This window comes from Neobacillus sp. GCM10023253, from assembly GCF_042653105.1.
In the GTDB taxonomy this organism is placed as follows: Bacteria; Bacillota; Bacilli; order Bacillales; family Cytobacillaceae; genus Neobacillus; species Neobacillus citreus.
This window is the reverse complement of the sequence record NZ_JBHSHV010000003.1, coordinates 1153108-1210609: the sequence shown is the minus strand read 5'-3', so window position 1 is coordinate 1210609 and position 57502 is coordinate 1153108. Positions and strand designations below refer to the sequence as shown.

The window sequence follows — 57502 nt, the reverse complement described above, 5'->3', positions numbered from 1 at the left end:
ACATTTTTATGAACATAAAGATAATCGGGGGCAATACAGGTCTGACCGGCATTCGTGAATTTACCCCAGGCAACCCGTTTAGCCGCTACCTTAATATTGGCATCATCATGAACGATGCAGGGACTTTTGCCGCCAAGCTCTAATGTAACCGGAGTTAGATTTTTTGCCGCAGCCTCCATAATGATTTTCCCAACAGGTACACTTCCAGTAAAAAAGATATAATCGAATTTTTCCTCAAGGAGTGCTGTGCTTGTTTCCACACCGCCTTCTACAACTGAAACAAACTCTTCAGGATATAGACCATTGATCAGCTTCGCCAATACTTCAGACGTTTTTGGTGTTAATTCAGAAGGTTTCAAAACGGCACAATTTCCCGCTGCAATCGCACCGATTAACGGGGCAATCGCCAACTGAAATGGATAGTTCCACGGGGCAATAATTAATGCCACACCGTAGGGTTCTGAATAGATGTAACTCGTCGAACCAAAATGGGTCATAGGAGTTTTAACACTTTTTGTTTTTACCCAAGAACTCAGGTTTTTAATTGTAAAAGTCAACTCAGCAAGGACAAATCCGATTTCTGCCGCATACGCATCTAGCTCAGATTTATTTAAATCCGTTTTTAACGCTGCCATAATCTCTTGCTCATTTACCTTTATGGCATCCTTCAATTTTTTCAATGCAGCCAATCGGAAGGAAACATTCTTTGTCTGTTCTTTTCGGAAGAAGGCCTTTTGTTTATTAACTAGGAAACTGTAATTTTCTTTAGTACCGCCTTCATTTAATAGGGGAGAGGAAATACTCATAATCATATCTACTCCTTTATCAGATGATAAAGCTTTAATATATCATTTTTATAAAGAATCTTTGGAACAGGATAGAGAGGATTTGCTTCTTTCAAAGACCGTTCCACCATGAGCGGAATATCCTTTTCCATGATTCCGTTCACCTTGGTCGGGATAGCCATTTTTTCATTAAGCTTTTTAATGGCATCAATAAATTTCCGTGCTTTTTGTTCGATAGTATCTGAAGGCTTTGTTATTTTAACCAAATCTGCCAATTCTGACAACGGCTTATGGGCGGATTCCCCATAATACTCGAGTACATATGGAAGAATAATGGCATTTGCCAGACCATGGGGAACCTGATAAAACCCGCCTAAGGTATGGGCGATCGCATGCACGTAGCCGACATATGCCCGGGTAAAAGCGATTCCGGCCAAATAAGCAGCCTTTTGCATGTTTGTTCTAGCCTGAATGTTGGTACCATTTGAATAGCATTCATAAAGATTTTGAAAAATTAACTGTACTGCCTCAATACTGCACTGTGTTGTTTCTTTCGTATTGCTTTTCCCTATATACGCCTCGACTGCATGTGTCAGTGCATCAATACCGGTAGCAGCCGTGATATGGGGAGGAAGCTTTACAGTAAGAAGCGGGTCTAATACAGCATAATGGGGGATAAGGGCCGTGTCCATTATCGCGTACTTTTCATGTGTCTCGCTGTTTGAGACAACAGCGGCAAGCGTTGCTTCACTGCCTGTTCCTGCTGTCGTTGGAATGGCAAACAGAGGCGGTATTCTTTTTAATACCTTTAAAACACCTTTCATCTGTGGAATACTTTTTTTCGGCCTTGCCGCGCGGGCGCCTACACCTTTTGCGCAATCCATTGGCGAGCCGCCGCCAAATGCAACAATTCCCTGGCATTTATTCTCCTTGTACATTTGAAAGGCTTCTTCAATATTTTCTATTGTTGGGTTTGGAACAGTTTTATCATAAATGAAAAATTGGACGCCCTCATTTTTCAAGCCATCTAAGAAAGTGTCCATCAGGCCAATGGAAACAATCCCTTGATCCGTCACGATTAAAACGCTTTCAACTCGCATACTTTTAATAAGGGTTGGAAGTTTACTTAGGCTGTTTTCTCCTTCTAATAATTCCGGTTTTCGCCAAGGAAGTATAAAGGAGGCTACCTTCATCCCACCTTGATACGTTCTGCAATATAATTCGTACATCAATAATCCCCCGCTTTCAATAAAAAATAAAAACACACAAAATACCCAAAAAACCAAAAAATGTATACAAACTATATATCGTAAAAACGGAGGGAACGTCAAGAGAATATTTAAAAAATTCTGAAATATACTCCCTTTGTAGTATATAAACTAAAATTGATATCAAACCAAAAAACTATCTATGAAACGAAAAATCAGCCGAAATCGGCTGATTTTAACTTTGTCCAATGAAATTAATTAATAAACTTAATTCGCCAGCATTAAGCTCGTTGACATTGTCAATGAATTGCTGAACTAGTTTCACCATATCCGGACTTAATTCCTCACCAACCGATTGAATAATCATTCCAACAACTGCCCCTGTAAATACTGTTAATTGCACCTTTGCTTCCTTGGAGGCATTGATTAAGTTCACCGTTAATTCCTTCACGTTTTTTCCTAGTGTATTCAAGAATAATAGCAAAATACTAAGAAAGTAAGCGCAAAACTCCAGCTTAACTTCTACATTTTTCATGAGCGAAATGATATGATGAATTGCTTCTCGTAACGGCAGATTTTGTGGATTTTCCACTAATTTAATGACTTCAGGCAGGATTGCTTCCCACTCTTCTGTGTTTGTTAGCTCTCTCCGTTCTTTTTGGAAAAAGCTTTCTGCAATTTCAGTAGGGGAGAAGACAACGATTGAACGACCTGCTTCATTCTCATTCGTGGAATACGTTCTTTTTACAAGCCCCTGGTTTTCCAATTCCTTTAATACATCATAGGCTGTCCATTTGCTTACGCCAATGGCTTCCGCCACCTTCGAATAATGGACAGGGTTGTTTGTTTTCTTAAATTGACGGTAGATATGATCAAGGAATTCCTGACGTCTTTTTGTTAGAGACAAACTTTTTTTCACCTCAGATCTATTGATGGAAACTTATGTAATTAAATATCATGATTACATGTATTATACCATTCCCGACTAAATATAATGGACAAGATTGCATTCATATATGGGTTGACTTTTTCAAAAAAAGTAGTATAGTTACTATCTTGTGAGCAGGTCATTTACGTTTTTTCTTGTTTTATTCATAGTTTGTTCATATTTACCATTTAAGATATAGACTAGACTAAATAGTACTAATCACATATAGGAAAGTAAATTAAAAAATGCAATAATGATTTGCTAGAAGGAAGGTGCTTAATAATGAAACTAAAAGGTCAAGGTATTTCCCATAAATATATTGGCTTTTTCTTTTTGGCCGTCATTCTTCTTTGGATAAAAACATATGTTACGCAATTAACACAATTTGATTTAGGGATCCAGAACTCAATCCAGAAGTTTTTATTATTTTTAAATCCATTAGGATCGGCGTTAATATTTTTAGGGATTTCAGCATTATTTAAAGGCAGAAAAAAGTATATTTCATTGATTGTGATTGATTTTCTATTATCGTTCTTATTGTTTGCCAATGTAGTGTACTATCGTTTCTTTAATGATTTCATCACGTTGCCTACATTGACCCAAACTCAGAACTTTGGTGATGTCAGCAGCAGTGTGTCTTCTTTATTGAAGCCATATGATTTCTTATTCTTTATAGATACAATTCTATTAATTGCATTACTTGTATTTAGGATTGTAAAAATCGAGAAAAAAGATATGAGCCGTCAAAAGGTGGCTGCTTTATTCTCCATGGCACTAGCCATTTCTTGTGCCAATCTTTCATTAGCAGAAGCGGACAGACCGCAATTATTAACAAGAGGTTTTGACCGAAATTACATTGTAAAATATTTAGGCATGTACAATTATACGATTTATGATACGGTGAAAAGTACGACAGCCTCTGCTCAACGGGTAATGGCGAGCAGCGACGATGTTACTGAGGTGAAAAACTACACTAACTCCAATTATGCTGCACCCAACCCGGCATATTTTGGTGCCGCTAAAGGCATGAACGTTATTTATTTGCATCTTGAATCAACACAAAACTTTTTGATTAATTATAAGCTTCATGGGCAAGAGGTTACACCATTTCTAAACTCGTTAACACGTGACCAGAATACCTTATATTTTGATAACTTCTTCCACCAAACCGGACAAGGGAAAACAGCAGATGCTGAATTTATGCTTGAGAATTCATTATACGGACTGCCGCAGGGTGCTGCCTTTACGACCAAAGGCATGAACACATTCCAATCAGCACCGGGGATTTTAGGTCAGCAGGGTTATACATCTGCAGTATTCCATGCAAACTCAGGAAGCTTTTGGAACCGCAATGAAATTTATAAATCTTTTGGTTATAATAACTTTTTTGACGGAAAATATTATCATGTAAACCCAGAAGATCAAGCGGAATATGGAATGATGGATAAACCATTTTATCAACAATCTAAACCAATGTTAGAAACTTTACCAGAGCCGTTTTATACGAAATTTATTCCGGTAGCCAACCATTATCCATATAAAATGGACCAAAGCTTGGCAACGATTGCCCCTGCAGAAACGGGTGATGCATCGGTTGATGATTATTTCCAAACAGCTAGATATGAGGACGAAGCTTTAAAAGAGTTCTTTGATTATTTAAAGCAGACAGGATTACTTGATCGTTCCATTATTATTATGTACGGTGACCATTATGGAATATCCGAAAACCATAATAAAGCAATGGCTCAGGTATTGGGGAAGGAAATTACTCCGTTTGAAAGTGCCGGCTTGCAGCGTGTTCCATTATTTATTCGTGTCCCTGGTATCCAAGGGGGAACTCATCATGAATACGGCGGCCAAATCGATGTCCTACCAACACTGCTTCATTTGTTAGGAATTGATTCAAAACAGTTTGTCCAGTTTGGTACTGATTTATTGTCAGAACAGCACGACCAACTTGTGCCATTCCGAAATGGCGACTTTGTAAGTCCAACCATTACAGCTGTTAGAGATAAATATTACGATTCTACGACTGGCTTGGAGCTTTCACAGGATAAATTGGATGAGGCTAAGAAGTACCACGAGATCGTGGACCAAAAGCTGGCAGAATCCGATAAAGTTGTAAATGGCGACTTATTGCGTTTCTATACACCTGATGGCTTTAAACCAATCGACAGATCAAAATATAACTATAACAAGGGTCAAGAAGATTCTTCTAAATAAAAGACGCTCTCCGGGTTTCGGCCCGGAGAGCTTTTTTGTACTCGTTACTTGTAAATATTTGCAACTTTTTACACTTATTAGACAAAAGTAATGTTAAAATAATTCTTGTGACAAACAGATTAAGGGGGATTTAGATTGGATTCTAAGTTTTCAAAGCCGAAAGGATTCGGAGAAATACTCGATCATACATTCAGTTTAAGTAAAAACAGATTTAAGGATTTCTTTATGATTTTCCTCTTGCTTTTAGGTCCTGTTTACTTATTACAAGCCATCATATTATTAATATCAGGAACAAGCTTCTTTAGGGAAGTGAAAGGCGGTGGTGATTGGTTTGAGCAATTCATGACCAGCTTTGAAAATCAAGGAACCTTTGACGCCGGAAGCATTGGGGCTGACATTGGAATGGCGGTGATTGGGCTAATCACAGTGATTCTTGGTCCGATCACAGAGGCAGCTATTCTTTTTGCCGTCAATCATATTCGCAAAAATGAGGAGTTTACTGTCGGGTCGGTTATCAAGCAAGCCCTATCACGGTTCTGGCCAATGCTGGGCAGCAGTATTTTATTTGGATTGCTAGCCTTTGGCATCATGCTGGTTCCTATTTTAATCATCGCCTTTTCAGGAGTAATTGGCTCCATGGCCAATCCCGTTTTAGGCATATTATTAGCTATCGGGTTATTTCTAATCTTTGCACCAATAATAGCCTACTTTTTAACGCGCTGGAGTTTTTATTTCGGGTCGGTAGTTCTTGACAGACAGTCACCAGGATTCGGCAGAAGCTGGAGATTGACCAAGAAACGTACATGGCCGCTTATGGGACTTTATATTATTTTTTATTTAATTATTACTATTATCAGCTTCTCAGTGGAAGGGACAATTGGGTTAGCTTTAGGAAATAGCGTATTGTTTACGATTATTTCAAATCTTGTGACCTTAGTGACAACAATGATTTTCTCAGTTGGATATGCCGTGATGTACCTAGATTTAAAAGTGCGCCACGATGCCGATGATTTAAAGGAAATGATTGAAGACTATGATCGTACCTCTTTTTTAAATTAGGTGATTGAGATGCTTACTACTGAAAAAGCACGGGAAAACCTAGAGAAAATTTTGAACGAAAAGGAATATCGGGTTTATGACAAAGCTTCTAAAGGCCTTTTGGCTGAATGGTGGGAAAAGGCTAAGCAGTGGATTGCGGACAAGTTAGCCGGTTTGTTTCCATCAATTGAATCTTCCGATAACGCCGCAAGCTCTATTTTAATCGCTGTCATTATTGTGGTCATCGTTCTATTGGCTTTAGCTGTATTTTTTCTGATTCGTCATTATAAAAGAGAACGGGTTCTCCGAAGCAAAAAACCGCTTCAATCTTTAAAGGATATAAATTGGACTTATCATGAGCATTTAAAAGAGGCAGAAAAGCTAGAAACTGCAGCCGATTATTCAGCTGCAACACGACACCTGTTTTTGGCCCTGCTTCTTTTCTTTCACGATAAAGGATGGCTTGAGGCAAGAAAATGGAAGACCAATTGGGAGTATTATGAGGAGCTTAGAAAAGAGAATAAACAGCTGGCCGGCCAATTTTACCATCTCGCGCATTTTTTTGACGAAGTGACTTATGGCGAAAGGGAGGCATTTCAAGAGGAATACCGGCAGTTTCAATCTGTTGTTTTGAGTCTGTTGTCGGAAATGAACAAGGAGGGAGGGGGAACCGTTGCACAAGGCTAGAAAGGATTGGCTTTGGTTCGTTATAGTAATAGTTGTTTTTTTGCTTTTAAGCTATTTCACCTTTACTCCCAAGCCGAAAGTATATCCGAATTACGTAACTGAATCTCCTTCCCCAACTGGGACAAAGGGCTTTTATACATATTTAAAACAGGAAATGAGTGCAAAAAGCTGGAACCATTCGCCTTCTTTATTGCCAAAGAATAAAGAACAGCAGCTATTAATTATGGTGGAGCCGGGAGATTTTACTGAAAAAGAGGAAATCAGCTCATACATCGATTTTATCAAGGAAGGAAATTCGCTTCTATTGCTTACTCAAAATCCAGATGGTCTGTTTGATTTAAGGACAAAAGAATTGGAGAAAGATATACCATCTCCAGAAGCCTTAAAAATCTATGGAAAGGGCGGAAAGGCAGCACAAAAGGCGGAAGTCCAATCATACGTTCGGCTACAGCCTCGTAACGGAGAAGATACTTTATTGCACGATAAATACGGACCTGTTGCATTGAAACGTACTGTTGGTAAAGGCCAATTAATTGTCGCGATTACACCAGAATGGATAACGAATGGCAAGATTTTAAAAAACGACCATTTACCACTGTTGATTTCGCTGGTTAATGAAACCAACTCCAAGACAATTCTGTTTGATGAGTATGTTCATGGCGAGCAAACAACTTCAACATTTTTATCTGCTTTTCCAAAGTGGTTTTTACTGTTGATGTTTCAGGGAATATTGATAGCTTTCATTTGGCTTTGGAATAAGGGCAAACGGTTTGGCCCAATTATGGTTCCACGGGAAGAGATGGTCCGTTTTAGTGATGAAGGTATTCGCGCGATAGCAGCCTGGTATCTTCGGGGAAGACGATATCAGGATTCATTGTTAATTCAAGCCGATTATCTGAAGCAGCTCCTTCAAGAACGATGGCAGGTTCCTTATCACAAAGAATGGCAGGATATTTGGGGATATTTAGAACGCAAATGGACGGGAAAAAAAACTAATGAGATTCGCTTATTTCTTCAGGAATTGGCAATAATTCTCGATAAAAACCAAATCACTAAACAGGAATATTTGCTTTGGTCTAAAAAGTTAGACCAGTTACAGAAAGAGGTGGAACAAGGGTGAGGACAGAACTAACATCCCTATTGGAACAGTATGAAAGGCGAATTTTAGGACAAAATCTCAATTTACGATTGTTATTATCCGCGATTTTAACAGGCGGCCATGTCCTGCTCGAAGGGGTGCCAGGCACCGGGAAGACTCAAATGGTCCGTACGCTTGCAGGACTGCTTGGCGGCGATTTTACCCGCATACAGTTTACACCGGATCTGCTCCCAAGTGATATCACCGGCAGCATGATTTACAATATGAAGGAAGGCTCCTTTCAAACGTTGAAAGGCCCTATTTTCACCAATATTTTATTGGCCGATGAAATTAACCGGACACCAGCCAAAACACAAGCTGCCCTGCTTGAGGCGATGGAGGAAAAACAGGTGACCATCCAAGGAGAAACCTATATGCTGCCGGAAGTATTTTTTGTGGTGGCGACACAAAACCCGATTGAATTTGAGGGGACCTATCCACTGCCCGAAGCCCAGCAGGACCGATATTTATTTAAACTTCAGGTTGATTTTCCATCCTTCGAAGAAGAGAAAAATGTATTAAAACAAGTGATTGAGAACAACTTTAACAGGACTAAAGTTTCTCAAATAATGGATTTAGACACGTTCGTGGCAATCAGAAAAGAAATTGAAGATATTACAATTAGTGATAATGTACTTGATTACATTATGAAAATCGTCAGGAAAACAAGGGATACGGACATGATTCACTTTGGTGCTAGTACCAGGGCGGGGATTTCGATTGGTAAAGCAGCACAGTCTTGGGCCTATTTGTCAGACCGAAATTATGTGACTCCAGATGATATCAAAATGGTTGCAAAGCCTGCTTTACGTCATCGGATTCAGTTATCTCCTCATGTAGAATTGGAGGGAGCAACCGTTGACCAAATCATCGAAGAGCTTGTGGGCTCGGTTCCTGTTCCAAGATAGAGGTATACTGCCGACGAAGCGGCTGATGTTGATTTACCTTGTGCTAACTATTCTTTTAACACTGGGGATATTAAGGGATTTATCATGGTGGTACGTCTTTATGATTAACATTGTTGTTTTTTTCATCAGTCTGGTTGATTTATTGTTCTCAGCGAAAAAAACACAGCTTTCCTTCAAGCGGACCATAACGGAGGAAATGGAACGGGGACTTACCTATCCGATTACGATTGAGGTTCGCAATCATTCTCCATATTCACTAAACTACCGATTCATTGATGGTCTGCCGCAAACCTTTACAAAGCCGTTTCCGATATCCGGAAGGGGTCAGGCGGATTCAGCCAACGTCATTAACTATGAAACGGTACCTGCTGAGAGGGGAAAATACGAAATCAATAAGCTGTACTTCCGTTATCGAAGTGTAATCGGCCTGTGGGAAAAGCAAGTAACAGTAGATTTAACTGGTTCAGTGAAAGTGATTCCCGATCTAACGGAAACAAAGCAGTATCTAGAAAATGCCCAGCATTATTTATTGTATGAAGGCATGCAAATTCGCAAACAGCAAAGCGGGGTTGGGGAATTTTCGAAAATCCGGAGCTTTGTAGTTGGTGATGATCCGCGGAAAATTAACTGGCGGCAAACGGCTAAGCTTCAGGAAGTAATGACAAACGAATATGAACCAGAGCATGGTAAGTATATTACGATTTTGCTTGATTGCGGCCGTATGATGGGGGCAGAACTGAAAAAAGGCAACCGATTAGAAAAAGCCTTGGAAGCTGCCGTAACCGTAGCCGCTGCTGCTCTTCAAAAAGGGGATTATGTGTCCGTTCTAGCTTTTTCAAATGAAATTAAGGCTTTTGTTCCACCTGCCAAGGGAATGGCTCATCTGCAAACCATTCTCCACTCCATTTACCATTTAAAAGTAGATGCAGTAGAATCCAACTATGCAGCGGTTCTTCAATATTTGGAAATGGTACAAAAGAAACGAAGCCTGCTTTTATTATTTAGTGATATACAGACCTTTCTACATGAAGAAAATGCCCTTGCCTACCTTAAACGGCTTCGAAAGCGGCATTTATTTTTCATGATCGGGGTTGAAGACCGTACTCTGATGAACAGAACAAAAGCGGAGCCGATTGATGTTCAAGCGGCTATGTTAAAAAGTATTGCCCAGCAGCAAATGCTTTTCAAGAAACGGGAGAAAAACAAATGGGAAAAGCAGGGCCTGCCAATGATAGAGGCCCGTGAGGAAAAATTAGCGGTTACCGCTGTGTCCCATTATATGGAGATAATGAATCAGAATCTTTTATAGCATGACTGTGTTTCAGTTTTCCAAACACAATATAAAGAACTAAACCCAAAACAGTCAAGATAGCTACCATATATTTAGCTTCAAGCGAGATGGCTGCCGGTGTGATAAAACCTTCAATGATTCCGGCGATGATGAATAATGGTATAGTTCCAAGGAGCAGCTGAACAGAGCGTTTTCCGTGTTCCTTCAATTGGTACCCTCTTGAGTACGGGCCAGGTACAAAGAGCTTATAGCCCATTAACAGCCCAGCCCCGCCGGCAATAAAAATGGCTGTAAGCTCAATCATTCCATGGGGAACAATATAGGCCCAAAAATCATAGGCTTTGCCGTGATGCCAGAAAAGCGCTGCAAGAGCTCCAATGATAATGCCGTTGTAGATAAGCAAATAAACAGTTAATATTCCAAAGGTTATACCACCAGCGAAGGCTAGTATGGCCACTTTTATATTATTCGTCATGATACTAGCCGACATGAGTGAGGAATCGACCGTACCATCCCTACTTCCGAGTTGTTCCGGGTCAACCCCTCGGGCAATTTCTGGAGGAAGAATGGAATAAATATGGAGTGGGTCATTCAAGACGGAAAGAAAGCTGCCAATCGCGCCGATTGCAAACAAGATCATCGCGGTCACAACGAATTTCCATTGTTCTAATAATAAGCCGATAAACTTGGCGGCGAAAAAATGACGAATTTGTTTAACGCTTGATACCTGGTCTTTATATAAAAGATTATGCGATTTTGAAACAAGTCCATTCAAATATTGCGTTACTTCGTCATTAGGAAAATACGTTTGGCTATAAGAAAGATTCTGCGCCGCTTTCTGATATAGGCGTGAGAAGAGTATAATGTTGTCTCCAGTTATCGTCTTCCTGCCCTTGCTTAGTGTTGCGATTAACTGTTCAAGCTGTTTCCATTCTTCGCGATGCTGCTTGATAAATTGTTTAACATTCATTTTTTCACCATCTTTTGCCGTTAATGCTTGCTTCTATTCCTTATTATAGTAATTTTGTAGAAAAATAGGAAACCTTATCATCTAGAAAGGGGAGAACCCTGTTGAATCATGAACAAATGGATATTAAAACACCGGAATACGTCTCACTTCAGTTTAGCCTGGCCGGATTAGGCAGCAGGGCTGCGGCATTTATTATAGATCAATTAATCTTAATGGTGTTTAATATTTTGTGCATTATTTTGGTTATCTTCATCATGAAGGGTATGTCGTCTTTTCCATTTTTTTTAGAAGAGAATACTGTCCCTTTTGCCATTGCTATTATTGTGATATTCGTGATTAATTGGGGCTACTTTTTTGCCTTTGAATTTTTCTATGGCGGCAGAACACTGGGCAAGAAATGGATGGGCATCAGGGTTATTCAAGAAAATGGACACAGCATTACCTTGCTTTCAAGCTTTATCCGCAATCTGATGCGAATTGTTGATTCTCTGCCAGCAGGGTATTTTCTTGGAATGCTGATGGTGTTTTTTCATTCCAAGCATAAGCGACTAGGTGACCTAGTTGCTGGGACGGTTGTGGTTCATGAACGGGGTACTAAAGCTAAGAAAAAGCCATCTGGAATTGTGAAAGAAATCCTAAATAGGGATCTTTCCAAGGAGGATTTAATCATAGATGAATGGGCGCTAAGATCGTTAGGAATGAAGGAGTGGAAGTTGATTCGTACATATGCGCATCGCTTTGTTCAGCTTCCCATTGAAGAGCGGAAACAATTAACCGGGCAAATTGCTGAGATTATGCTTCCAAAAATCGGTGTGGAAGCAACTGGTCACAGTGATATAGAGCTTGAAAACTTGCTCCTGTTACTTTACTTACATTTACGTGAGGAATGGGAGTTTGAACTTTAAATAAGTAACATGAAACGGGCAGTGATCAGTGATTGCGCTGCCCGTTTATTTATGCCGATGACTATTCTATTGAAGCGGGTACGGAAACTGGCTTGAGTAATTGCTAAATTGCTGATGGGCTTGATTGACCTTCTGCTGTTCCTCAGCCTCAAGTTTATACCATCCATTTTGGAACATTAGTTGGAAAAACTCCCGGCTGCTCTGGTGAGTTTCATTTAACATCTGCAACAGGTCAGTGTGCAGCTGCTGATGGCTTGCTTCACGTACGGCAATGTTTAAACTGTCTGTGATATATTTGCAGGTGCTTAGTGCATCATTTAAAAAATCACGATCGTTCATTTCCGGACCTTTAACTTTTGGCAATTGTCCTGTTTGTGGATTGGCAATCTGGTTAGGATTCTGAGACTGCTGCATTTGTTGACCTTGCTGCATTTGTTGAGTCTGTGGCATTTGCTGGTTTTGCACTTTTAAATACCTCCATTCTAATGCATTTGCTGTTGTTGCTGCTGCGCATTTTGCATGCTGGATAATACAGCATTATTATTAACTTGTAGATGAGACAGCAATTTTTGATAGTGCTTTTGATGCATTTGCCCTGCTTGGTCGAGAGCTTGCTTAACATCCTGATTAGTTGCGTGCTCAGCTAAAAAATGTAGCTTTTTAAATGCGAGAAGCTCCCAAGACATGGCATCTTTTAAATACATAAGATCTTTGGTTGTGATCGCCTGAGGCGGTTCGGGAATCGGTACTTGATTGGTTTGCACCATAAAATCTCCTTTCAAAATTCATATCAATTCATATTTATAATGAACTATTTTCCTTTTTTTTATGTAAATATCTCTTTGCATGGCGCTTTTTGTCAAATCCATGCGACTTTTGTTGTGTTTGAAAAATAGGAGTCGAAAAATATAGGTTTGGGATGTATAATAAGAACTTGTGATACTAATAGAATGTGAAAGGAGACTGTCTTAATGGAATGGACATTAACCATTTTGTTTGTTGTATCCATTTTGCTGCTGATATTCTCAATCCTGAAAGAACGGCAAACTGCTAAGAAAAACCATAAAGAAATTGACCTTGTTCATATATCTGTGATGAAAGAAATAAATGGGATGCAAGAATCGCTTCGCAACATGGAAATTGATTTGGAAATTGTCACAAAAGAGACGGGAGTTCAGCTATCCACGGAGGAAAAGGTATTAAAGCGTGAAGTACTAGACTTATACAGACGCCAATACTCCATTGATAGCATTGCTCAACAAAAACAGGTTTCCGAAAATGAAGTCAAGCAGATTATCGCTGTTTACCAATCATCACAAGCTGAAGGGAGACTGGTTGCCAATGAAGGTTAACCTAATCAGCAGTTTTTCAGCGGGTCTTCTATTGGCGACAGGTATCTGCACCATTGCTTATTTTTCAAGTGACAGCCATGTTTCAAAGGCGGCAGGACAGCCAGCATCAAATCAGGCTTCTGTATCAAAGGATGAAATGAAAAAGCAGCTTACCGACGCAGGATATATTGTGCAAACAAAAGATGAGTATAACAAAAATCTAGATGCCGCGAAAAACGGTACGGCTCAACAAGAGGCTGCCCCTCCAGCGGATGCACAGCAGCAAAATGTATCACAAGCAGTCATTAATGTTGCAGACGGCATGACAAGCATTGATGTCGGGAGAATGCTAGTATCAGCTAATCTTGTTCCTGATGCTTTCCAATTCTCAAAAGATATCGAGGCGAGAGGACTGCAAAACAAATTACGACCAGGTACATATACTGTTGATAGCGGGATGTCATATGACCAAATCATAGCGGCTATTTTTCACTAGAAGAAAAAAGACACTTTCCAATCGGAAGGTGTCTTTTTTTAACACTATTTTTCGATTTGAATCATCTCATTATTATGGCTAGCAAGAGATTTTGATTTATTAAATGCCAAGACACCGCCAAACCATACAAAGACTAGATGAATATAGGCGAAAGAAATCTCAAGCAAGTGAATATGAACTGGAACGATAAAGCTGACAATTTGAATGGCCAATACAACTAAGAGAAAGATAGCTGGCGCTTTCGGTAAAACTTTTGCTTTTAATGAAGATATACCCAACAATAATAGACCTAAAAGAATTCCTGGAACGAGTGGGATGAAAATAGCCAGCTGAAGCGGATATTTATCAACAGCCATATTGTTAAGAAGATCGCTGACATGCTGAAGGTCTGCTGAAGTATGAACGAAATCAAAGATAATCGGATAGGCAATAATTTGAACTGGACCATGAAAAATTTCAAGCATCAAACCGGTGAAGAGAAGAGGAAAGGCAAGCCAGCCCCACCATTTCAATCCAGAAGACTGTTTTAAAAATAATGCAGGCAGCCCCATTAAAATAAACGTAGATGCATAGGCTAAAAGAACGTGAATATTGACAGCACTTTTTAGGAAATCGGGAATATCTTTTACCGATTCAGGAACATCACCCAAATGAATTAATTGTCCCGTAAATCCCATAATTCCCCCTAACAATAACATGATCCCGCTAAACTTAAGATATCCCTTTGGAATACTCATTTTTCATTCCTCCTGTTTGATTTAATTATCTTCACATGAATCATACCATCCCACTAATTCCCGGCCGATAGAGGGTTTTTTTCCCGAAAACAAGGAAATCGGAAGGGAATAAAAATAATTATTTACAGAAAAATCAGATTTTTGCTACAATTTTCCTATCATAGATGAACAGGAGCGTTATAATCATGAAAGCTTCTCAAAATCAATCCAACGCAAAATGGAATGTCTATACAAAGTGGGGATTGTTAACATTTATTTTGCTTACTATAATCCTCTTTACAATAAGTATCCCAGTCTATTATCACTATATAAAAGACCAATGTATTAGCAAATCCTGTGAAGCTTTTTATAATCCTCCCCCTGGGACCAAGTGGCTTGCGGTTCAAGGAATAAGTCCATCCGAATACTCATTTGCATATGTTAGCATTTATGTGTTGTTTGGTATCGTATTTATTACGGCGGGATTGATTCTATTTTGGAAAAAATCAACTGAGCTTATGGGGATGCTTGGGAGTTTTATGCTTGTTTCATTGGGAGGAACCTTTACACCAATAATGGAGGGGATAAAACTCAGTTCACCGTTATTGGTTTATGTGGTTAATATAATTGGAGCAGGCGGCATGGCAGCTTTTATCCTTTTCTTTTTTCTGTTTCCAAATGGAAGATTTGCTCCGAAATGGTCCAAATACCTTTGTTTTCTGCTCATCATCTTGCGTGTTCCAGGAATGATTTTTCCAGATACATATGTTGATTTAGAGTATGTATCAAAGCTATGGGGATTTGGTTCTTGGTTTATTCTGTGGATTGGCAGTCTTCTTTTTGTACAGATATACCGCTACAGATATGTAATGGCGCCGTTGGAAAAACAGCAAGCTAAATGGGTAGTTTACGGTGTGGTCATGGCACTTGCCGGCTTAGTTAGCGTGACCGCCATTTTTGTAAGTACGGAAAAATCAATATCTTCAGACCCATATCAATTGTATTATATAGAAATTGCCGTTCACACCTTCATGATTCTGATTCCAGCTGCTATTTTGATAGCGATGATGAAGCATCGTCTCTGGGACATTGATATCATCGTCAATCGTACACTAGTATATGGGATCATGACAGCGAGTACGGTTATATTTTATGTCCTGGCTGTTTGGTATTCCGGGTTACTGCTGCAAACGAATAGCCATTTAATCAGTTCCCTAATTGCGACAGGGATCGTGGCGGTTTTATTTTCTCCGATAAAGCAAAGGGTCCAACGATTTATTAACAGAAGGATGTATGGGGAAAATGACGACCCATACTCTGTCCTGCTTAGGTTGGCACAGGAACTGGAAAACCCTATGGAGCCTGATTCCGTATTATCTTTGGTAGTGAAGACAATCAGAGATTCGCTTAAGCTTCCATATGCCTCACTTTCCGTGTATCAAGATGGAAAGGTGATTATGACGGCAGAGGAAGGCAATGATAAAGGGATTCCACTAACGTACAAATTACTATATCGAGGAGAAGAAATGGGCGATTTGAAACTATCACCACGTTCACCTAGTGAAGCGCTCACTGTTTCCGACCGAAAATTTTTGGATATGCTTGTCCGCCAAGCAAGCGTCGTTGTTCATAGCGCAAAGGCTTCCATTAGTTTAAAGCTTCTGGCTGCTGATTTACAGGAATCTAGGGAAAATCTTGTTTTGGCTAGAGAGGAAGAAAGAAGGAAGCTTAGAAGCAATCTTCATGATGGGCTGGCACCACGGCTCGCTGCACTTGCCTTAACTGCCGCAGCAGCTGAAGACCTGGTCGAAAGTAATCCGAATGCCACTCGAGAAATACTAGGGGAATTGCGTAGCACTATACGCCAGACTGTTTCAGAAATTCGCAGCCTGGTCTATGACTTACGTCCGCCAACATTGGATGAGATGGGCTTGATTGGGGCCATTCATGAGCAAATAAAGGCGTTGTCCTTTAGCAATTCGGAAAAAATCAGCTTTACATTGAACGTACCCGAAACTATGACTGTTTTACCCGCTGCAGTAGAGGTTGCTGCCTTTCGTGTCACGACAGAAGCGATTGTTAATGTAGTAAGGCATTCTAAAGCAAAAAACTGCATTATTAGTATTTCTGCAAATGGAAAAGGATTGCAGATAAATGTGGAAGATGACGGGATTGGACTCCTTACATCACGAAAAAGAGATTCCATTAATGGAGGCATTGGAATCGGGTCAATGAAAGAAAGAGTAAATGAACTGGGCGGTAGTTTCCTGCTTGAGACAAATAAATACGGCGGAACAACGATAGCTGTATCTTTACCGGTAAATTCCGATAATATGGGGGAGAGAGATGAAAAAGCTTAAAATCCTAATTGCTGATGATCATCCATTATTTCGGCATGGTGTGAAAACACTCTTTATGACAACACCAGAAATAGAGGTTGTGGGTGAAGCGACATCTGGAGAAGAAGTAATCCAGCTTGCTCAAAAATTGGAGCCAGATGTTATCCTAATGGACCTAAGAATGCCAGGCTGCAATGGAATCGAAGCAACCAGAGAGATCATGAAAGATAATCCAAATACTCAAATCTTAATATTAACAATGTTTCAGGACGATCATTCTGTTTTTGCAGCCATGAAGGCTGGGGCAAAAGGTTATGTCCTAAAAGATGCGGAGAAAGACGATTTATTAAATGCGATTAAAACAGTGGGGAATGGAGGGGCTATTTTTAGCCCGGGAATCGCTTCGAGAATGATTGACTATTTTTCGATGGCACGCCCCGCAGCACCGAAGGAGGCTTTTCCTGATCTGACGGAACGAGAAAGGGAGGTGCTTTACCTAATGGCTGATGGCTTGAACAATTCTGGGATAGCCGCGAAGTTAAATATAAGCGGAAAAACAGTATCTAATTATGTCACAAACATCTTAAATAAACTTCAAGTGGCTGACCGAGAGGAAGCAATCGAATTGGTAAAGGAATCACGGCTAGGGAGAGAGGACGAGGATTAAGATACAAAAAGACACTTTTCACTTGTTGGGAAAGTGTCTTTTTGTGGCTAACGTAATTTATTCACATACTCCTGTACCATTTCAGGTGTAACATTTTTTCTGATTGATATAATCCGTAAATTTATCTTATTCATTCTATTTGTTACTTCATTAATTTTATAAGTAGAAAAGGGTTTACCATGTTTGCATAATTCAACTGCTTCTTCAATATACATTTCCCGCTGCTGATCTAGAGCCAAAAACTCCTGATACGATTTATTCTGATTTTCTGCATGCTTGATTAAATCCTTATGTACACTCATGTTTTCACTCCTAAAAAAGACGATATATCAATAATATCATCCTTTTAGATGCTAAACTAGTATTTTAACTGAGTGTACTTTTTACCTAAGGTAAGGCTATACTGTAACGTGGTAGTGACAAATACTCTGCAGTTTCTTCATTGTTACTTTCTTCTTCGCTTCCAAATAATCCAGATGGCCGATAATTTCCGACATAACTAAAGAAAATTGTTCATTATAGGTATTTTTATATAATACCTGCGCAATTTCATTGGCTGTAGAATGACCGGATTGGATATATCTCAAGATGAGCTCAGATTTTTCTTCAATCCGCTCTAATCGCTTATGAATAAGTGCTTTCGGATCTTGAATGACCGCTCCATGCCCAGGGAAAACAGAATCAATATGGAAAGCTGCACATTTATTTAAGGAATCAATCTGCTGACTAATGGTCGGCAATCTACTTCCGTTTTCATCAGGCTCAACAATGGCATTACTTGAAATGTGTTCAATTAATAAATCGCCGGCAAATAACTGCTTTCTTTGTTGATCCAAAAATGCCAACTGATCAGGGGAATGTCCAGGGACCTCCAAAATAGTAAAACCAAGGAATTCATTGTCTGTTATTGCTGTAATTTCTGCACGCATTGCTTTACCCTTATTACGCAGTAAGGCTTTCTTTAAATAAGCAATTTGTTTCTCACCGGTTTCCCCGCATCCCATTTCATAATAAAGCTTTTCGAAAAATTCAACCCGCAGCTCCATAAAATCTTTGTCTCTTTTTAAGCGGGGAATGGAAAGGGGAGAAGCATATACGGGAATGGGATGGGCATCGACAATTCTGTCTACCAAACCAACATGATCAATATGATGGTGTGTTAAAATTATTTCGGTTAAATCCTGTAAAACCAAGCCATTTTGATTCAATGCCAGGTTTAGTGCCTCCCAATGCGAGTCGGTATTATACCCAGCATCGATTAATGATAACGACTTTTCTTGTTTAACAAGAAAAAAATTGACCGTTTTTAACCCTCCAAGCTTCTCCGGAATCGAAATCGGTATGACCAAGCTGCAGTCCTTTTTTATATCTAACAAAATGTACACCTCACTAATCTCAATCAAATTTTAAATAATATATATTTTTTGAACGTTTGTTTAAAACGATAATATTCATATTATACAAAAAATTCTAAAAGATGTATAGTAAATGTATCGGACATACCATTTTAAAAACAGAACAAGCTGATAAAGTCATTAAATTTTGGGTTCAAAAAAATTAAAACGTTAAAAAGAAAACGCACTTTCTTTTCCTGTAATTGAAAGTGAGTTTTTTTATAATTAATATGTTGACAATATACCTATTAGGGTATAGAATCAATATTGTTCGAAAGCAAATATTGATTTGAAAAGGGTTAATGCCCTCTTTTATTTTTCAAAATAATAATACCCATATAGGTAATTAAATAGACAACAGGGAGGCATTCTTTAATGAATATTACAAAGGTTTTAGACGCAAAAGGACTTGCATGTCCAATGCCAATCGTAAAAACAAAAAAGGCAATGAATGAGTTGGAATCAGGTCAAGTGTTGGAAATCCATACAACAGATAAAGGTGCAAAAAATGACCTAACAGCATGGGCCAAGTCTGGTGGACACGAAGTATTAAATTTTGAAGAAGAAAATGGCGTATTAAAGTTTTGGATTAAAAAAGGATAAATTTTTTTATCCATTAAGATACCCTTGCAGGTATAAATAACAGGAGGTTTACAATGACAGAAAAGAAAAAAACAACGATTGTCTTGTTCAGCGGCGATTACGATAAAGCAATGGCAGCTTATATTATTGCAAATGGGGCTGCGGCATATGATCATGAAGTCACCATTTTCCACACATTTTGGGGGCTGAACGCTCTCCGCAAGGATGAAACTATTTCTGTGAAAAAAGGCTTTATGGAGAAAATGTTTGGAAAGATGATGCCAAGAGGCGCTGATAAAATGGGTCTTTCTAAAATGAACTTCGCTGGATTCGGTCAGAAAATGATCAAGGATGTAATAAAGAAACATAATGCCCTGGAACTGCCGCAATTAATTGAAATGGCCCAAGAACAGGATGTAAAACTTGTTGCCTGTACAATGACAATGGATTTATTGGGGCTAAAGGAAGAGGAGCTAATGGATCACATCGAATATGCAGGAGTGGCTGCGTATTTGGCAGATGCCGAAGATGGTAATGTAAATCTGTTTATATAGGGGGATGCGCAATGAGAGAAATTACTGCAAAAGAAGTAGAAAACTTACTAAACCAAGGAAAAAAATTAAACATTATTGATGTTCGCGAAGTAGATGAAGTGAAGGCCGGCAAAATTCCTGGTGCCATCAATATGCCATTAGGTCTGGTTGAGTTTCGGATGCATGAGTTAGACAAATCAAAAGAGTATATCATGGTTTGCCGTTCCGGTGGAAGAAGCGGCCGTGCCAGTCAATTTCTCGAAAGCTACGGTTTTAACGTTATTAACATGGCCGGCGGAATGCTGGCTTGGGAAGGTAAAGTGGAATAATTTTTTCAATAAATACCCTTGCAGGTAAAACGGGAGGACAATCATGACAAACATGAAGGCAAATGTCGTATTAGATGCTAAGGGCTTGGCATGTCCAATGCCCATCGTGAAAACGAAAAAAGCAATGAATAACCTTGAAGCAGGGCAAGTTATCGAAGTGTTAGCAACCGATAAAGGCTCAAAAGCAGATATGAAAGCTTGGGCTGAAAGCACTGGCCACCAATATTTGGGGACTATTGAAGAAGGTGGCGTGTTAAAGCACTACCTGAGAAAATCTTCAAATGATGAAACAATTGAGAAAAAACATCCAAATGTCATAAATAACGAAGATCTTGAAAAGAAACTTGCTTCTGCCAATGACAATATTATTTTAGTTGATGTAAGAGAATCGGCAGAATACGTGTTTAACCATATTCCACAGGCTTTATCAATTCCTTTAGATGAATTAGATGAGCGTTTATCTGAGTTAAATAGAGAAAATGAAATTTACGTAATTTGCCGGACTGGAAGCCGCAGTGATTTTGCTGCTCAAAAATTAGCGGAACAAGGGTTTAAAAAGGTAATGAACGTCATACCCGGTATGAGTAAATGGACAGGAAATACAACCGGATTAAATAATTAATTTTTTTAGGGAAAAATATACCTTAGGGGGTAATAGAGGATGACAGTAACTGTGATGACAGCAAAGGAAGTAACGAAAAAAGTTTTTAACAAAGAAAAACTGTTTATTTTCGATGTCCGTAATGAGTCTGACTTTCAAGATTGGAAAATTGAGGGTGACAACTTCCAGTACTTAAATATTCCATATTTCGAATTACTTGATGGTGTAGAAGAAATTCTAGACAGTATCCCGACTGATCAAGAAGTATTAGTCGTTTGTGCGAAAGAAGGGTCTTCCGTTATGGTCGCGGAAATGCTATCTGATGCTGGCCTCGATGTTTCTTACCTACAAGGTGGCATGAAAACTTGGAGTGAGCATCTAGAGCCTGTTAAAGTTGGAGACTTAACTGATGGAGGGGATCTATATCAATTTGTTCGAATTGGTAAAGGCTGTTTGTCTTACATGGTAGTTTCGGGCGGCGAAGCAGCGCTGATTGATGCAACTAGGATGACCGATATTTATCTTGATTTCGCCAAAGAAATCGGAGCAAACATTACTCATGTGTTTGATACACACCTTCATGCTGACCATATTTCTGGCGGCCGCAAAATTGCCGAGACAACAGGCGCCACGTACTGGCTGCCTCCAAAGGATGCAACGGAAGTTACGTTCGAATATCAACCGTTAGAAGATGGTAATCATGTGACAATCGGAAGTACAACAATTGATATCAACGCCCTATATTCTCCTGGTCATACCATCGGTTCCACTTCCTTTGTTGTGGATGGCAAATACCTGCTTTCAGGTGACATTTTATTCATCGATTCAATCGGACGTCCTGACCTTGCTGGAAAGGCAGAAGATTGGGTTGGCGATTTAAGAGAAACTCTATATAATCGATATAAAGAATTATCAGAAGAACTGGTTGTTCTTCCGGCCCATTTTATGATTATTGACGAATTAAACGAAGATGGCAGTGTATCAGAAAAATTAGGAGTACTGTTTGCCAAAAACCATGGCCTTAATATAGAGGATGAAAATGAATTCAGAAAGATGGTAACGGAAAACCTGCCGCCGCAGCCAAACGCGTATCAGGAAATCCGTGAAACCAATATGGGAAAAATCAATCCGGATATTGACCAGCAGAGGGAAATGGAAATCGGTCCTAACCGTTGTGCGGTTCGATAAAAAGAGGTGTTTTAACTTTGAATGAGGACAAAAAGCAAATAAACGATTGCAACACAACTGGATCTTGAGGAATTAGCAGGACTAATGTTTCCGGAAATGGTAAACAGGTTAAACAACCGATACCTTTATGACCAGGCACGTTAGTTTGGCTCCTGGCAGGAGCCATTTACCTAATATATAAAGCGTTTATGTGATTCTTTTTCTAAAGAGTGTGACATTTTAAGGTCATGCTCTTTCTTTTGATTCTTGGTAATTGTTAAATGTAAAATATGGAATACTGTACGTGGTGGGTTAAAAACGGAAATAGAAAAACAGAAGGAGGCAGAAACGAATGTTTGATTATACGGTAGTTACAGATAAAAATATGGATGAGGCCATTCAAGCTTTGGAGGAAAACCTAAAGACAGAAAAGTTTGGTGTTTTGTGGAAGTTTGATATCAAGGAAAAGCTTCAGGAAAAAGGGCTGGAGTTCGATAAAGAATTTAAGGTGCTGGAGGTGTGCAACCCACACGAGGCGCAAAGAGTGTTAACTGATAATGAAATGGCTGGATATTTTTTGCCGTGTAAAATTGTTGTTTATGAAAGCCAAGGAAAAACAAAAATTGGCATGCCTAAACCAACAGCACTTATTAGTCTTTTACAAGATGATAAGATGAAACAATTTGCAGGTGACATAGAAGATCGCTTAATAAATTGCATAAAGAACAGTATTTAAATTGGATGACAAAAAGAGCCTCGATCAACGAGGCTTCCTATTTCCAATACAAATAAAATCATTGACACAATACCCTTGTGGGTATAACATAAAAGGATGTCAGTGCTGTTCTTGAATTGGAGGGTCTAAATGAAATTTTTGATTTTACCTATACTAGTATTTATCTATATTGTGTATAAAAGATATTTCCAGGTATTTGGTGTTCCATCGGGTCATTTAAAGGATCTTCAGTTAGATGAAGTTTCTTTACTAGATGTCAGAGACTATAATGAATCTGATAAAAATCAAATCAAAGGAGCAACAAATATCCCCATAGCTTACCTTGAACGACATTTTAATGAAATTCCCAAAAGGCAGATTCACTTAGTAGCTTCCAATTTTCTTGAAAAAAATATGGGGATACGTTTTTTAAAGAAAAAGGGTTTTAAGGTTGTAAACTATACCATTGTTACACCAAACAAATTTATTTTAAAGAAAAACACAATAGAAAAATGCTGTTAAATTAATTTTAATAAGAAAGAGTACATCTTCATATTTTTTTTATAAATCCGAATACCCATATAGGTATAAAACATTAGGAGGTTTCCATGCAATATTTAAATTACATCATCATTGCTTTATTTATACTCTTTATCATTAAACAGTTCCTGCCAATAAAAGGTGTTACGCATATTACAACTGCGGAGTTAAATTCAATCTTAAATGATAAAAACAAACAGTTTGTTGATGTCCGAACACCAGGAGAGTTTAAAGGAAACCATATCAAAGGCTTCAAAAATATTCCCCTCCACCAACTAGCACAGAAAGCTGAGAAAGAACTGTCGAAAGAAAAAGAAGTGGTTGTGATCTGTCAAAGTGGCATGAGAAGCCAAAAAGCAAGTAAACAATTAAAAAATTTGGGTTATAAAGTAACTAATGTTAGAGGCGGTATGAGTGCTTGGCATTAACAATAAAGGCTTCCGATTAGAGGTCACTTTCCTAAAAAGGAGGACATCATGGATATCAGTTTACTCATTACGCTTTTCCTAATTGGCTTCGTCGGGTCTTTTATATCAGGGATGTTGGGAATAGGCGGTGCCATTATCAATTTCCCGATGTTGTTGTATATTCCTGCTCTATTGGGTGTTGGTCATTTTTCAGCACATGAGGTTTCCGGAATTACAGCCATCCAAGTCTTCTTCGCCACAATAGGCGGTGTAATGGTTTACCGCAAGGGTGGATTTTTGAATAAAACTCTGATAGCTTATATGGGCATTAGTATTTTACTAGGAAGTTTTATTGGGGGATTCAGCTCCACTCACATGCCGGAAAGCGGAATCAACGTCGTATATGGTATTTTAGCGTTAATCGCTGTGATTATGATGTTTGTACCTAAGAAGGGCGTAGAGGATATTCCGCTCGATCAAGTGAATTTAAACAAATGGCTTGCTGCTTTGTTTGCTTTCATTGTAGGAATTGGCGCTGGCATTGTCGGTGCAGGAGGGGCATTTTTATTGGTGCCGATTATGCTTACCGTGCTAAAAATACCAACGAGAATGACGATCGCCTCATCTTTGGCCATTACACTTATTTCATCAATCGGTGCAGTCACCGGAAAAATATCTACGGGACAAGTGCCAATTATACCTTCAATCATCATGGTAGTAGCCAGTCTCCTTGCCTCTCCAATAGGGGCAAATGCCGGAAAAAGAGTGAATACTAAGGTTTTGCAGGTAATCATGGGGGTTTTAATCCTGGCCACTGCAGTGAAGACGTGGATGGAAATTTTATGATAAAAAGGGCTTATTAAGCCCTTTTTATATACCCCTTATAGTATAATAAGTAAAAGCTATAAAAAGGAGGGCGCTATGCAAGTAATACAAATTGGTACACTAGCTATTTCGGTAAAATGGCTGCTTCTCGGGGTTGGTTTACTGATTGGCCTCTTCGTCATCAAATTTTGGGTAAGCAAAACACATGAAGCGGAGTTACATAAGAGGGTATTTGATTTGTTGGTAAATACACTTATTTTAGGATTTTTTATTTGGAAGGGAAGTCTAATCATTCTCGAACCATCCATTGTGATGAAAAGTCCATTATCCTTGTTATATTTTACTGGAGGAAGCAAGGGTCTGATTCTTGCCATGATTGGGTCCCTTATCTATTTCGTTTTCAAAGGACGAAAAATAAATATTCCCAATCCGCTTATCAAAAAAATCCTAGCAGTAACTGCTTTATCAGGGCTGATTGGATGGACAATGTATGATTTTGCTTTCTCACGAACCAAGCTTGATAAAACTGTACAAGAAGGGCAGACAGTGCACCAAAATTCTGATGAAATTGGAATAAAAGAAGGAAATAAAGCTCCCAATTTCCAATTGGAGAATATAGAGGGGCAACAAGTTCAACTGTCTGACTTTAAAGGGAAAAAGGTAATCTTAAATCTATGGGCAACCTGGTGTCCGCCATGTAAAGCGGAAATGCCTCATATGAAAGATTTCTATCAGGAACAAAAAGGGAAAGATGTTGAAATTGTTGCTGTAAATCTAACCACATCAGAGAAGAATCCAGATAGGGTAGAACAGTTCGTGAAGGATTACGGTTTAACCTTTCCTGTCTTACTTGATGAAAGCGGAGAAATAGCTGACGTATATCATGCCATTACGATTCCAACAAGTTATTTCATCGATACAAATGGGATCATTCATAAAAGAATAGTTGGTCCAATGGATAAAGAGATGATGACAGATTTGATTAATGGCATGAAATAAATACTAGGCTATTGAAAATAAAAGCACATTCTAAGCGGGAGCCTTCTTCTTAGAACGTGCTTTTTTAAATTAATTGTTAATCATACAATTAGTACTTGATTCTTTTTTCATTTGAGTTACGCAATCTTTATGCATTTCTTTTAATTGTTTTTCACTTAGCTGCGGGTGTTTTTCCTGCATCATCGGGAGCATTTCTTTGAAATCTCCCACCTTGCATGCAATCTGGTCACTGGCCGCTAAAACGCCAGTTCCTAATCCCAGTAACAAAATGATGGTAAGAGCACTTGTGGCTATTTTTTTCATTTCATTTTCCTCCTTAGCAGTATATTAATTTCTACAATTCTATTTTATAACGGTTTTTATTATACGGAGCGGGGTAATTTTGACAAGTTAGTAAACTTTAGAAAAGTAAACACATTATCGTCAAATTTTTAAGCATTTTATTACTTTCTAACACCGCGATAGGTTAAAATAAAAAGGTGATTATGAAACAGGAGGAAATGAACATGAACATCACAGACCAAGCTCGTGATCTGTTAAAACAAGTGTTCAAGGAAGAGAATGCCAACAACATTCGTATCTTTTTTGAAGGCTATGGCTGAGGTGAGCCAAGAATTGGACTGGCTCTGGATGAGCCGGATGCAGACGATATAATCGTCACAATAAACGAAATCACAGTCGCAATCGACCCAATCATTGAACCTAATACAGACGGCTTAACCATAGACCGAAGCGGAGATGGAAAAGGCATTTCTTTGATTGGCAATACGGGTGCATGCTGTTAGTAGAAAAGACCTATCTAGGTCTTTTTTGTTTTTATCGACATGAACTTATCAACTTAATGGAACAGAATGTTTAGGAGCTGGAGATAAGTTGATACACTGGAGTGAAGGGAGGAGAAATAAACGCGTATGGAGATCAATACGAAAGAAACATTTGCTAAGAAAATCCTTACAGCGGCAAATGGGTATTTGGATGTTGGGTTTACACATTCATTGAATCCATATAGTGGCTGCGCCTTTTCGTGCAGGTACTGTTATGTAAGGGAAATGCCTATGCAACGATTTAAAGGAATTCCATGGGGAGAATGGTTAGACATTAAAACAAATGCAGCGGAGAATTACCGGAATGAAATGATAAAAATTCGCAAGAATAACAAACCGGTGAATATTTTTATGTCTTCTGCAACAGATCCGTACCAGCCAATGGAACGAAAAGCAGGTATTACACGGGCCATACTGGAAGAAATGCTGGAAAACCCGCCTGATTTTCTTCAAATCCAAACACGGAGCCCACTCATCACAAGAGATATCGATTTATTGTTAAAATTAAAGGACAAATGTAATACCCTTGTTTCCATGACGATTGAAACAGATAGGGAAGATGTAAAGCAAATCTTTGCACCATATGCACCTGGAATTAAATTGCGGTTAAAAGCGTTAAAAGAAGTTCACGATGCCGGAATATCCACCCAAGCCTCGATTTCTCCCGTTTTGCCATTTACCCCGGATTTCCCAAAAGTTTTGGATAGCAGGGTGGATCATATTTGGATTGATACGCTTAGTATTGGTGATGGTTTGATGGGAAAGCGCTCGGCGAGGTTAGGAATGCCGGCTGTATTTGAAGAGCACGGATTATCAGATTGGTATCAAAAAAATTTACATGTAAGGGTCGAAAACTTTTTTAAAAAATATTTTCCTAGTGAAATGATAAGAGTTTCTAAAAGTGAAGCTTTCCTAAAATAAATAAGACCACCCATTTTACTGGGTGGTCTTATTGTATTATTGAACTACAGCTTTTTTGGAACCCATTGGCCAGAAATAGCCGATAATCGCACCAACCACTGCTGGTAATATCCATCCTAGACCAATACTATAAAGCGGTAAATATTCAATGTACGAAGCTTTAATAGCTTCGAATAAAGAAATGGTCGCTCCGGGTAAGCTTCCAACTAACGTGCTGTATCCATCGAAGAAACTCACACAAAAAGTAAGAAACATAGACGCTGCATATACACTTTGCTTATGTTTAAATAATGATGAGCTAAGCGTCAACAAAATCAGAACAATCGCCAAAGGATATAATAGCATTAATACTGGAACAGCGTATTGAATAATATTATTTAAGCCAAAATTGGCGATTATAAATGACACAAGACTTAGGATAAGTACGAACATTTTATAGCTTACTTTTGGAAAAACACTATTGAAAAATTCGCTACATGAGGTAATGAGCCCAATGCTTGTTTTTAAACATGCTAGAACAATAATAATAGCAAGGAGAATCGCACCGAATTCGCCAAAGTAATGATTGGCTACCTTAGCAAAGATTAATCCACCATTATCGAATGTACCGATGGCAGATATGCTTGATGCCCCCATATACGTAATGAGGCCATAAATCAGCATCATTAGTGCCATAGCGAAAATGCCTGATTTCCAAGTTGCTTTTGCAATTGTCTTCGTGTCGGTGATTCCTTGTCCTTTAATAGCATTGATGACAACAATACCAAATGCTAATGAAGCAAGGGCATCCATCGTGTTATAACCCTCTTTAAAACCAGTAATAAAGGCCAATTGGCTGTAATCACCCGTTGGTGCTCCAAATCGTCCCATAGGTTTGACGATTGCGATAATAATTAATAAAAATAAAAATACTAAAAATGCAGGTGTTAGATATTTTCCAATATAGTCAATAATTTTCGCAGGATTTAATGAGAAATAATAGACAATGGCAAAAAATACGAAACTAAAAAGCCCAAGATATAAGCTGGCGTGCTCTGGATTAATAAATGGTTCGAAACCGACTACGAAAGGTACTGTTGCTGTACGTGGAATCGCAAAAAAAGGTCCAATGGTTAAGTATAGAGCCATGGCGAAGACGACTCCAAATTTCGGGTGGACCCGACCTGCTAATTCACGAAGTCCATTACTTCCGGATAGCCCGAATGCCAAGATCCCCATAAATGGCAAACCAATTGCTGTTACAAGAAAACCAATTAAAGCTGGCCAAAAGTTAGTACCGGCAACCTGTCCCATCTGAATAGGGAAGATCAGGTTTCCTGCCCCAAAGAACATACCAAACAGCATTGTACCAATGACTGCGTATGTTGAAAATGATATTTTTTGATGCATGCATGTTGCTCCTTCTAGATGAATTTCATTTATTTTAACATCGTTTAGAATAATTGGCTATCATGGATTGATTGCTGGAGCAAGTTGGCATTAAAACGTTTTGGACATCTAAATGGCAAACATATCTGAAATTGGGAGGAGGACATGGAGATCGAGCCAAGTTTAATAATATTACTGAAATTCAGACAATCAGAGGAGGTTGAAGAAGAAGGGAAGGAGGAATTGGCTTATGGAAACAATGCGCTTGAAATTAAGTAAATATAGGCAAAAACAGGAGAGAGGGAACTTGATTTCATTTAAGTTCCCTTTTTAATTTTTTTCATCGGACTTATTTTAATGTTTTCAGCCATGCAGCCATTGCTGGCGCATCCTCTTTGGACACCAAGCCAGATGGCATACCTCCTCGGCCATGTTGGATGATGTCCTCGATTTCCTTATCCGATAAACGGGAACCCACTCCTTTTAAAGAAGGCCCAACTCCGCCTTGGTATTGATCCCCGTGACAGCCTGCACAGGTGTTCTTATAGATGGATTCACCGTCCACTTTGGATATCGTTCCTTTTCCTTCTTGGCCTTCATTCTTTGCAGGCGTCTCTTGTGCCTCTTCTTTCTGGTCTTGCACATTGCTGAGTACAAAAAATCCACCAATTCCTATCACTAGGATGGCTAGGGCAATCAAAACAGTGTTTTTCATAAAATCGCCTCCAAATTATCCTTTTTCGGTACAAGAAATAAAAATGATGTGCAAACTCAATCTAACCTGACAAACGAAAGGATTTTTGGTGCAACCACTTACCAAAATACCCTTTGATATAAGTATGAGCAGATAATTGGAAACTACGCATGAAAGAGGAAAACTGCATAGATTGCCTATGATTCAGAAAGAGCACCTATTAAAATGATATTGAAGGTGGATTTGTAAGGAACTGCATTAGAGTTTTATGTCCTTGAACACAACCAGTGGGGCACCAAGGAAACCATTCGAAGTCGACCTCTACATAATTACGTAAAATATAAATTTGACGAAATTATCCTAGGAAGGTAAAATATAGTAGAGGTGTTATTATGGTAAATCCAGCAAAACAGCAAAATTTCAAAAAGCTTCAGGCAATGCTTAATGAACTCCCTTGGTATGTTGAAGAATACATAAATCATAAATTACGAAAACTTTCTACTGCATCGTTGTTCAACTATTGTCACGACTATAAAATCTTCTTTAACTGGATGATTACTGAGCAATTATGGTCCGGCAGCATAAAAGAAATTCCATTGGAACGTCTTGAGAAAATGACAGTCATTGAAGTCGAAGGATTTTTAAATTTTCTTCATTACGAATTAAATAACAAAGAATTAACCGTTAACCGTAAATTATCTGCGTTGAAATCACTTTTTAATTACCTGCAAAACATCGCGGAAACACCGGATTTGGAACCCTATATTAATCGTAATGTCATGGCAAAAATAGAGTTTAACGAAGTTAAGGAAAGTTTGGAAACAAAGGCAAATAAAATGGAAGGTAAAATTCTGCTTGGGGATGAATATGAGCGATTTCGTCTCTTTGTCGCTCATGAATACGGAGAAATCAATAAAGAAAACAAAAAAATCTTCAATTTTCATCAATTAAATAAAGAACGTGATACCGCGATTGTATCGTTGATTTTAGGTTCTGGATTACGTCTTTCTGAGCTAATTGGTTTAGATCTTGAAGATATTGATTTCAGTAAGTATAGTGCACGAGTAATTCGCAAAGGAAATAAAGAACAATTTGTATATTTTAGCCAAACGGCCATGGATGATTTACAGGAATACCTGGCAATCAGGATTCCTAAATACCATGTTGATAAAAATATGAAAGCATTATTTGTGGCTGCTCCGATAGGTCCAAAAGGCAAAACAAGAAGGCTAACAGCACGTTCAGTAGAAAAATTAATTGAAAAATATGCAACTGCGTTCGGTAAACCATCATTATCAGTTCATAAATTACGGCATTCATTTGCAACCAGATATCATGCGGAAATCAATGATGTGCCAAAATTACGCCGGCAATTAGGTCATTCATCGATTCAAACTACGATGATTTATACGCATATTAAGAATGATGACTTAAAGATTGCTGTTGATAAGATGGATATGCCGAAGGAACAAATAGATTAAAATGATAAGAAGGCTGTATTAAATAGCAGCCTCCCCCTTGTTTTATTTTAATTTACCAGTTTACATAATACATTTATAGTAAATTATTTTTATGATATCTCAATTCCAGAGTATACTTAAGATAGTGAGACGAAACAAAATTTTTAGTTATTATTTTTTCAGTAATTAATTTATTGATAAAAGATTCTCTGAATACGTACATTTACTCATATTTCTCTACTGATTCGCAGCAGAAGTTAATAATTTGCAGCTAAATCACTTTAGCCCCCTAATAAATAATAAATTTGCGATAAAATTAACTTTATGTTTGAACTTATATTTTTGCTTACTGGTTTGCCTCTTCCCTAAAAATATCTAGCTAGTTTCATCTAAAAAACCAACAATTGTATAATTGTTGAGATCTTGCTTACCCATCAGCGATTTGAAAAATGCCCCCCTCCTCCCTCTTTGTGATAAACAATTGCAGGTTCTATAAATAGGTAGAAATCCTCAATTATTACAGAAAGCTGCTATTCTTCGGTAAAAGCAAATTCTTCAATAAAATAATGTATACTTAAAACATTCAAAAAAAATATATTTATTGGGGATGATCCTGTGTTTAATCGCATTCTTGTAGCAATAGACGGTTCTAAAATGAGTGAAAAAGCATTACAAACTGCTTTAAAATTTGCTAAGGAAAGATATTCTAAAATTGGTGTTATCCACGTGGAGAAAAATGTGCAAATTGTCGATGGGATGCCAATAAAAACAATTGATAATATTTATGCTGACCAAGAGACCAAGGGTCATGTTCTATTAAAACAAGCGGTTACTCTTGCAGAAGAAGAAGGTATTGAAATCGAAGTCCATTTTGTAATGGGGGAACCAGCTATTCAAATTGTCAAAAAGGCTGATGAATTTAACTATCAGCTGATTGTCATAGGAAGCAGAGGGTTGGGAAATATTAAAGGGTTAATGCTGGGAAGCGTCAGCCAGAAAGTTTCCCAGCTAGCGCATTGCCCTGTTTTAATTATTAAATAGTATAAAAAATGCTGCACAAAAACCGTCTTGTGCCAACAGTTCTTGATGATTCCCTCTGGTCTATTCCTGCTTCCCCTCTGCCTACCCCCCTTTTAATAAGGGATAATAACGGGAGTCAGCTATCAAGTTATGTGGAAATTTAATAGAGCAATTAAATAAAAAAGAGCTGCCCCTAAAAGTTCACTTTTGGGACAGCCTCTTTTGGTTTTATTAAGCTTTACGAACGTTTGATGCTTGTGGTCCGCGGTTACCTTGCTCAACGTCAAAAGTAACTGATTGACCTTCATCTAATGTTTTGAAGCCTTCGCCTTGAATCGCTGAGAAATGTACGAATACGTCTTCTCCACCTTCACGTTCGATGAATCCGAAGCCTTTTTCGCCATTAAACCATTTTACTTTACCTTTTTCCATTGTGTTGCCTCCTAGTGTGTAAATACACACAATGTAATACTATCCTTGCTCTCAGTGATGATCAAGACGAAAAGTTCAAACTTATACCAATCCTTTACACCGAACAAAAATAATTCTTTTTAATTATCGCATTCTTTGTAAAAAATTGCAAGAAGGCGAAAAATTTATCATATTGTTAGACTGTTTGAACTGACTATTTCTTTAATATAATCATTGCGGTGTATTTTGTATCTGGATAAACCCCATATTCTGTATGTGTGCTTACAGCAAGAGGAACAGAATTGTATTTAACATCTATCAGCTTACCTTCCTCTAATGTACCAAGAAAATCATTAACAACCCGTATAAGTTCTGCAAAGTCAGTACTTTGAAAACCTTTTGCCTCGTACATTCGTTCTACCTCCCTTTAAAGAAATTTCTACAATATACTTTAATCAGCATAAGAAAAAATCCCTTTTAAACAAAAGGGGTTTCTTATAGATTAGGCGTAAAAGTTAAACTTTGAAATAAAGCATTTATCCTACCTTGTTATTTATTAAATCTATTGCTTGATTTTCAGTTATACCTCTAATTAAACCAAGTTCACTGATAAAAATCCTTCGTGCACTCTCCAGCATCTGCTTTTCGCTTGAATTAAGCGATTTATTTTTGTTTATTCTCATTAAGTCCCGTACAACTTCTGCGCCTTCTTGGATATTACCTGATTTAAGTTTTTCCAAATTAATTTTGTATCTTTCTTTCATCGAAAGGGTTGTATCGGTTACACCATGATAAAAAATGTCCAATACGTTTTCAAGTGTAATCAAATCGGTAGCTAAACGAATTCTTGATTTTTCTACTTTTGCGATAGGGATCATAACTTGCATTTTATTGATTCGCATATTTATTATATAATACTGCTGTTTTTCACCTTGAATTTCCTTTACTTCTATTGCTTCAATAACTCCTGCTCCCTGCATTGGATAAACGATGCAATCACCAACTTGAAACAACTAACCACCTCCAAATTAAGTACATCTTAAGTATACCATACGAATTCAAAATAACAAAATTTTTAATTATATCATCTATTTTTAGTCACTGTCAACACTTTTCCCCTGATCTGTTAGTAAAAAAAACAATGGACTTGATGCCCATTGTTCGTTGTTTAGTATTTTGAATTAATGATTATTTTCCATTTCTATAATCAAATTTTCAATTTGTTCTTGTGAAAGCTTTTCACGTTCAATTTCAACATCGTTACCGTAGCCAATCAAAACTAGATCATCATGATTTGATAATGGTTTTCTTCCTCTTGGAACAGATTCTGTGTATTTTTTCCATTCACCATTAATCTTAGCGAGTGATACATCGCCTCTTTTCATCATCAAGCCATCTATACTTTTCGGCATCTTTAAACCTTTAATAAATTGTTTTTTTGAGAAATAAAAATCTTCTTCCATTTTTTCATCTCCTTAGTGTTAATAGTATATGTCAATTACGCCATAAACCATTTATGAATATTTATCTTTTCCGCGTTTACCTCCCATTGAAATAAGCTACAAAAGTTTCAATCCATTTGCCGACAATAAATAGATTGCCGGCTATTTCAATCTAATTGCACAAAAAAAGCGCTAAGGGCTGCTTCACTAGGAAAGCAGTTCTTAGCGCTTTTTTGTAAATTTATCCTGCATTTTTCATACGTCCACCAGAAAACTGACTATTATATAAATCAGCATAGAACCCGTCTTTCTCCAACAATTCCTGATGATTTCCCTTTTCAATGACTCGGCCATTGTTCATGACTAGAATAATATCTGCGTCTCGGATCGTTGATAGTCGGTGGGCTATGATAAAGCTTGTGCGTCCCTTCATCAGATGATCCATCGCCTTTTGAATCTGGACTTCGGTCCGTGTATCAACGCTGCTTGTAGCCTCGTCAAGGATTAACATCGCCGGATCTGCAAGAATCGCCCTAGCAATCGTTAATAGCTGCTTTTGCCCCTGAGAAATATTCGAAGCTTCCTCATTTAAGATGGTATCATAGCCGTCAGGCAATGTGCGGATAAAGTGGTCTGCATTAGCAGCTTGTGCAGCAGCAACAATTTCCTCTTCTGTTGCTCCATCCCTTCCATATGCGATGTTGTCACGAATTGTGCTGTTAAAGAGCCATGTATCCTGCAGCACCATTCCAAATAAGCCGCGCAGGTGCTCTCTCTTCATATCCCGTGTATCGATTCCATCAATCAAAATTTTACCGGAATTGATTTCGTAAAAACGCATTAATAGATTAATTAGTGTTGTTTTACCCGCTCCGGTCGGACCAACGATGGCAACCTTTTGCCCAGGTCTTACTTTAATGTTCATATCCTCGATTAATAATTCATTTTCTTTATATCCGAAAGAAACATCCTCGAATTTCACCTCGCCTTTTGGATCAGCTAGCTTTTTTGCTGTGGCAGTTTCCGGAATCTCCTCTGTTTCATCAAGGATTTCAAACACCCGCTCTGCACTGGCCGCCGTTGACTGAATCACGTTGGCAATCATCGCGGTCTGGGTAATCGGTTGGGAAAATTGTCTGGCATATTGGATAAATGCCTGAATATCGCCAATCTCAATCGCTTTTTTTGTGACCAATATTCCGCCTGCCACAGATACAAGTACATAACCGATGTTATTGATAAACGACATGAATGGCATAATCAACCCAGACATAAATTGCGCCCTCCAGCCAGCTTGATAAAGTCTTTCATTGATTTCTTCAAATTGATCCATAGACTTTTGCTCGCGTCCAAATACTTTAATAATCTTATGGCCGGTATACATTTCTTCAACATGTCCGTTTAGCTGGCCAAGCGCCTTTTGCTGTCCCTTGAAATAGGCTTGTGAACGTTTGGCAATATTTGCTGTCGCAATAAAACTAAGCGGCAGTGTCACCACCACGATCAATGTCATTAGCGGACTAATCGAAAGCATCATCACAATTACACCAATTAAGGTAACCACTGAGGTAATCAGCTGGGTTAAGCTTTGCTGCAAGGTGGTGCTGATGTTATCGACATCATTTACTGCCCGGCTAAGGATTTCACCATGGGTGCGTGCATCAAAATATTTTAATGGCAGTCGGTTTAGCTTTTCTTCTACTTCTTTACGAAGCTGGTAAACTGTTTTTTGTGCCACTCCCGCCATAATATATTGCTGAATGTATGCAAAAACAGCACTTAAAATATAGAGCCCAATTAATAATAAAATGATATGCCCGATGTATTCAAAATCAATTTTTGCACCAGGTACACCTCTAAACTTCATCATTAAGCCTTCAAACAACTTGGTTGTCGCTTTCCCCATGATTTTTGGACTGACTATGGCAAAAATAGTACTGATGATGGCCGTGATGAGAACCGCTATAAGCTGCATTTTATATGGCATTAAATAGGTAATTAACCGCTTCAGTGTTCCTTTAAAATCCTTTGCTTTTTGAACTGGGGCACCCATTCCCATAGGACCAAATCCGCCGCCTGGTCCCCGAGGACCCGGTCCTTGTTGAGGTCTATGATTCTGTGAATCTTTACTCATGCAATTTCCTCCTCAGAAAGCTGAGACATGACAATTTCACGATAAACTTTGCTGGTTTCCATCAACTCTTTATGTTTACCAATTCCAGCAATCTCGCCATTATCAAGGACGATAATCTGGTCCGCATCGATGATGGTGCTGACGCGCTGGGCAACAATTAATACTGTAGATTGCTGGGTTTGTTCTTTTAATGCCGCCCGAAGCATGGCATCTGTTTTAAAATCTAAAGCGGAAAAGCTGTCATCAAAAATAAAGATTTCCGGTCTTCGGACAAGCGCACGTGCAATGGATAAACGTTGTTTCTGCCCGCCCGATACATTTGTTCCTCCTTGGGCAATCAGCGTGTTGTAGCCTTCAGGCATTTCGTTAATAAACTCTGCCGCTTGGGCAATTTCAGCGGCATGCCGCACTTCTTCATCCGATGCATCTTCTTTGCCGTATCGAATATTTTCCGAAATAGTCCCTGTAAAAAGAACGGCTTGCTGCGGGACAAAGCCAATTTTTTTGCGAAGTAATTCCTGAGTCATTTTTCGTACATCGATTCCACCAACCAACACTTTGCCGCTGCCAGCGTCATAAAAACGAGGAATCAAATTAATAAGCGTTGATTTACCTGAGCCGGTTCCGCCGATAATCGCGGTGATTTCACCTGGCCTCATTTTAAAAGAAATATTCGAAATAGCAGGCATTTCAGCTCCTGGATAGGAAAAGCTGACATTCTGAAATTCAACCTCCCCATTGTTGCTTACTGGGGGAAGGGGAGTTGATGGATTTTTAATATCAGCCGTTGTATCTAGCACCTCAATAATTCTTACTGCTGATACAGAAGCTCTTGGAATCATCACAAACATCATCGATAACATCAGGAAGGAGAACATGATTTGCATCGCGTATTGGATAAAGGCCATCATGTCTCCCACTTCCATGTGCCCATTACTGATGCGGATGCCGCCAAACCAGATAATCGCTACTGTAGTCAGGTTTAGGATAATCATCATCGTCGGCATCATGACGGCCATCAGTTTATTGACCTTTATCGCGGTTTGGGTAAGATCCCAGCTGGCTTCGTCAAATCGCTTCTTCTCATGCTCGATTCGGTTAAAGGAACGAATCACACGAATTCCAGTTAAATTTTCCCGTAAAACGCGGTTTAGGTTATCTAGTTTTACCTGCATCGCTTTAAATAATGGAATGGCATTTCTTTGTACAATTAAGATAATGATAATTAATATGGGAATCGCCACAGCGAGAACTAAAGAAAGTTTGGTGTCTTTGGATAAAGCCATGATGATTCCGCCGATGCACATCATTGGAGCCATGACCATCATTCGGAGCATCATGATTAACACCTGCTGTATTTGCGTAATATCGTTTGTTGTTCTCGTGATGAGTGATGCTGTTCCAAATTGATCAAATTCCTGTAAGGAAAAATCGCCGACATGGGAAAAGATTTTACTTCGCAATAATTTTCCGAAACCTGAAGCGGCTTTGGCGGAAAAAAAGCTGGCACTGACAGAGCAAATCATGCCGCCTGCCGCGACGAGGAGCATGAACCCGCCAATTTTCCAAATATAATGTGTATCGCCGGTTACTACTCCCTTATCAACGATATCGGCCATTAATGTTGGCAGATACAATTCAGACAAGGATTGCAGAAGCACTAATACCAAAACAAACATAACAGGGAACTGAAATGGTTTTAGAAATTTTGCTAATTTAAGCATTTTGGTCATCTCCATTCCTTATTGGCGATAGGTATGCTCGAAATAGTTAAAAACTTTATTGAGAAGCTCAGCAAGCTTCTCACTGTCGTCCTCCCCTAAATAATCAATTAAACCTGCAAAGGTTTCGGTAAAAGCTTTTTTAGCCTCGTTAGTTACTTCGATGCCTCTATCTGTAAGGTGAATATTGACAGCGCGCCTATCAGTCGGATCAATGTTCCGTTCAACAAGACTGTCCTTTTCTAGCTTGTTAATAATCTGTGTGACAGTTGGCGATGTAACCCTAAGAATACTGCTAATCTCAGAAACCTTCATATCCGGTTTCTCCTCGTTTGTTTCATGCCTTATTGCCATAAGAACCTTGATTTCACTGGGATTATAACCGGCTATTTGCCGATCATGCCATCCGGACTTTCGAAACTGTGAAAATGCCCTCAGAAGTTTTTGCGTGGTATTTGCATTATAATCTGTCATTTTTTCCACCTCCTGCAAAATAGATAGGTTACTAATTTATTTACCAACCTAAGTATAATTCGTATACAATTTTTCGGTCAATCAAAAAACACAGGGGTTTCCTGTGTTTTTATCCTAAACCTCTTCTTTTTTTACTTCTACCTTAACTAATTTCCATTTTCCATCTGAGTAGGACCAGATAGACTCCACAAATGCAATGGTATCTGCATTCGCAATTCCGGTAACTCTTTGAATACCTTTTAACCCCAATTTTCCCCCATCTAATTGGATAGGTTCAAGACTGTTAAAAGGATTCACCATTAATTCGGTTGGTTCATTCAGTTTTCCTTTTCGATAAAGCCCCATTTTTTTATAATAATCCTTTCGATCTCTTAGGTCGAAAAGATAGGATTTACCTGTAGCGATAATTTTGATTTCTGCTTTATAGCCATCTAAAAAATGAGTTTCCATATCAAGAGGCTCAGAGGCTGTTAGATCTTTTTTTTGAAAATCTTTAAGCGTAAATAAAAATGTATCGACGATACCGCCGCTGCCGCCAGTATATACAGTGGCAAATACATCCTTAACACCATCATGATTAATATCCGCCAGCTGCAAGGCTGCTTTTGCTCCACTTTCCAATGGAATTGTCGTATTTTTCCCATTTGAAGTATTTATTTCGATGAAAATTTCTTTTAGGTAACTATTTTCATCATCCTGGTAGGGTTCCCCCTTTAATTGGATAACCTCGTTTTTTCCATCACCTGTGATATCTTCTTCCTCTTTCGATATCGTAATCACTTTTGCTTTTTCTTCAATGGCATAAACAACTGTAATGGCAGAAAGCGAAACCATAAAAAAAGCAAAAACAGCTAAAAGCGTTTCTTTTTTCATTTTAATCCCTCCCCATACTGATTATTAGTTAGTATGCCCAAGAATGGAAAAAAGATGAAAAAAGGAACCCTCTTTTTTAAGAGGGTCCTTATGAAAATCTTATTCAGCTGGGATTTCTTTACCTTCGACCTTCCAAACTCTTGTCACCTTTCCATTTACTCCTTCATCTAGAATGAAAGAGCCATTGGAGTAGCGGTCACTAAATTTTATGTCTGAAGTTTTTATTGTCTCAATATAGCCTTTATCTGTCAGTATAAATATTTCATCCTGATCCTTAGCAGCAACATAGCCCATTATTCGGTGAGGATTGGCTTTTAGTTCACGAAGAATCACAACGCCCCTTTTTGCTCGGGATGCTTTATCAAATTCACGTAGTTTCATTCGTTTCAATGCACCGCGCTGGGTGGCCACGACAATGGATTCGGTACTGTTTGGATCAAGCACCTGACCGCCAACCACGTAATCGCCATCTTTCAGATTTATTCCTTTCACCCCGGCGGCCCGCTGTCCAACAATGCTTACTTCTTCCTCGTCAAACCATAAGGCATAACCTAAATGTGATACCAGGAATATTTCCTTTGTACCATCTGTTAAATGGACATCAATTACCTGATCATTATCTTTCAGATTCACGCCCACCAGCGGTTTGGAATAGCGCTGGGCATGATATTGCTTTAGTTCGGTTTTCTTAACCATACCGTTTCTGGTGATAAAGACAAGGAACGCGTTTGTCTCAAAATCCTTTACTGGTATGGCTTGGACAATATCTTCATCGCGGTCAATTGGAATAATGTTCGCGATGTGCTGACCCATGTCCTTCCAGCGGATATCAGGAAGTTCATGAACTGGGCAATATAAGTAATTCCCTTTATTCGTGAATAGGAGCAGAACATCCTGGGTATTCATATCAAGCTGCGCTAAGATTCGGTCTGATTCCTTCATGGCAAAATCCTGACCGTTGGAAGCGGCATAAGAACGCTGGCTTGTCCGTTTGACATAGCCATGTTCAGTAACCGTCACAATGACATCTTCACTCGGCACCATAACTTCTAGGTTGATTTTCAGCTCTTGAATTTCTGCTTCAATTTTCGAACGGCGTTCATCAGCAAAGCGTTTTTTCACTTCTTTTAACTCTTTTTTAATAACGGAAAGAAGCTTTTTCTCGCTTTCTAATATGCTAGTCAGTTCTTCGATTTTTTTGGCCAATTCTTCTGCTTCATTTCTTAAAGCCGTAATGTCGGTATTTGTTAAGCGATAAAGCTGTAAAGAGACAATTGCTTCTGACTGAAGCTCTGTGAACGCGTATTTCGCAATTAAGTTATCTTTTGCATCACGCTTATCTTTTGATGCCCGAATCGTAGCGATCACTTCATCAAGTATGGATAAGGCCTTCATTAAGCCTTCAACAATATGCTGACGGTCTCTTGCTTTGTTTAAATCAAATGTTGTTCTTCTTGTCACGACTTCTTTTTGATGTTGAATATAGGCGTCCAGCAGTTCGCGAAGCCCCATTTGTTTTGGCCGTCTATTATGGATGGCGACCATGTTAAAGCTGTAGGAAATTTGCAGGTCGCTGTTTTTATATAAATAGTTCAAAACTCCTGCTGCATCGGCATCTTTTTTAAGTTCTATGACGATTCTAAGGCCGGTTCGGTCTGTTTCATCACGAACTTCTGAGATTCCTTCGACTTTCCGGTCGAGGCGGAATTCATCGATTTTTTTCACGAGATTGGCTTTATTGATCTCGTATGGAATTTCCGTGACTACGATTTGCTGTCGGCCGCCGCGGACATCTTCAATTTCCGCTTTCCCGCGAACGATGGTTTTTCCTTTACCAGTTTCATAAGCTTTTTTAATCCCGTCGATCCCTTGGATAATTCCGCCGGTTGGAAAATCCGGTCCTTTTATTACTGTCATTAATTCATCGACCGTGATGGCTGGGTTATCCATTTGCATGATGACACCGTCAATGACCTCACCCAGGTGGTGCGGCGGAATATCAGTCGCATAACCGGCTGAAATCCCTGTTGATCCGTTTACGAGCAGGTTCGGGAACGCTGCCGGCAAAACGGTTGGTTCCTTAGATGTATCATCAAAGTTAGGAATCAAATCAACAGTATCTTTTTCGATATCACGCAATAGTTCAGCAGCAATTGCCGAAAGCCGCGCCTCAGTATAACGCATCGCTGCCGGTGGATCCCCGTCAACACTACCGTTATTTCCATGCATTTCTACCAGGACATTTCGAACCTTCCAGTCCTGGCTCATCCGCACCATCGCTTCATAAACAGACGAATCGCCATGAGGGTGGTAGTTACCAATAACATTACCAACGGTTTTGGCGGCTTTCCGGAAGCCTTTGTCATGGGTATTGCCCTCGACATGCATGGCATATAAAATTCTTCTCTGAACCGGCTTTAAACCGTCTCTAGCATCTGGCAAAGCGCGGTCCTGAATAATGTATTTACTATAGCGGCCAAAACGGTCGCCAAGGACGTCCTCTAGAGGTAAGTCGCGGAATTTTTCACTTGCACTCATCCTTCAACCCCCTCATCTGCAACAGAGATATTTTCATTTTCTAAAATCGTATCGTCTTCTTCCAATCCGAACGCGACGTTACTTTCAATCCATTTGCGGCGCGGTTCAACTTTATCGCCCATTAGCGTGGTGATCCGGCGTTCTGCACGAGCAGCATCGTCAATTTTCACACGAATCAGGGTCCTAGTTTCTGGGTCCATCGTTGTTTCCCAAAGCTGGTCGGCATTCATTTCGCCAAGACCTTTATAACGCTGAATAATATAACCTCTGCCAACCTTTTTGATGGCTGTCTGCAGTTCATCTTCATTCCAGGCATACTCGATGATTTCTTTCTTGCCTGTGCCGCGGCTGACTTTAAAGAGCGGCGGAAGGGCGATGAACACTCGGCCCGCTTCTACAAGCGGCTTCATATAGCGGTAAAAGAACGTCAGCAAAAGAACCTGGATATGCGCTCCGTCCGTATCAGCGTCTGTCATAATAATGATTTTGTCGTAGTTGATATCTTCAATATTGAAATCAGAACCGACTCCGCCGCCAATAGCATAAATAATCGTGTTAATCTCTTCATTCTTAAAAATGTCGGAAAGCTTGGCCTTTTCTGTGTTAATAACCTTACCTCTTAACGGCAATACAGCCTGGAAACGGCGGTCGCGGCCTTGCTTTGCTGATCCCCCGGCGGAATCACCCTCCACCAAGTAGAGTTCATTTTTTTGCGGGTTGCGTGATTGGGCAGGTGTCAATTTCCCTGACAATACTGTTTCAGTGCGCTTGCGCTTTTTCCCGCTTCGGGCATCTTCACGCGCTTTTCTGGCCGCTTCCCGTGCCTGATAGGCTTTAATCGACTTTTTAACAAGCAGGGAACTGATGTCCGGATTTTCTTCCAAAAAGTAAGAAAGATGCTCGGAAACAACAGAATCAACAGCCGACCGTGCTTCGCTTGTCCCTAATTTCCCTTTTGTCTGACCCTCAAATTGCAATAGCTCTTCAGGGATACGAACGGAAACAATCGCGGATAATCCTTCACGAATATCGGCACCATCAAGATTTTTATCCTTTTCCTTCAGCAAACCAACCTTGCGCGCATAATCGTTGAATACCCTCGTCATCGCTGTTTTAGCACCAACCTCGTGGGTACCGCCATCCTTTGTGCGGACATTGTTGACGAATGACAGAACATTTTCAGAATAGCCATCATTAAATTGGAAGGCGAAATCGACTTCAATGCCATTATGCGTGCCTTCAAAGCTGAATACAGGATGAAGAGAATCCTTCTCCTCGTTTAAATAGGCAACAAAAGCCTCTATTCCATTTTCGTAATGGAAAACCTCATGAAGATTGTTTCGATCATCGATGATTTCTATTTTTAAGCCTTTTAATAAAAAGGCAGATTCTCGTAATCGTTCACCCAATGTTTCAAAATTATAAGTGGTAGTCGAAAAGATTGTGGTGTCAGGCTTAAAATGGATCGTTGTTCCGCTTTGGTTGGTTTTGCCGATCTTTTCGAGTGTTGTAACAGGCTTACCGCCATTCTCAAAACGCTGTTCATAAACAAAGCCGTCTCTCTTAATGGTTACGATTAACCATTCTGACAATGCATTAACGACAGAAGCACCAACACCGTGCAAACCGCCGCTTGTTTTATATCCGCCTTGGCCGAATTTTCCCCCGGCATGCAGTACTGTTAAGATTACCTCCGGTGTCGGTTTCCCCATTTTATGCATACCCGTCGGCATCCCGCGGCCTTTATCGACGACACTGATCGAATTATCTTTGTGTATTTTGACAATGATGTGTTCACCGAAGCCTGCAAGCGCTTCATCGACAGCGTTATCGACAATCTCATAGACGAGATGATGCAGTCCTCGTGAATCGGTGCTGCCAATGTACATTCCAGGACGCTTTCTGACTGCTTCTAGTCCCTCTAGTACCTGTATGGCATCATCATTGTATTCAAAAGCTTGTTGATTTCTTGCCACTAAAAATACCCCTTTCATCCCTACAAAAAGAAAACAATTCTAAAAACACATTCCTGCTATCTATAAAAAATGTATTTTTCTTTCCGTAAACAATAATAGAACAAACGTTTCATTACTTAATTTTACCATAAGTTCATTTGGCGTCTATGCTTTATTTTAGCGATTTATTTCGATTTAGCAAATAAGTAATTTTAAACAATCGTCTTTCGAACGGTTAATTCCCCTATATTTTGGACAGAAAAAATAAAAAGCTGCCAGTATCGTTAGCAGCTTTTTTTCATGTTATCTTGATCTTGTTAAAGCATGGATAACCTTAATGCAGCGGTCCATAATGACGGTGTAGCCCTTTTCCTTTAAAAATTGATAGGCTTCTTCATTCTCGAGTCCTTGCTGGGCCCAAAATACGTCGGCATCGATTTCAACAAATTCCTTTGCCACATCGAATAATTGTTCGGAGCGGCGGAAAACATTGACAATATCTACATGGCCCTCAATATCCTTTAATGATTTTACAGCCTTTACACCGAGCACCTCATCGATTGTCGGGTTTACGGGGATGATCTCGTATCCCGCCTTTTGCATGACCTCGGACACTTGATAAGAAGTCCTGTCAGGTTTATCGCTTAAACCTACCACAGCAATCCTTTTCGCTTTTTTTAATATAGCACCCATTTCTTCAAGGCTTGGATATTCTACTGCCATTACCTTCACTCCTACAAACTTTGTTTTTCTTATTGTATCTTAATTTACTATAATTATAAAGAAAACTCGCCGATTGGCGAGCCCCTAAGAGCAAAGACAGAGGCGTAGTTGCACTTATACTTTTTTATTAGATAAAATGAAAAAGCTTCCAACGAATCGGAAGCCAACTTAAATCGGGTTCAGTTCGGGTCTGACAGCGGAAGTAACCTTAGGGACCGAAATGGAAACACTGACCCCCTCACCATTATTTTCAATAGAAATATTGCCGCTCATATTTTCCAGCATGGTTTTAGACATATAAAGCCCAAGTCCAGTTCCATGTCTTCTCGATGTGAAATAAGGGTCAAATACCTTAGCGAGCAAGAAAGGTTCAATTCCCCCTGCGTTATCTTTAAATTCTGCCGTAATACACTTATCTGATTCGCAAATTTTTATGATAATTTTTCGGTTCTTTATGTCTTTCTCCACGAAAGAGTCCCTGGCATTCATTAAAAGACTTAGGACAATTTGACTAAAATCATTTGGGTACCCGTAAGCTATTTGCTGTCCCCTGTACATAAATTCCACTTGAATCCCGTGGTTTTTGAGACAAATTGAAAAGATTGACAACGCATCCTCAATGGCTTCACTGACAGAGAACAGATTTTTCTCAAGATTAGGCTTATAGAATTTCCGAAAATCATTAAATGTCCTCGACATATTTTCAAGCTGAATCATGCTTTCTCTCGTAAATCGATCGACGTATTGACCGTTTATTTCACCATATTCCAAGGCAGCTCTGATATCTTGGATTAACATTAATAAACTGTTTACAGGCTGGCGCCATTGGCCGCCGATGCCAGCAATCATTTCGCCCATCGCTGCCATTTTTGCTTGCTGGATTAAAATAAGATCTTTTTCCTTATTCTTGGCGATTTCCTCTTGTAACCGGTTTTCTAACATTTTGTTGATTGCTTCATATTTTTCCGCCAGCTCTTGATATTTTGTATTTTCCTTTTCATTCCTCATGTTTTTTCACCCCTTAGTGAACATGGTAGATATATAAAACCGACCAAGTGGATTAATATTGGCCGGTTATTCTTTATGTTTCTATATTTATTTTAGCTAAATTATAGAAAAACAGATACATACCTTCCAACGAATTAACAAATGGTTTGAAAATTCTCCATATTTCTGTAAAGAATTTGCCTTTAAATCTCCCTAATTTATTGGATAAAAAAACAAAAAACCGGCACATGCCGGTTATTCGTTTTTGGTGATATTTTTTTCTGAAAGGGTGTTAAGAGCAGTCCATGCCGTTTGGTCAGCGAAAAGTCTTGACCAGCTTCCGACTCCGGCTAATTGATATTTCACTGCCATCTCAGCCCGCTTCTTTAAGGACATTTCATCTTCAATCCAAATTTTATAATTAGCCTTCTCTGTTTCATCATAATATTCCGCATAATTTTGCCCGCTTTCCTCATCATAGGCAGGCTGCAATCCTCGTTCGGTCAGCCATGCCTTCACCTTCTCCATAGAAAGCGCCTGAGCAATGACCTCTTTCGTACCATCAGCTTTCATTTGTTCTTTCCATAGCCGGGCGTACAGTGGAACTCCTAATATAAGTTTCTCCTTCGGCACCTCCGTCAGCAGGTTTTGCAAATTGCGCTCAACCCAAGGAAGACTCGCCACACTGCCAGGGCCGGTAGCTGCGGTATGTTCATCATAGGCCATGATTATTAAATAATCCGCAATGTCGGCAAGCTTTGACCTTTCATAGAAAGAGGACCAATTGTTATTCTCACCGGCGGAAAATGTAATATCCATCGATACAGTTAAACCCGCTTCATGCAAATATGGGGCTGCCTCCCTTATTAATTGTGTAACCATTGGTCCGTCCTCAGGATTCACATTTTCGATATCAAAATTGATTCCCTGCAGCTGATACATTTGGCTGAAATAAAGCAATTGCCGAATGATCTTCTGTCGGGTTTCAAAATCCTTAAAAGCTTTGTTTGTTAATACCGGGTCAAAGGAATTAGAAAACACTCCCCACACATGGAATCCCTTTGCCTGGGCCCACTTGCTATATTCCAATGATGCTAGGTTTTTGATGGAACCATCTTCTCCCGCCAATGAGAACCAAGTTGGAGAAACCACATTGATTCCAGCCATTTCAGGAATCGCAGCGGCATTTGGATTCTTTGTATAAACAGCTTCCCATGTCAAATGGATTGGCCCGGTTATTTTCGGCAGTTGAAATGATTTACTTTCACGGACAATCGAAATTTTCACGGATTCCTCTTTTTTCACATACTCTTTTTTGATATAGCCGCCGATACCGTTAGCCTTCCTGACAAGGTAAAAATCTTCCTTTTCTCCCTCGATTGAAACAGCTTCCTTTTGGTTCACTTCTGCAGTATAAGGGGATTGCCACGAAGCTTTTGTCCGAAGCCTGAGCTTTTCCCCGTTGATATCTTTATCTATAATTCTTCCAGTTTGATATGTTTCCCCGTCTTGCTGAATCCAAATGGCACCGGTTTGTGGAAGCCTATGATACTGAATCGGGTAAAAAGCAAGAATGGAGTCAAGAGCCAGATAGATATCGCCTTCCATCGATTTGATAGGCGAAAGCTGTAAAGAAACAGGCTTTTCGTTGACAAAATACGTTAACGAATCGGTCGGCATTTGCACGACTTTATCTTTAGTAGTAATAATGACGGATTTCGATTTTTCATCGTAGGTAATGGAGTGGTCCATACTTTCTTTTAAAAAATGGAATGGAACATATATATTGTTCCCTTCAATTAAAGCATTGCCTTGCTGTGCCCCTTTAAATAAAATAGGGCTGCTTCCGTTAAAATAGACCTTTTTCTCTTCTGATGCAAAAGGATAGAAAAATAAAAAAATCGAAGAAATAATCAGGAAAATGCTTCCTGCCAATCCTCCCAGCAGCCATTTTGGTGAAATTGGCTTACTTTTTTGATATTCTATTCGAGCCATAAATATTGTTCCTCCCCAGATACTATCGTACGGTATGACATATGAAATGGAAAGACATTTTTATAGGAGTTTTGACTCATAAACTATTTAAGAGATAGTGTTTTTTCAAAATAACATGGTAAAATAGAAGAACTGGATTCTTTTTTTGGAGGAGAAATAGTTAATGATTCAAATTATCGTTGTTCTAATCCTTGCTTACCTGCTCGGCTCCATCCCCTCTGGCTTAATTGTCGGGAAAGTTTTTTATAAAACCGATATTCGCCAGCATGGCAGTGGCAATTTAGGGGGAACCAATACATTTCGAACACTTGGAGTGAAAGCGGGATTAGCCGTTACCATTGCTGACATTTTAAAAGGGACCCTAGCAGCAGCACTGCCCTATCTGATTCATGTTGATATGAACCCACTGATTCCAGGAGTACTGGCTGTTATTGGACATACATATCCCATCTTTGCGGGGTTCCGGGGTGGTAAAGCGGTTGCTACATCTGGCGGCGTCATTTTGTTCAGTGCCCCAATCTTGTTCGTGACTCTGGTAGCAGCTTTCTTTATAAGTCTTTACATTAGCAAATATGTTTCTTTATCATCAATGATCGCTGGAATTATCGGTATTATATATGTCATTACCATGGGGTTCGTACAAAAATGGGACATTCCTTTACTTATCGTAATCACCCTGTTGGCATCGTTCGTCATTTACCGGCACCGTGCTAATATTCGTAGAATCGTGAATAAGACAGAACCGAAAATAAAATGGCTGTAAAGGAACCTCATTGGTTCCTTTTAAATTTTCATATAAATTTCATATTCCTTCCATTCAGTAAGTAATTTTATAAAGTAAAATAAAAATAGGAAGATAGCTTACTGACTGGAGGGAAACAAGATGAAAAAAACTGCCCAGGACTATATTTACAATAGTGTTGTTTCCGATAGCAATGACGTAAACGAGTTTATAATTGAATTTTTATCCGGGGAAACGAGTGAAGGTTCTCCCGTCAAGGTCACAAGAAATTTTGAAGAATTAATCCAGTTTTTTGAGGAAATAGAAGATTAAATAAGAAGGCGGAGCCCGTTTAGGGTCCCGCCTTTTTTTCCTAACGCATAAATTCAACTACGCCTCTGTCTTCGTCCTATCGGCGAGTTTTCATTTATACCTTTAACAATTGAAATTTTTTATTGCCCATTACATCTTCAACATAATCTAGCTTTGTATGGTCAAAATACACAAAATCCTTTTCATGAATGATTATAATCAGATCCTCAAACTCAAAGGTGAGGTCTCCTTTAATTTTCCGCTCCTCCAGAGACAGATTTAACTTTGGCCCCCCTCAGCCAATTCCCATACTTAAACGCAGATAAAGTTCCTCATCCACCGTTTTCTTCTCGTTATTAACGGTTTTAATTAATACTCGGTACGCCGCTTCCGTTACTTTAAACAATTTAATCACATCCTCGTTAAAAAAAATGTTGTCAAAATATGTTTTAATTTGCCAGATAATAATTTATAGTATTATCAAAGAATAAAAAGATACACAGAACAATTAAACCAAAATAATAATAGGAGAAGAATATGATGAAAAAATCCATTATTCCGTCCTTGTTGATTATTATTGGCTGTTCTCTCCTTGCCACTGTCCTCATGATTAAACAACAAAGCCAATCTAATCATACCGCAAAAGTTTACGCAACAACAATTCACAAGTCCCGGCCCATGGAAAACCTCCAGCATTCGTTGACACAAAAAATAACGGTTGGTGCCATCGGGGATATTCTAATCCACAGCCCTGTATATCAGGATGCCTTTAACGGGGCGAGCTATAATTTCGACCCAATGTTCGAAAATGTGAAAGCGCTTTTAGAAAAACCTGAAGTGCTTACTGCCAATCAAGAAAGCGTTCTTGGCGGCACAGAACTTGGACTTTCCAGTTATCCGACCTTTAATAGTCCACACTCGGTTGCCGATGCATTAGCTATGAACGGTGTTGATATCGTCTCCAATGCAAACAATCATTCATTGGACAAGGGTGAACGAGGGATTCAGTCGGAAGCGGCTTATCTAAATGCGATTGGTCTCCCCTATGTCGGCAGCTTTGTCGATGAAAAGGATAGGGAAACATTAAGAATTATTGAGAAAAACGGGATTAAGCTCGCATTTCTCTCCTATACATACGGAACCAACGGAATACCTGTACCAAGAGGAAAAGACTATCTAGTCAACCTGATTAACCGTGATCAAATGCAAGAAGAAATTCATCGTGCCAAAGATAATGCAGATGTGGTAGTTGTAAGTATTCATTGGGGTAATGAATACCAGCGAATCCCGACCACCGACCAAAAAGATCTGGCCCGATTTTTGGCAGGAGAAGGGGCCGATATCATCTTCGGCTCCCACCCGCATGTTCTTCAGCCGATGGAATGGATTAATAATCCAGACGGTAGAAAAACCTTTGTAGTTTATTCTTTAGGCAATTTCATTTCCGCCCAATACGGTGATTATAAAGATATTGGCGGAATGGCCGAAGTTGAGGTTACCAAGCAGACGACGGAACAAGGAAGTACACTTGTACTTTCAAATCCTAAATTTTATCCTACATTTGTAACGAGGAATCCAAATCGAGATTATCGTGTGGTGCCGCTTGAGACAGCCGGGACGTTTGGTCTTTCGAAAGCTGAGCAAAAATATCAAGAAATCCAGCAGCATATGGTACAATGGCTCCGATAGGTCGGGGCCTTTTTGTTTGAGTAAAAGGCGTATGGGGGGATTTATGGTGCTGCAAAAAAATGTCATTGGCATCATTTTAGGCTTTATATTTATGATCATGACTTTTCTTTATACAAGAGGCATATTTACTCCATTTTTTGCTTGTATGATTGTATTGCTGCTGTTCATTGCCTTTTTGAAGGAAGAAAGCAGAGTTTTCACATGGGTCCTGATAACGTTTTTTCTTGGAAATCTGATGGTCGGTTACGCCAGTCAATTCCTTGAACGTTTTCGATTGTCTGCCTTTTCTTTTGTGATGTTTAATCAACTTTTATTGCTAATCCCAATCTTCATGATTCACTATGTTTTAATTAAATTTAAGCGAAAAATGTCCATCTACTTTGGGAGGCCATCTATTTCCTCATCCGCCCAAGTTTTTTATATAATACTTTCTATCATTATTTTATTAAGCTTTCCCACCCTTTTATATATGAACAAAATGCCCGTCAATGGGCAGTCCTTTTTATATATTCTATTGTTCTCGATTACCTATGCTGTATTGCAGGAAGTGTTGTGGAGAGGGCTTCTCCTTCCCCATTTTAGACTCACTGCAGGCAATAAAATAGGGGTCATCATGACAAGCATGGCCTTTGGCTTCAACACTTCATTATTTAGCCAAACCTTCACATTAACCATCCTGTTTATTTTAATCGGATTCCTTTTTGCTATTATTACGGTAAAAACAAAAAGTATCTATCCTTCCATCTTCATTCATGCATCGATAATCGCTCTCCTGCTGATCAGCGGGTTGATGGTGCTTCCTATATAAATGAAAACTCGCTGATAGGCGAGTCCTTTAGGACGAAGACAGAGGCGTAGTTGAATTTATACTTATTAGCGAAAAAAAAGGCTCACTTATTATTCAAGTAAGCCTTTTTCTTTATGTTCCCAAATATGTTCTAACTGTCCCTCTTGAATTAAAATTCCCTTTTGCCTAGGGCCGATTAAATCAAAATGAGAATAGCCATCCTTGCGGTGATGGATCCATTCCTTCTTTAACTCATATCTTTGGCCCCAGGCAGCCAGCTTATCCAAATCCTCGCTGCCGACCTTTGTGACAGTTTTATAGCCGGGGAAGCGGTCATCAAGCCAATAATGAGTAAGAAAGGCGATTTCTCCAGAATCAATTTTTCTTTTCCATTCATCAATGTCCCGTTTTTTAATGCCAAACGCCAACCTCATTACCTCCTGGGTCTGTGATTAGTCCCGTTTCTTTATTTTCTCGTATTTCATATGCCATTCCGGAAATGCTTTTTTAAATGATGTCGGCCGGAAATTTTCTTTTTTCACAATAATGTGGGTCGAAGTACCTTCAGCGCATACTTCCTCATTTTCATTTATGATTGTATAGCCGTAAATCGTCTTAATTCCATCGTTATGGGCGACCCAGGTTTTTACGAATGCTTGATCGCCGTACCGTAATGGTTTTTTGTAGGTGATTTGAATATCATAAACCGGCGCATAGTAACCGGCTTCCTCCATCGATAAATAGTTATAGCCAAGGTCTTCAATTAACGCTGTCCGTCCCAATTCAAAGAACTTCAGATAATTGGCGTGATAAATTACGCCCATCATATCTGTGTCCGCATAGTACAGATGTATTTCCCTTTTAGAAATAAAATAGTTCTCCATTTCTTTCTCATCCCCTTCATCGTATCTTTTACATTATCTTTTTAAGCGCCGCCTCTGCATCCTCCGCTTCAAGTAGCTGTGCTTTTTCCAATAGATTTTCGCTGTGTTCTATATTGATTAATCTTTTGGCCTGGGCCTGAATCATTTCATCAACCAGGTTTGCTGCCATCCGTCCGTTTCCTTTGAAAGCTTCCTTCGCAATAGACTGTATAAGCATACCTTTAGCTTTTTCTGTAAGTTTATATTGATAACTTCCAGCATAGGAAACGATAATCTTCAGCAGTTCCTCAGGTGAATAATTAGGGAAAAAGAAAAACTTTTTAAACCTTGAACGGAGCCCCGGGTTGCTTTCCAATAATTCATTCATTTCAACAGGATAACCCGCTAAAATGACAACCAGATTATCATTATGCTTGGTCATTTCATCAACAAGCGTATCAATTACTTCTTTTCCAAAGTCTCCTGCTGTAGACCCAAGGAGGGCATAGGCTTCATCAATGAACAGGACCCCGCCAAGCGCCTCCCTAATTTTCTTTTTTGTCTTACCGGCCGTCTGGCCTACATATCCTGCCACAAAATCCGCTCTGCTCGTGACAATTAAGTGACCTCTTTTTAAAAAACCGCATTCCTTTAGCAACTCGGCATAGATTTTAGCTACAGTAGTTTTTCCTGTTCCTGGATTGCCGGTAAAAACGGAATGCAGTTGAATGGGTACGGTCGGGAGACCATTGTTGCGACGGTATTGCTGCATTTTTACAAATGAAACTAATGAACGAATTTCTTCTTTTAATGGCCCAAGACCTATCAAGGCATCAAGCTGATCCTGCGGGGACTCTTTACCTTCGGGCTGATCTAAAAGAAAATCTTCCTTTGTTAAAAGGATAAATTTCAAAATTTCATCTTCGCTCTTGTTTTCTGATCCTTTTTTAAAAATGGCATCCAACACGATATTACGAGCTGCTCTAGCATTTCCGAATGATTCGTCCACCCGCTCGAGATCAAGACGATGTTTGATTTCCACCTTTGCTTCCTCTGTTAGCAAATAGTCATTATCAGCAGCCGCCATTTCGGCGATTTGGATCAACTCTTCATTTGAATAATTTGGTAAATGAACCATATTAGATTGCTGGAAACGGCTGCGAAGTCCCATATTAGCCTCTAAAAAGCTACGCATTTCTTCGGTATATCCTGCTAATATTACCGCAAATTTCCCGCCGTACTCCTCACTTGTCATCAAGGCAACCAAAGTGTCGATGGCTGCTTGTCCGTAATCATTTCCATTCTGGCCTTCCCGCTTCAGACTATAGGCTTCGTCAATAAATAACACGCCGTCTTTTGCCCTTTCCACTGCGGCTCGGACGTTTTCTTCAGTTTGACCGACAAAGGATCCGACAAGCTGCGAGCGGTTGGTCTCAACCACTTTTTCCTGTGGGAGGACGCCGAGTTCATGATAGATTTTGGCAAGCAGCCGAGCGACCGTTGTTTTTCCAGTACCCGGATTCCCGGTTAAAATCATATTTAGGCTGAATTCATCCTTTATTTTAAAGCCAAGCTCTTTGCGCTGTTTTTGGTATTTTAACACTTGATAGAAATCATTTACTCTTTTTTTAACCGTGGCCATACCAACCATATCATTCAGCTGTTCCAACGCCTTTTTTTCAGACTGGCTTTCAGGGTTATTTTCAACAAATAACTCCTGCCATTTTCCTTTAATTTTTTCGAGGTTGGCTAAATGATTTTTTAAATCCTCATAGTAGACGGAGGTATGGAAAACACCAGTAATCGATTGATCATATTCCTCGGCAGCCTTTAATAATGAGGCGGTTTCTTCAATTGCCAAGGATAATAATACATATAGCTGATGATAGGGTTCAGTCTGATCCATCCGTGAAGGGGTTCCAGACTTCGATTCAAGATCATGCAGTGCGTCCTCTGCCTTGGTTAAAAAGCTTTTACATATTTCTATGTATTCCTCAGCAATTTTCTTTTTTGCCGTTCGGTTATCGGTTTCCCTTATTGGTGGAAAGATGAGTGGAGCGAGAATATCCTTCATTTTTTTCCAGTCAGCTTGAAAAAGATATTCCTTTGCCTTTTTATTAGCAGGGTCCAACTGCAGAGCTTTTTTTAGCATTGGGACGGCTATGCTGTCCTGGTTATTACGTCCAAGTCTTGATAATGACGCTGTGGTCAATAGGTCCGATAAGATTAAAGGATTTCTTTCTTTTTCCAAAGCAGCAATAATTGGCCCTTCATCCTTGATAGTTCCGTTTTGCTGAAGTTCCATTTTCCAATTCTTTATTTGGTTCATTTCATGTTTCAATAGGATCAACTCTTCATAAGAAATTCCCTTCTATCTTAACATATCGGGCTTGATAACATAAAATTTGCGAATCAAAAAAGGACCGTCCTTGATTGAACTGGTCCTTCTCTTTTTTATCCTTGGGTGTTATTTGCTTCATCCTTAATTTCTGAACGGAAAGATTCGATGCTTTCCTGTCTGCGCTGATTTTTTTCTTGAATTTGCTGGCGCTGTGTTTCGCTGTCAGTAAAAGACATGGACTCTTCAGCCGCTTCCATATTTTGAATCGTATTTTCAATCATGTTTTGCAGTTTCTCAACATTATCGCTGCGATCATCTGGATTTGGTTTGTTGTTATAAGGCATGTAAACTCCTCCTAAATAATTGTTCTTGTTACAGATATAGTTTGTATCGAAGACTAAAAAATATCACAGAAAAAATTGCATTATCAAAATAAAAAGACCCTGCGCAAGTATGCACACGGGTCTTGGATTTCCATATTTATTCGCCTTTTGTTTGCATAACCTGGGCGTGTTGGCCGGAAGTATCCTGCATTTTTTTACCCTTATTTCCACCGGCACTTTGCGGTTGTGTACCGATATGGTCCGGCCTAAAACGTTTTGTTTGATAACCTTTACCCATTTTTAATCCCCCCTTACTAACATTTTGTCCAAAGGGGGCAGATGAATGAATGGTAAACTTTTTTAATTACTCAGCTTTACCGAGGCGCTTTGCTTCAATGCGCTGTTCAATTTTTTCCATTGCAGCACGGTCTTTTAAAAGTTGTGATTTATTTTCAGATACTAGTTCTGCAAAAGAACGTTTTCTTGGCTTTCTCATTTGTATCACCTTCCTTATGTCCTATTCTAACAGTTATTATCACCAATAACGGTTTAAATTATTACAACTTTTTGAAAATTTAATTCTTTATTTTTTTTAGAAAAAAAAACGCTGGATAGTTAATCCAACGTTTATTTCAACTTGCTTGTAAATTCCTTCATTTCCTCAAGCTTCATGGAACCAACGAATTTATTTTGAATGACTCCTTTGCTATCAATAAAATATGTTGATGGAATTGATAGGACTTGATACTTTTCATTTACCGCATCCTCAGCGTCAAGCAGGATTGGGAACGTTATTTTATATTCATTCACAAATCCTTGAACATCCAATTGCGGGTCGATATTTACTGCTAGGATGGTTATATCGTCACCTGCTTCTTTATGAAGCTGTTCCATATCAGGCATCTCAGCTTTACATGGCGGACACCAAGTCGCCCAAAAGTTCAGCATAACTTTTTTACCTTTTAAATCAGATAGCTTGACGGTTTCTCCAGTCAATGTTTTTAGTTCAAAATCAGGTGCTTTGGCGCCGATTGACGGGCCGCTTTGAGCAGCTGCAGTTGGGCTTGCGGTTTCGGGTTTATCTGCCTTTTTATTTACTGCTTGGACGATTGCTACCGTTAATAACGAAATCAATAACACGGCAGCAATGACTTTCTTCATCATCCCGAATCTCTCCTTTATTCATAATCCAATTACCCTGATTTTACACTATAAACTCAGTTGAAACAAAGCATACATATTGCGATTTTGTGACAGTTAAGGGAAGAGCCCTGAGGCCGTTACCCAATCAGATTCCTTTTCAGTTTTAACAATTCATTAAATTCTTTATCTAATAGAGGGTACTTTGGATCTTGGCGGTTAATAAGCGCCAACTCCCCTAGTACTGCGGCAATTTTGTTTTCAATCACCATTAGGATTTCTTTTTGGTCCCCTTCATCTTTTTTATTCTCTTTATTAAAAAACTCCTCCGGGCCCATTTCAAATCGCTTTATTTGCTGATTTTCAAACACCAAAAGCCGATTACAAAGTTTATTTAAAAAATAATAATCATGAGAAACTGTGATGATTGTCCCAGTAAACTCAGACAATGTTTTTTCAAGCTGTTCTCTACTGGGCAAATCCAAATGATTAGTCGGCTCATCCAGAATTAAGACATCGTAGTCTTTCAATAGCATGTCAACAAGCTTAACCCTGATCCGTTCACCAAGACTTAACGTGCCAATAGGTTTTGTAATGAATTGTTCCTTAAGCCCCAGGTTGGCAAGCATAGTTCTTGCTTTAAAAATGTGATCCCGGTCTGTTAATCCCAATGCTTCGATTGCTGTTTTTTCAACAGGTAAATCAGCAACATCCTGGCTTAAGTAAGTAATTCTTAACGAATCGCTCTTCCACAATTCTCCGTCGGTCCGTGAAACCAATCCCATAAAAATTTTTATTAACGTTGTTTTCCCGCAGCCATTTTCGCCAAGGAGTCCAATCCGCTCTCCATAATTAATGTAAAATTGGGAACTTCGGAAAAGGTATCTGCCATCAAAAGCCATAGACAGTTTTTTTGCCTCAATGATACGCTTCCCTCTTTTTCCGTTGCTGTCAAACTCAAATTGAACCTTTGTTTCTTCCAGAGGTTTATCTACCCTGTTTTTGCCCAGTTCACTCTGCAGTCGTTTCATTTTTGACTTTATTTGTGCGTCACGCTTCTTTGCTTTGACCCGGTGATATTCCTTAAAACCTTCCTCTTTTGTGGAGGTTCTATGCGCTTTATCCGACCAGGATTTTAATTGGTCCATTTGCTCTTCTACCCGCTCAATCTGGCGCTGCTGCACTTCGTACTGATGCTGTTGGTTCGCTCTTTTACGCTCCTTCTCCTTACGGTATTCACTATAATTACCTTGGTAAAACTGAAGCTTTCCAGCCTCCAACTCAAAAACACGGTTAACAGTTTGGTCAAGAAAGTGCCGGTCATGTGAGATTATCAAAACAGAACCCGGGAATTTTTCTATTTCAGAAATTAACCAATTAACACCTTTAAAGTCTAGGTGGTTTGTCGGTTCATCCAAAATTAACAGGTTCGGTTTTGAAGCCCATATACTTGAAAGAACAAGTTTTAACCTTTCGCCGCCGCTTAAATGCTCCAGCCTTTCATCCTGCCAATTTTGAACCTTTTTCAATCCTAGCTCGCTGGCGAGCTGAAAAACCTCACGTATTTTTAAGGATTCCTGAAAATCATTTACTTCATAATCAATTGATTGAGATAGGTAGCCGATTTTCAAATCAGGTGATTTTTCTATGTGGCCCCGTTCCGGCTCTTCCTTCCCCAAGATGAGATTGGCCAATGTCGTTTTGCCGCTGCCGTTATATCCAACAAGACCTATTCTATCGCCAAATTTTATTTCAAACTGGATATTATCTAAAATTCTTCGTAAGTGAAAACTCTTTTCTAATCCTTTTCCACTTAAAATAACATAATCTTTGTTCATAAAAAAACTCCCTCCATGAACCTGAAGAGAGTGAAATGTCTTATTAAAGCAACGCAAAATAAACCTATGTGAAGGTTATTAGCAGCTTATAATCAGGACATAAAAAAGGACAGACTTATCCCATTCTTCAGGTTCAACATTTTTCGTTTATTCGAATCATGTTCTGAAAAATAAGATTAAAACTTCATCGGTCCTTTGTTCATTCCTTTACGATTGATTAATCCAA

General features: G+C 39.1%; 62 protein-coding genes (1 of these 62 cut by a window edge). 28 read left to right on the top strand and 34 right to left on the bottom strand.

The features are described from left to right. From ACFPA1_RS06240 to ACFPA1_RS06230, 3 genes are all read right to left on the bottom strand, one after another. Positions 1 to 806, bottom strand: partial view of an aldehyde dehydrogenase gene (locus tag ACFPA1_RS06240; protein ID WP_378581864.1) — the 5' portion only. 604 nt of this gene lie to the left of the window's left edge; only the first 806 of its 1410 coding nucleotides appear in the window; its start codon is at positions 804 to 806; its stop codon lies off the left edge, out of view. Between the two features lie 8 nt (positions 807 to 814). After that, complete coding sequence (locus ACFPA1_RS06235; RefSeq protein ID WP_213140041.1) at positions 815 to 2014, bottom strand: iron-containing alcohol dehydrogenase; 1200 nt, start codon at positions 2012 to 2014, stop codon at positions 815 to 817. A 214-nt stretch (positions 2015 to 2228) separates the two neighbouring features. Beyond that, positions 2229 to 2900, bottom strand: a complete 672-nt coding sequence (locus ACFPA1_RS06230) for a helix-turn-helix domain-containing protein (protein ID WP_241113836.1) — start codon at positions 2898 to 2900, stop codon at positions 2229 to 2231. A gap of 303 nt (positions 2901 to 3203) precedes the next feature. Between ACFPA1_RS06230 and ACFPA1_RS06225 the strand changes: the two genes are divergently transcribed. From ACFPA1_RS06225 to ACFPA1_RS06200, 6 genes are all read left to right on the top strand, one after another. Then, complete coding sequence (locus tag ACFPA1_RS06225) at positions 3204 to 5144, top strand: LTA synthase family protein (RefSeq protein WP_213140043.1); 1941 nt, start codon at positions 3204 to 3206, stop codon at positions 5142 to 5144. A gap of 135 nt (positions 5145 to 5279) precedes the next feature. Further along, complete coding sequence (locus ACFPA1_RS06220; protein ID WP_378581728.1) at positions 5280 to 6203, top strand: hypothetical protein; 924 nt, start codon at positions 5280 to 5282, stop codon at positions 6201 to 6203. Between the two features lie 9 nt (positions 6204 to 6212). Continuing rightward, positions 6213 to 6869: a DUF4129 domain-containing protein gene (locus tag ACFPA1_RS06215; RefSeq protein ID WP_213140045.1), complete on the top strand. Its 657-nt coding sequence runs from the start codon at positions 6213 to 6215 to the stop codon at positions 6867 to 6869. Continuing rightward, a complete protein-coding gene (locus ACFPA1_RS06210) occupies positions 6856 to 7989 on the top strand; it encodes a DUF4350 domain-containing protein (protein ID WP_378581727.1) in 1134 nt (377 codons plus the stop codon). Before ACFPA1_RS06215 ends, ACFPA1_RS06210 begins: the two co-directional genes overlap by 14 nt. Beyond that, positions 7986 to 8915 (top strand): AAA family ATPase, encoded by a 930-nt coding sequence (locus ACFPA1_RS06205; protein ID WP_378581726.1) that lies wholly within the window; start codon positions 7986 to 7988, stop codon positions 8913 to 8915. The genes ACFPA1_RS06210 and ACFPA1_RS06205 overlap by 4 nt, the downstream gene beginning before the upstream one ends. Continuing rightward, positions 8866 to 10224 carry a DUF58 domain-containing protein gene (locus ACFPA1_RS06200; RefSeq protein ID WP_378581725.1) on the top strand — a complete coding sequence of 453 codons (1359 nt, stop codon included), beginning with the start codon at positions 8866 to 8868 and terminating at the stop codon, positions 10222 to 10224. Before ACFPA1_RS06205 ends, ACFPA1_RS06200 begins: the two co-directional genes overlap by 50 nt. On the opposite strand, the gene ACFPA1_RS06195 is transcribed toward ACFPA1_RS06200, so the two are convergent. Continuing rightward, positions 10175 to 11176 (bottom strand): stage II sporulation protein M, encoded by a 1002-nt coding sequence (locus ACFPA1_RS06195; RefSeq protein ID WP_378581724.1) that lies wholly within the window; start codon positions 11174 to 11176, stop codon positions 10175 to 10177. The two genes, ACFPA1_RS06200 and ACFPA1_RS06195, sit on opposite strands and share 50 nt — an antisense overlap. A 101-nt stretch (positions 11177 to 11277) precedes the next feature. Between ACFPA1_RS06195 and ACFPA1_RS06190 the strand changes: the two genes are divergently transcribed. Next, positions 11278 to 12081: an RDD family protein gene (locus ACFPA1_RS06190; RefSeq protein ID WP_378581723.1), complete on the top strand. Its 804-nt coding sequence runs from the start codon at positions 11278 to 11280 to the stop codon at positions 12079 to 12081. Between the two features lie 66 nt (positions 12082 to 12147). On the opposite strand, the gene ACFPA1_RS06185 is transcribed toward ACFPA1_RS06190, so the two are convergent. Together ACFPA1_RS06185 and ACFPA1_RS06180 are read right to left on the bottom strand one after the other, a co-directional pair. After that, positions 12148 to 12495, bottom strand: coding sequence for a spore coat protein (locus tag ACFPA1_RS06185; protein WP_378581863.1), 348 nt, complete (start codon positions 12493 to 12495; stop codon positions 12148 to 12150). 68 nt (positions 12496 to 12563) lie between these two features. Then, positions 12564 to 12848: a ferritin-like domain-containing protein gene (locus ACFPA1_RS06180; RefSeq protein WP_213140050.1), complete on the bottom strand. Its 285-nt coding sequence runs from the start codon at positions 12846 to 12848 to the stop codon at positions 12564 to 12566. 204 nt (positions 12849 to 13052) lie between these two features. On the opposite strand from ACFPA1_RS06180, the gene ACFPA1_RS06175 reads away from it, so the two are divergent. Further along, positions 13053 to 13433: a hypothetical protein gene (locus tag ACFPA1_RS06175; RefSeq protein WP_213140051.1), complete on the top strand. Its 381-nt coding sequence runs from the start codon at positions 13053 to 13055 to the stop codon at positions 13431 to 13433. Continuing rightward, on the top strand, positions 13423 to 13908 hold the full coding sequence (locus ACFPA1_RS06170; RefSeq protein ID WP_213140052.1) for an aminodeoxychorismate lyase: 486 nt from the start codon (positions 13423 to 13425) through the stop codon (positions 13906 to 13908). Before ACFPA1_RS06175 ends, ACFPA1_RS06170 begins: the two co-directional genes overlap by 11 nt. Positions 13909 to 13952: 44 nt before the next feature. On the opposite strand, the gene ACFPA1_RS06165 is transcribed toward ACFPA1_RS06170, so the two are convergent. Further along, positions 13953 to 14645 (bottom strand): hypothetical protein, encoded by a 693-nt coding sequence (locus ACFPA1_RS06165; RefSeq protein WP_213140053.1) that lies wholly within the window; start codon positions 14643 to 14645, stop codon positions 13953 to 13955. A 185-nt stretch (positions 14646 to 14830) separates the two neighbouring features. Between ACFPA1_RS06165 and ACFPA1_RS06160 the strand changes: the two genes are divergently transcribed. Further along, positions 14831 to 16984 (top strand): sensor histidine kinase, encoded by a 2154-nt coding sequence (locus ACFPA1_RS06160; protein WP_378581722.1) that lies wholly within the window; start codon positions 14831 to 14833, stop codon positions 16982 to 16984. Continuing rightward, positions 16971 to 17630: a response regulator transcription factor gene (locus ACFPA1_RS06155; protein ID WP_213140055.1), complete on the top strand. Its 660-nt coding sequence runs from the start codon at positions 16971 to 16973 to the stop codon at positions 17628 to 17630. Before ACFPA1_RS06160 ends, ACFPA1_RS06155 begins: the two co-directional genes overlap by 14 nt. A gap of 47 nt (positions 17631 to 17677) precedes the next feature. Here ACFPA1_RS06155 and ACFPA1_RS06150 read toward each other — a convergent pair whose 3' ends face one another. Both ACFPA1_RS06150 and ACFPA1_RS06145 read right to left on the bottom strand, forming a co-directional pair. Continuing rightward, on the bottom strand, positions 17678 to 17932 hold the full coding sequence (locus ACFPA1_RS06150; RefSeq protein ID WP_378581721.1) for a DUF2533 family protein: 255 nt from the start codon (positions 17930 to 17932) through the stop codon (positions 17678 to 17680). A gap of 96 nt (positions 17933 to 18028) precedes the next feature. Next, on the bottom strand, positions 18029 to 19015 hold the full coding sequence (locus tag ACFPA1_RS06145) for an MBL fold metallo-hydrolase (RefSeq protein ID WP_378581720.1): 987 nt from the start codon (positions 19013 to 19015) through the stop codon (positions 18029 to 18031). A gap of 384 nt (positions 19016 to 19399) precedes the next feature. On the opposite strand from ACFPA1_RS06145, the gene ACFPA1_RS06140 reads away from it, so the two are divergent. From ACFPA1_RS06140 to ACFPA1_RS06095, 10 genes are all read left to right on the top strand, one after another. Then, positions 19400 to 19627: a sulfurtransferase TusA family protein gene (locus ACFPA1_RS06140; protein ID WP_213140057.1), complete on the top strand. Its 228-nt coding sequence runs from the start codon at positions 19400 to 19402 to the stop codon at positions 19625 to 19627. Positions 19628 to 19680: 53 nt separating this feature from the next. After that, entirely contained in the window at positions 19681 to 20160 is a 480-nt protein-coding gene (locus tag ACFPA1_RS06135; protein ID WP_213140058.1) for a DsrE/DsrF/DrsH-like family protein, read from the top strand. 11 nt (positions 20161 to 20171) lie between these two features. Continuing rightward, entirely contained in the window at positions 20172 to 20468 is a 297-nt protein-coding gene (locus ACFPA1_RS06130) for a rhodanese-like domain-containing protein (protein ID WP_213140059.1), read from the top strand. 43 nt (positions 20469 to 20511) lie between these two features. Continuing rightward, positions 20512 to 21090, top strand: a complete 579-nt coding sequence (locus tag ACFPA1_RS06125; protein ID WP_213140060.1) for a sulfurtransferase TusA family protein — start codon at positions 20512 to 20514, stop codon at positions 21088 to 21090. Positions 21091 to 21129: 39 nt separating this feature from the next. Continuing rightward, on the top strand, positions 21130 to 22257 hold the full coding sequence (locus tag ACFPA1_RS06120) for an MBL fold metallo-hydrolase (protein ID WP_213140061.1): 1128 nt from the start codon (positions 21130 to 21132) through the stop codon (positions 22255 to 22257). A 331-nt stretch (positions 22258 to 22588) separates the two neighbouring features. Next, positions 22589 to 22972 carry a DUF302 domain-containing protein gene (locus ACFPA1_RS06115; protein WP_213140062.1) on the top strand — a complete coding sequence of 128 codons (384 nt, stop codon included), beginning with the start codon at positions 22589 to 22591 and terminating at the stop codon, positions 22970 to 22972. 129 nt (positions 22973 to 23101) lie between these two features. Next, the gene (locus ACFPA1_RS06110) at positions 23102 to 23473 is read left to right on the top strand and encodes a hypothetical protein (protein ID WP_378581719.1); all 372 of its coding nucleotides are present in this window, start codon (positions 23102 to 23104) and stop codon (positions 23471 to 23473) included. An 86-nt stretch (positions 23474 to 23559) separates the two neighbouring features. Then, positions 23560 to 23919 (top strand): rhodanese-like domain-containing protein, encoded by a 360-nt coding sequence (locus ACFPA1_RS06105; RefSeq protein ID WP_378581718.1) that lies wholly within the window; start codon positions 23560 to 23562, stop codon positions 23917 to 23919. Positions 23920 to 23967: 48 nt separating this feature from the next. Further along, positions 23968 to 24744 carry a sulfite exporter TauE/SafE family protein gene (locus ACFPA1_RS06100; RefSeq protein WP_378581717.1) on the top strand — a complete coding sequence of 259 codons (777 nt, stop codon included), beginning with the start codon at positions 23968 to 23970 and terminating at the stop codon, positions 24742 to 24744. Between the two features lie 75 nt (positions 24745 to 24819). After that, positions 24820 to 25722: a redoxin domain-containing protein gene (locus ACFPA1_RS06095; RefSeq protein ID WP_378581716.1), complete on the top strand. Its 903-nt coding sequence runs from the start codon at positions 24820 to 24822 to the stop codon at positions 25720 to 25722. A gap of 69 nt (positions 25723 to 25791) precedes the next feature. Here ACFPA1_RS06095 and ACFPA1_RS06090 read toward each other — a convergent pair whose 3' ends face one another. Together ACFPA1_RS06090 and ACFPA1_RS06085 are read right to left on the bottom strand one after the other, a co-directional pair. After that, on the bottom strand, positions 25792 to 26025 hold the full coding sequence (locus ACFPA1_RS06090) for a hypothetical protein (protein ID WP_213140067.1): 234 nt from the start codon (positions 26023 to 26025) through the stop codon (positions 25792 to 25794). Between the two features lie 289 nt (positions 26026 to 26314). Further along, positions 26315 to 26488, bottom strand: coding sequence for a hypothetical protein (locus tag ACFPA1_RS06085; protein ID WP_378581715.1), 174 nt, complete (start codon positions 26486 to 26488; stop codon positions 26315 to 26317). A 145-nt stretch (positions 26489 to 26633) separates the two neighbouring features. Here ACFPA1_RS06085 and ACFPA1_RS06080 point away from each other — a divergent pair, with 145 nt between their 5' ends. Continuing rightward, positions 26634 to 27467 carry an SPL family radical SAM protein gene (locus ACFPA1_RS06080; protein ID WP_213140068.1) on the top strand — a complete coding sequence of 278 codons (834 nt, stop codon included), beginning with the start codon at positions 26634 to 26636 and terminating at the stop codon, positions 27465 to 27467. Between the two features lie 36 nt (positions 27468 to 27503). Here ACFPA1_RS06080 and brnQ read toward each other — a convergent pair whose 3' ends face one another. Together brnQ and ACFPA1_RS06070 are read right to left on the bottom strand one after the other, a co-directional pair. After that, positions 27504 to 28856 carry a branched-chain amino acid transport system II carrier protein gene (gene brnQ, locus ACFPA1_RS06075; RefSeq protein WP_213140069.1) on the bottom strand — a complete coding sequence of 451 codons (1353 nt, stop codon included), beginning with the start codon at positions 28854 to 28856 and terminating at the stop codon, positions 27504 to 27506. 328 nt (positions 28857 to 29184) lie between these two features. After that, the gene (locus ACFPA1_RS06070) at positions 29185 to 29550 is read right to left on the bottom strand and encodes a c-type cytochrome (protein WP_378581714.1); all 366 of its coding nucleotides are present in this window, start codon (positions 29548 to 29550) and stop codon (positions 29185 to 29187) included. Positions 29551 to 29921: 371 nt separating this feature from the next. Here ACFPA1_RS06070 and xerS point away from each other — a divergent pair, with 371 nt between their 5' ends. Continuing rightward, a complete protein-coding gene (gene xerS / locus ACFPA1_RS06065; protein ID WP_213140072.1) occupies positions 29922 to 31010 on the top strand; it encodes a tyrosine recombinase XerS in 1089 nt (362 codons plus the stop codon). Between the two features lie 594 nt (positions 31011 to 31604). Next, positions 31605 to 32030, top strand: a complete 426-nt coding sequence (locus tag ACFPA1_RS06060; protein ID WP_378581713.1) for a universal stress protein — start codon at positions 31605 to 31607, stop codon at positions 32028 to 32030. A gap of 210 nt (positions 32031 to 32240) precedes the next feature. Here the strand turns inward: ACFPA1_RS06060 and ACFPA1_RS06055 are convergent, their stop codons facing one another. The 13 genes from ACFPA1_RS06055 to ACFPA1_RS05995 form a co-directional block, all read right to left on the bottom strand. Continuing rightward, positions 32241 to 32441 carry a cold-shock protein gene (locus tag ACFPA1_RS06055; protein WP_213115665.1) on the bottom strand — a complete coding sequence of 67 codons (201 nt, stop codon included), beginning with the start codon at positions 32439 to 32441 and terminating at the stop codon, positions 32241 to 32243. Positions 32442 to 32634: 193 nt separating this feature from the next. Then, positions 32635 to 32832: a sporulation protein Cse60 gene (locus ACFPA1_RS06050; RefSeq protein WP_213140074.1), complete on the bottom strand. Its 198-nt coding sequence runs from the start codon at positions 32830 to 32832 to the stop codon at positions 32635 to 32637. A 124-nt stretch (positions 32833 to 32956) separates the two neighbouring features. Continuing rightward, a complete protein-coding gene (locus ACFPA1_RS06045; RefSeq protein WP_213140075.1) occupies positions 32957 to 33433 on the bottom strand; it encodes a CarD family transcriptional regulator in 477 nt (158 codons plus the stop codon). Between the two features lie 168 nt (positions 33434 to 33601). Beyond that, on the bottom strand, positions 33602 to 33883 hold the full coding sequence (locus ACFPA1_RS06040) for a hypothetical protein (RefSeq protein ID WP_213140076.1): 282 nt from the start codon (positions 33881 to 33883) through the stop codon (positions 33602 to 33604). 220 nt (positions 33884 to 34103) lie between these two features. Next, positions 34104 to 35996 carry an ABC transporter ATP-binding protein gene (locus tag ACFPA1_RS06035; RefSeq protein WP_378581712.1) on the bottom strand — a complete coding sequence of 631 codons (1893 nt, stop codon included), beginning with the start codon at positions 35994 to 35996 and terminating at the stop codon, positions 34104 to 34106. Next, positions 35993 to 37720: an ABC transporter ATP-binding protein gene (locus ACFPA1_RS06030; protein ID WP_378581711.1), complete on the bottom strand. Its 1728-nt coding sequence runs from the start codon at positions 37718 to 37720 to the stop codon at positions 35993 to 35995. Before ACFPA1_RS06030 ends, ACFPA1_RS06035 begins: the two co-directional genes overlap by 4 nt. Before the next feature lie 18 nt (positions 37721 to 37738). Further along, a complete protein-coding gene (locus ACFPA1_RS06025) occupies positions 37739 to 38191 on the bottom strand; it encodes a MarR family winged helix-turn-helix transcriptional regulator (protein ID WP_378581710.1) in 453 nt (150 codons plus the stop codon). Positions 38192 to 38305: 114 nt separating this feature from the next. Further along, the gene (locus tag ACFPA1_RS06020; RefSeq protein WP_213140080.1) at positions 38306 to 39064 is read right to left on the bottom strand and encodes a hypothetical protein; all 759 of its coding nucleotides are present in this window, start codon (positions 39062 to 39064) and stop codon (positions 38306 to 38308) included. Positions 39065 to 39163: 99 nt separating this feature from the next. Further along, on the bottom strand, positions 39164 to 41602 hold the full coding sequence (parC, locus tag ACFPA1_RS06015) for a DNA topoisomerase IV subunit A (RefSeq protein ID WP_378581709.1): 2439 nt from the start codon (positions 41600 to 41602) through the stop codon (positions 39164 to 39166). Continuing rightward, positions 41599 to 43578 (bottom strand): DNA topoisomerase IV subunit B, encoded by a 1980-nt coding sequence (gene parE / locus ACFPA1_RS06010; RefSeq protein WP_213140082.1) that lies wholly within the window; start codon positions 43576 to 43578, stop codon positions 41599 to 41601. Before parE ends, parC begins: the two co-directional genes overlap by 4 nt. 282 nt (positions 43579 to 43860) lie before the next feature. Further along, the gene (locus ACFPA1_RS06005) at positions 43861 to 44280 is read right to left on the bottom strand and encodes a CoA-binding protein (protein ID WP_213140083.1); all 420 of its coding nucleotides are present in this window, start codon (positions 44278 to 44280) and stop codon (positions 43861 to 43863) included. A gap of 168 nt (positions 44281 to 44448) precedes the next feature. Then, positions 44449 to 45288 (bottom strand): sensor histidine kinase, encoded by an 840-nt coding sequence (locus tag ACFPA1_RS06000; RefSeq protein ID WP_213140084.1) that lies wholly within the window; start codon positions 45286 to 45288, stop codon positions 44449 to 44451. Positions 45289 to 45522: 234 nt separating this feature from the next. After that, a complete protein-coding gene (locus tag ACFPA1_RS05995) occupies positions 45523 to 47262 on the bottom strand; it encodes a glycosyl hydrolase family 18 protein (protein ID WP_378581708.1) in 1740 nt (579 codons plus the stop codon). A 163-nt stretch (positions 47263 to 47425) separates the two neighbouring features. Here ACFPA1_RS05995 and plsY point away from each other — a divergent pair, with 163 nt between their 5' ends. The 4 genes from plsY (at position 47426) to ACFPA1_RS05975 (ending at position 50792) form a co-directional block, all read left to right on the top strand. Continuing rightward, positions 47426 to 48025, top strand: a complete 600-nt coding sequence (gene plsY, locus ACFPA1_RS05990; RefSeq protein WP_213140086.1) for a glycerol-3-phosphate 1-O-acyltransferase PlsY — start codon at positions 47426 to 47428, stop codon at positions 48023 to 48025. Between the two features lie 120 nt (positions 48026 to 48145). Beyond that, on the top strand, positions 48146 to 48316 hold the full coding sequence (locus tag ACFPA1_RS05985) for a hypothetical protein (protein WP_378581707.1): 171 nt from the start codon (positions 48146 to 48148) through the stop codon (positions 48314 to 48316). 516 nt (positions 48317 to 48832) lie between these two features. Next, positions 48833 to 49984 (top strand): CapA family protein, encoded by a 1152-nt coding sequence (locus ACFPA1_RS05980; protein ID WP_378581706.1) that lies wholly within the window; start codon positions 48833 to 48835, stop codon positions 49982 to 49984. Positions 49985 to 50027: 43 nt separating this feature from the next. Beyond that, complete coding sequence (locus ACFPA1_RS05975) at positions 50028 to 50792, top strand: CPBP family intramembrane glutamic endopeptidase (RefSeq protein ID WP_378581705.1); 765 nt, start codon at positions 50028 to 50030, stop codon at positions 50790 to 50792. Between the two features lie 89 nt (positions 50793 to 50881). Here ACFPA1_RS05975 and ACFPA1_RS05970 read toward each other — a convergent pair whose 3' ends face one another. The 8 genes from ACFPA1_RS05970 to abc-f form a co-directional block, all read right to left on the bottom strand. Next, positions 50882 to 51199: a hypothetical protein gene (locus ACFPA1_RS05970; RefSeq protein ID WP_378581704.1), complete on the bottom strand. Its 318-nt coding sequence runs from the start codon at positions 51197 to 51199 to the stop codon at positions 50882 to 50884. Between the two features lie 24 nt (positions 51200 to 51223). Beyond that, positions 51224 to 51655 (bottom strand): acyl-CoA thioesterase, encoded by a 432-nt coding sequence (locus tag ACFPA1_RS05965; protein ID WP_378581703.1) that lies wholly within the window; start codon positions 51653 to 51655, stop codon positions 51224 to 51226. A 28-nt stretch (positions 51656 to 51683) separates the two neighbouring features. Then, positions 51684 to 53975, bottom strand: a complete 2292-nt coding sequence (locus ACFPA1_RS05960; RefSeq protein ID WP_378581702.1) for an AAA family ATPase — start codon at positions 53973 to 53975, stop codon at positions 51684 to 51686. A gap of 113 nt (positions 53976 to 54088) precedes the next feature. After that, positions 54089 to 54319 carry a small acid-soluble spore protein Tlp gene (gene tlp, locus ACFPA1_RS05955; RefSeq protein ID WP_213140092.1) on the bottom strand — a complete coding sequence of 77 codons (231 nt, stop codon included), beginning with the start codon at positions 54317 to 54319 and terminating at the stop codon, positions 54089 to 54091. Between the two features lie 136 nt (positions 54320 to 54455). Beyond that, complete coding sequence (locus ACFPA1_RS05950) at positions 54456 to 54596, bottom strand: acid-soluble spore protein N (RefSeq protein ID WP_213115684.1); 141 nt, start codon at positions 54594 to 54596, stop codon at positions 54456 to 54458. A gap of 66 nt (positions 54597 to 54662) precedes the next feature. After that, a complete protein-coding gene (locus ACFPA1_RS05945) occupies positions 54663 to 54794 on the bottom strand; it encodes an FbpB family small basic protein (protein ID WP_066304847.1) in 132 nt (43 codons plus the stop codon). Positions 54795 to 54925: 131 nt separating this feature from the next. Next, entirely contained in the window at positions 54926 to 55462 is a 537-nt protein-coding gene (locus ACFPA1_RS05940) for a peroxiredoxin family protein (protein ID WP_213140093.1), read from the bottom strand. 116 nt (positions 55463 to 55578) lie between these two features. Continuing rightward, positions 55579 to 57276: a ribosomal protection-like ABC-F family protein gene (gene abc-f / locus ACFPA1_RS05935; RefSeq protein WP_378581701.1), complete on the bottom strand. Its 1698-nt coding sequence runs from the start codon at positions 57274 to 57276 to the stop codon at positions 55579 to 55581. Positions 57277 to 57502 lie beyond the last annotated feature (226 nt).

Bases quoted from the DNA above. Each gene is read 5' to 3' on its own strand.
- ACFPA1_RS06025 (WP_378581710.1), bottom strand. From the start codon at position 38,191: ATGACAGATTATAATGCAAATACCACGCAAAAACTTCTGAGGGCATTT.
- ACFPA1_RS05995 (WP_378581708.1), bottom strand. From the start codon at position 47,262: ATGGCTCGAATAGAATATCAAAAAAGTAAGCCAATTTCACCAAAATGG.
- ACFPA1_RS05965 (WP_378581703.1), bottom strand. From the start codon at position 51,655: ATGGAGAACTATTTTATTTCTAAAAGGGAAATACATCTGTACTATGCG.
- brnQ (WP_213140069.1), bottom strand. From the start codon at position 28,856: ATGCATCAAAAAATATCATTTTCAACATACGCAGTCATTGGTACAATG.
- ACFPA1_RS06080 (WP_213140068.1), top strand. From the start codon at position 26,634: ATGGAGATCAATACGAAAGAAACATTTGCTAAGAAAATCCTTACAGCG.
- ACFPA1_RS06040 (WP_213140076.1), bottom strand. From the start codon at position 33,883: ATGGAAGAAGATTTTTATTTCTCAAAAAAACAATTTATTAAAGGTTTA.
- ACFPA1_RS06030 (WP_378581711.1), bottom strand. From the start codon at position 37,720: ATGCTTAAATTAGCAAAATTTCTAAAACCATTTCAGTTCCCTGTTATG.
- ACFPA1_RS06105 (WP_378581718.1), top strand. From the start codon at position 23,560: ATGCAATATTTAAATTACATCATCATTGCTTTATTTATACTCTTTATC.
- ACFPA1_RS05980 (WP_378581706.1), top strand. From the start codon at position 48,833: ATGATGAAAAAATCCATTATTCCGTCCTTGTTGATTATTATTGGCTGT.
- parC (WP_378581709.1), bottom strand. From the start codon at position 41,602: ATGAGTGCAAGTGAAAAATTCCGCGACTTACCTCTAGAGGACGTCCTT.
- ACFPA1_RS06100 (WP_378581717.1), top strand. From the start codon at position 23,968: ATGGATATCAGTTTACTCATTACGCTTTTCCTAATTGGCTTCGTCGGG.
- ACFPA1_RS05940 (WP_213140093.1), bottom strand. From the start codon at position 55,462: ATGATGAAGAAAGTCATTGCTGCCGTGTTATTGATTTCGTTATTAACG.
- ACFPA1_RS06185 (WP_378581863.1), bottom strand. From the start codon at position 12,495: ATGCAGCAGTCTCAGAATCCTAACCAGATTGCCAATCCACAAACAGGA.
- ACFPA1_RS05975 (WP_378581705.1), top strand. From the start codon at position 50,028: ATGGTGCTGCAAAAAAATGTCATTGGCATCATTTTAGGCTTTATATTT.
- ACFPA1_RS06005 (WP_213140083.1), bottom strand. From the start codon at position 44,280: ATGGCAGTAGAATATCCAAGCCTTGAAGAAATGGGTGCTATATTAAAA.
- ACFPA1_RS06215 (WP_213140045.1), top strand. From the start codon at position 6,213: ATGCTTACTACTGAAAAAGCACGGGAAAACCTAGAGAAAATTTTGAAC.
- ACFPA1_RS06175 (WP_213140051.1), top strand. From the start codon at position 13,053: ATGGAATGGACATTAACCATTTTGTTTGTTGTATCCATTTTGCTGCTG.
- tlp (WP_213140092.1), bottom strand. From the start codon at position 54,319: ATGCCTTATAACAACAAACCAAATCCAGATGATCGCAGCGATAATGTT.
- ACFPA1_RS06095 (WP_378581716.1), top strand. From the start codon at position 24,820: ATGCAAGTAATACAAATTGGTACACTAGCTATTTCGGTAAAATGGCTG.
- ACFPA1_RS06150 (WP_378581721.1), bottom strand. From the start codon at position 17,932: ATGAGTGTACATAAGGATTTAATCAAGCATGCAGAAAATCAGAATAAA.
- abc-f (WP_378581701.1), bottom strand. From the start codon at position 57,276: ATGAACAAAGATTATGTTATTTTAAGTGGAAAAGGATTAGAAAAGAGT.
- ACFPA1_RS06195 (WP_378581724.1), bottom strand. From the start codon at position 11,176: ATGAATGTTAAACAATTTATCAAGCAGCATCGCGAAGAATGGAAACAG.
- ACFPA1_RS06135 (WP_213140058.1), top strand. From the start codon at position 19,681: ATGACAGAAAAGAAAAAAACAACGATTGTCTTGTTCAGCGGCGATTAC.
- ACFPA1_RS06115 (WP_213140062.1), top strand. From the start codon at position 22,589: ATGTTTGATTATACGGTAGTTACAGATAAAAATATGGATGAGGCCATT.
- ACFPA1_RS06235 (WP_213140041.1), bottom strand. From the start codon at position 2,014: ATGTACGAATTATATTGCAGAACGTATCAAGGTGGGATGAAGGTAGCC.
- ACFPA1_RS06170 (WP_213140052.1), top strand. From the start codon at position 13,423: ATGAAGGTTAACCTAATCAGCAGTTTTTCAGCGGGTCTTCTATTGGCG.
- ACFPA1_RS05985 (WP_378581707.1), top strand. From the start codon at position 48,146: ATGAAAAAAACTGCCCAGGACTATATTTACAATAGTGTTGTTTCCGAT.
- ACFPA1_RS06125 (WP_213140060.1), top strand. From the start codon at position 20,512: ATGACAAACATGAAGGCAAATGTCGTATTAGATGCTAAGGGCTTGGCA.
- xerS (WP_213140072.1), top strand. From the start codon at position 29,922: ATGGTAAATCCAGCAAAACAGCAAAATTTCAAAAAGCTTCAGGCAATG.
- ACFPA1_RS06180 (WP_213140050.1), bottom strand. From the start codon at position 12,848: ATGGTGCAAACCAATCAAGTACCGATTCCCGAACCGCCTCAGGCGATC.
- ACFPA1_RS06225 (WP_213140043.1), top strand. From the start codon at position 3,204: ATGAAACTAAAAGGTCAAGGTATTTCCCATAAATATATTGGCTTTTTC.
- ACFPA1_RS05945 (WP_066304847.1), bottom strand. From the start codon at position 54,794: ATGAGAAAGCCAAGAAAACGTTCTTTTGCAGAACTAGTATCTGAAAAT.
- ACFPA1_RS06090 (WP_213140067.1), bottom strand. From the start codon at position 26,025: ATGAAAAAAATAGCCACAAGTGCTCTTACCATCATTTTGTTACTGGGA.
- plsY (WP_213140086.1), top strand. From the start codon at position 47,426: ATGATTCAAATTATCGTTGTTCTAATCCTTGCTTACCTGCTCGGCTCC.
- ACFPA1_RS06110 (WP_378581719.1), top strand. From the start codon at position 23,102: ATGAAATTTTTGATTTTACCTATACTAGTATTTATCTATATTGTGTAT.
- ACFPA1_RS06055 (WP_213115665.1), bottom strand. From the start codon at position 32,441: ATGGAAAAAGGTAAAGTAAAATGGTTTAATGGCGAAAAAGGCTTCGGA.
- ACFPA1_RS06020 (WP_213140080.1), bottom strand. From the start codon at position 39,064: ATGAAAAAAGAAACGCTTTTAGCTGTTTTTGCTTTTTTTATGGTTTCG.
- ACFPA1_RS05950 (WP_213115684.1), bottom strand. From the start codon at position 54,596: ATGGGTAAAGGTTATCAAACAAAACGTTTTAGGCCGGACCATATCGGT.
- ACFPA1_RS06160 (WP_378581722.1), top strand. From the start codon at position 14,831: ATGAAAGCTTCTCAAAATCAATCCAACGCAAAATGGAATGTCTATACA.
- ACFPA1_RS06130 (WP_213140059.1), top strand. From the start codon at position 20,172: ATGAGAGAAATTACTGCAAAAGAAGTAGAAAACTTACTAAACCAAGGA.
- ACFPA1_RS06070 (WP_378581714.1), bottom strand. From the start codon at position 29,550: ATGAAAAACACTGTTTTGATTGCCCTAGCCATCCTAGTGATAGGAATT.
- ACFPA1_RS06155 (WP_213140055.1), top strand. From the start codon at position 16,971: ATGAAAAAGCTTAAAATCCTAATTGCTGATGATCATCCATTATTTCGG.
- ACFPA1_RS06120 (WP_213140061.1), top strand. From the start codon at position 21,130: ATGACAGTAACTGTGATGACAGCAAAGGAAGTAACGAAAAAAGTTTTT.
- ACFPA1_RS06035 (WP_378581712.1), bottom strand. From the start codon at position 35,996: ATGAGTAAAGATTCACAGAATCATAGACCTCAACAAGGACCGGGTCCT.
- ACFPA1_RS06050 (WP_213140074.1), bottom strand. From the start codon at position 32,832: ATGTACGAGGCAAAAGGTTTTCAAAGTACTGACTTTGCAGAACTTATA.
- ACFPA1_RS06165 (WP_213140053.1), bottom strand. From the start codon at position 14,645: ATGAGTATTCCAAAGGGATATCTTAAGTTTAGCGGGATCATGTTATTG.
- ACFPA1_RS06000 (WP_213140084.1), bottom strand. From the start codon at position 45,288: ATGAGGAATGAAAAGGAAAATACAAAATATCAAGAGCTGGCGGAAAAA.
- ACFPA1_RS06140 (WP_213140057.1), top strand. From the start codon at position 19,400: ATGAATATTACAAAGGTTTTAGACGCAAAAGGACTTGCATGTCCAATG.